The organism is Streptomyces sp. NPDC091282 (assembly GCF_044757385.1).
GTDB classification, from domain to species: Bacteria; Actinomycetota; Actinomycetes; order Streptomycetales; family Streptomycetaceae; genus Streptomyces; species Streptomyces gramineus.
The window spans coordinates 270,906-327,191 of the sequence record NZ_JBIVUX010000002.1; the positions used below are offsets into that span (position 1 = coordinate 270,906).

Annotated in this window: 47 protein-coding genes and 2 pseudogenes (1 of these 49 cut by a window edge); 24 read left to right on the forward strand and 25 right to left on the reverse strand. The window is 73.3% G+C overall.

The annotated features are described in order from the left end of the window. From ACIQOE_RS08350 to ACIQOE_RS08380, 7 genes are all read left to right on the forward strand, one after another. Positions 1-507: the final stretch of a glycosyltransferase gene (locus ACIQOE_RS08350; RefSeq protein ID WP_401410506.1), read on the forward strand. Its footprint begins 891 nt before the window's first position; 507 of the gene's 1,398 nt are visible here — the last part of the coding sequence; the start codon falls outside the window, past its left edge; the stop codon is at positions 505-507. Continuing rightward, complete coding sequence (locus ACIQOE_RS08355) at positions 504-1,241, forward strand: polysaccharide deacetylase family protein (RefSeq protein ID WP_365559559.1); 738 nt, start codon at positions 504-506, stop codon at positions 1,239-1,241. The genes ACIQOE_RS08350 and ACIQOE_RS08355 overlap by 4 nt, the downstream gene beginning before the upstream one ends. Before the next feature lie 980 nt (positions 1,242-2,221). Then, positions 2,222-2,890, forward strand: a complete 669-nt coding sequence (locus ACIQOE_RS08360; RefSeq protein ID WP_365559560.1) for a DedA family protein — start codon at positions 2,222-2,224, stop codon at positions 2,888-2,890. Continuing rightward, positions 2,887-3,492 carry a phosphatase PAP2 family protein gene (locus ACIQOE_RS08365; RefSeq protein WP_365559562.1) on the forward strand — a complete coding sequence of 202 codons (606 nt, stop codon included), beginning with the start codon at positions 2,887-2,889 and terminating at the stop codon, positions 3,490-3,492. Before ACIQOE_RS08360 ends, ACIQOE_RS08365 begins: the two co-directional genes overlap by 4 nt. Then, complete coding sequence (locus ACIQOE_RS08370; RefSeq protein ID WP_401410509.1) at positions 3,489-4,319, forward strand: phosphatase PAP2 family protein; 831 nt, start codon at positions 3,489-3,491, stop codon at positions 4,317-4,319. The genes ACIQOE_RS08365 and ACIQOE_RS08370 overlap by 4 nt, the downstream gene beginning before the upstream one ends. Continuing rightward, positions 4,273-4,935, forward strand: a complete 663-nt coding sequence (locus ACIQOE_RS08375; protein ID WP_351313705.1) for a response regulator transcription factor — start codon at positions 4,273-4,275, stop codon at positions 4,933-4,935. Before ACIQOE_RS08370 ends, ACIQOE_RS08375 begins: the two co-directional genes overlap by 47 nt. Then, on the forward strand, positions 4,932-6,308 hold the full coding sequence (locus ACIQOE_RS08380) for a sensor histidine kinase (RefSeq protein WP_401410512.1): 1,377 nt from the start codon (positions 4,932-4,934) through the stop codon (positions 6,306-6,308). Before ACIQOE_RS08375 ends, ACIQOE_RS08380 begins: the two co-directional genes overlap by 4 nt. Before the next feature lie 28 nt (positions 6,309-6,336). Here ACIQOE_RS08380 and ACIQOE_RS08385 read toward each other — a convergent pair whose 3' ends face one another. The 3 genes from ACIQOE_RS08385 to ACIQOE_RS08395 form a co-directional block, all read right to left on the reverse strand. Beyond that, entirely contained in the window at positions 6,337-7,128 is a 792-nt protein-coding gene (locus ACIQOE_RS08385) for a hypothetical protein (RefSeq protein WP_401410514.1), read from the reverse strand. A 217-nt stretch (positions 7,129-7,345) separates the two neighbouring features. Further along, positions 7,346-8,065: a hypothetical protein gene (locus ACIQOE_RS08390; protein ID WP_401410516.1), complete on the reverse strand. Its 720-nt coding sequence runs from the start codon at positions 8,063-8,065 to the stop codon at positions 7,346-7,348. Between the two features lie 15 nt (positions 8,066-8,080). Further along, positions 8,081-8,830 carry an SDR family oxidoreductase gene (locus tag ACIQOE_RS08395; RefSeq protein ID WP_365559569.1) on the reverse strand — a complete coding sequence of 250 codons (750 nt, stop codon included), beginning with the start codon at positions 8,828-8,830 and terminating at the stop codon, positions 8,081-8,083. A 187-nt stretch (positions 8,831-9,017) separates the two neighbouring features. Between ACIQOE_RS08395 and ACIQOE_RS08400 the strand changes: the two genes are divergently transcribed. The 3 genes from ACIQOE_RS08400 to ACIQOE_RS08410 all read left to right on the forward strand — a co-directional run bounded on the left by ACIQOE_RS08400 (position 9,018) and on the right by ACIQOE_RS08410 (position 10,808). Beyond that, positions 9,018-9,263: a DUF5133 domain-containing protein gene (locus tag ACIQOE_RS08400; RefSeq protein WP_351313720.1), complete on the forward strand. Its 246-nt coding sequence runs from the start codon at positions 9,018-9,020 to the stop codon at positions 9,261-9,263. Between the two features lie 76 nt (positions 9,264-9,339). Continuing rightward, positions 9,340-9,612 carry a GlsB/YeaQ/YmgE family stress response membrane protein gene (locus tag ACIQOE_RS08405; RefSeq protein WP_351313723.1) on the forward strand — a complete coding sequence of 91 codons (273 nt, stop codon included), beginning with the start codon at positions 9,340-9,342 and terminating at the stop codon, positions 9,610-9,612. A gap of 203 nt (positions 9,613-9,815) precedes the next feature. Then, the gene (locus ACIQOE_RS08410; protein WP_401410518.1) at positions 9,816-10,808 is read left to right on the forward strand and encodes a pyridoxal-phosphate dependent enzyme; all 993 of its coding nucleotides are present in this window, start codon (positions 9,816-9,818) and stop codon (positions 10,806-10,808) included. 54 nt (positions 10,809-10,862) lie between these two features. On the opposite strand, the gene sbnA is transcribed toward ACIQOE_RS08410, so the two are convergent. The 8 genes from sbnA to ACIQOE_RS08450 all read right to left on the reverse strand — a co-directional run bounded on the left by sbnA (position 10,863) and on the right by ACIQOE_RS08450 (position 22,219). Continuing rightward, on the reverse strand, positions 10,863-11,906 hold the full coding sequence (gene sbnA / locus ACIQOE_RS08415; RefSeq protein ID WP_351313729.1) for a 2,3-diaminopropionate biosynthesis protein SbnA: 1,044 nt from the start codon (positions 11,904-11,906) through the stop codon (positions 10,863-10,865). Between the two features lie 36 nt (positions 11,907-11,942). Then, on the reverse strand, positions 11,943-13,013 hold the full coding sequence (sbnB, locus tag ACIQOE_RS08420; RefSeq protein ID WP_351313733.1) for a 2,3-diaminopropionate biosynthesis protein SbnB: 1,071 nt from the start codon (positions 13,011-13,013) through the stop codon (positions 11,943-11,945). Further along, positions 13,010-14,014, reverse strand: coding sequence for a TauD/TfdA family dioxygenase (locus ACIQOE_RS08425; protein WP_351313736.1), 1,005 nt, complete (start codon positions 14,012-14,014; stop codon positions 13,010-13,012). Before ACIQOE_RS08425 ends, sbnB begins: the two co-directional genes overlap by 4 nt. A 40-nt stretch (positions 14,015-14,054) precedes the next feature. Then, complete coding sequence (locus ACIQOE_RS08430) at positions 14,055-17,318, reverse strand: amino acid adenylation domain-containing protein (protein WP_401410521.1); 3,264 nt, start codon at positions 17,316-17,318, stop codon at positions 14,055-14,057. 13 nt (positions 17,319-17,331) lie between these two features. Continuing rightward, entirely contained in the window at positions 17,332-19,932 is a 2,601-nt protein-coding gene (locus tag ACIQOE_RS08435) for a Pls/PosA family non-ribosomal peptide synthetase (RefSeq protein ID WP_401410523.1), read from the reverse strand. A 290-nt stretch (positions 19,933-20,222) separates the two neighbouring features. Then, positions 20,223-20,438 carry a hypothetical protein gene (locus ACIQOE_RS08440; protein ID WP_351313746.1) on the reverse strand — a complete coding sequence of 72 codons (216 nt, stop codon included), beginning with the start codon at positions 20,436-20,438 and terminating at the stop codon, positions 20,223-20,225. 503 nt (positions 20,439-20,941) lie between these two features. Further along, positions 20,942-21,514: a dihydrofolate reductase family protein gene (locus ACIQOE_RS08445; protein WP_365559576.1), complete on the reverse strand. Its 573-nt coding sequence runs from the start codon at positions 21,512-21,514 to the stop codon at positions 20,942-20,944. A gap of 378 nt (positions 21,515-21,892) precedes the next feature. After that, on the reverse strand, positions 21,893-22,219 hold the full coding sequence (locus tag ACIQOE_RS08450; RefSeq protein ID WP_401410525.1) for an ATP-binding protein: 327 nt from the start codon (positions 22,217-22,219) through the stop codon (positions 21,893-21,895). Positions 22,220-22,577: 358 nt separating this feature from the next. Between ACIQOE_RS08450 and ACIQOE_RS08455 the strand changes: the two genes are divergently transcribed. The 3 genes and pseudogenes from ACIQOE_RS08455 (at position 22,578) to ACIQOE_RS08465 (ending at position 24,547) form a co-directional block, all read left to right on the forward strand. Next, entirely contained in the window at positions 22,578-23,453 is an 876-nt protein-coding gene (locus tag ACIQOE_RS08455) for a helix-turn-helix transcriptional regulator (protein ID WP_351313755.1), read from the forward strand. A gap of 38 nt (positions 23,454-23,491) precedes the next feature. After that, positions 23,492-23,665: pseudogene (locus tag ACIQOE_RS08460) on the forward strand (DUF397 domain-containing protein); the annotation flags it as partial. Positions 23,666-23,740: 75 nt separating this feature from the next. Continuing rightward, entirely contained in the window at positions 23,741-24,547 is an 807-nt protein-coding gene (locus ACIQOE_RS08465) for an SAM-dependent methyltransferase (RefSeq protein WP_401411541.1), read from the forward strand. 86 nt (positions 24,548-24,633) lie between these two features. Here ACIQOE_RS08465 and ACIQOE_RS08470 read toward each other — a convergent pair whose 3' ends face one another. Beyond that, a complete protein-coding gene (locus tag ACIQOE_RS08470; protein WP_351313758.1) occupies positions 24,634-25,488 on the reverse strand; it encodes a chitosanase in 855 nt (284 codons plus the stop codon). A gap of 213 nt (positions 25,489-25,701) precedes the next feature. Here ACIQOE_RS08470 and ACIQOE_RS08475 point away from each other — a divergent pair, with 213 nt between their 5' ends. Beyond that, positions 25,702-26,049, forward strand: coding sequence for a tetratricopeptide repeat protein (locus tag ACIQOE_RS08475; protein ID WP_351313761.1), 348 nt, complete (start codon positions 25,702-25,704; stop codon positions 26,047-26,049). Between the two features lie 73 nt (positions 26,050-26,122). Here the strand turns inward: ACIQOE_RS08475 and ACIQOE_RS08480 are convergent, their stop codons facing one another. Next, positions 26,123-27,043, reverse strand: a complete 921-nt coding sequence (locus ACIQOE_RS08480) for a M56 family metallopeptidase (RefSeq protein WP_401410528.1) — start codon at positions 27,041-27,043, stop codon at positions 26,123-26,125. A gap of 6 nt (positions 27,044-27,049) precedes the next feature. Next, positions 27,050-27,466, reverse strand: coding sequence for a BlaI/MecI/CopY family transcriptional regulator (locus ACIQOE_RS08485; RefSeq protein ID WP_351313767.1), 417 nt, complete (start codon positions 27,464-27,466; stop codon positions 27,050-27,052). Between the two features lie 258 nt (positions 27,467-27,724). Between ACIQOE_RS08485 and ACIQOE_RS08490 the strand changes: the two genes are divergently transcribed. Continuing rightward, positions 27,725-28,369, forward strand: a complete 645-nt coding sequence (locus ACIQOE_RS08490) for a peptide deformylase (RefSeq protein WP_401410529.1) — start codon at positions 27,725-27,727, stop codon at positions 28,367-28,369. Between the two features lie 184 nt (positions 28,370-28,553). Here the strand turns inward: ACIQOE_RS08490 and ACIQOE_RS08495 are convergent, their stop codons facing one another. Next, positions 28,554-29,981, reverse strand: coding sequence for an NAD(P)/FAD-dependent oxidoreductase (locus ACIQOE_RS08495; RefSeq protein WP_365559579.1), 1,428 nt, complete (start codon positions 29,979-29,981; stop codon positions 28,554-28,556). A gap of 134 nt (positions 29,982-30,115) precedes the next feature. Here ACIQOE_RS08495 and trxA point away from each other — a divergent pair, with 134 nt between their 5' ends. Beyond that, a complete protein-coding gene (gene trxA / locus ACIQOE_RS08500; protein ID WP_351313779.1) occupies positions 30,116-30,499 on the forward strand; it encodes a thioredoxin in 384 nt (127 codons plus the stop codon). 112 nt (positions 30,500-30,611) lie between these two features. Here the strand turns inward: trxA and ACIQOE_RS08505 are convergent, their stop codons facing one another. Further along, the gene (locus ACIQOE_RS08505) at positions 30,612-32,048 is read right to left on the reverse strand and encodes a benzaldehyde dehydrogenase (RefSeq protein WP_401410531.1); all 1,437 of its coding nucleotides are present in this window, start codon (positions 32,046-32,048) and stop codon (positions 30,612-30,614) included. A gap of 117 nt (positions 32,049-32,165) precedes the next feature. Further along, on the reverse strand, positions 32,166-33,212 hold the full coding sequence (locus ACIQOE_RS08510) for a LacI family DNA-binding transcriptional regulator (protein WP_401410533.1): 1,047 nt from the start codon (positions 33,210-33,212) through the stop codon (positions 32,166-32,168). Positions 33,213-33,349: 137 nt separating this feature from the next. On the opposite strand from ACIQOE_RS08510, the gene ACIQOE_RS08515 reads away from it, so the two are divergent. Both ACIQOE_RS08515 and ACIQOE_RS08520 read left to right on the forward strand, forming a co-directional pair. Continuing rightward, entirely contained in the window at positions 33,350-34,021 is a 672-nt protein-coding gene (locus ACIQOE_RS08515; protein ID WP_351313787.1) for a TetR/AcrR family transcriptional regulator, read from the forward strand. A gap of 9 nt (positions 34,022-34,030) precedes the next feature. Beyond that, positions 34,031-35,197, forward strand: coding sequence for an FAD-dependent oxidoreductase (locus tag ACIQOE_RS08520; RefSeq protein ID WP_401410536.1), 1,167 nt, complete (start codon positions 34,031-34,033; stop codon positions 35,195-35,197). Here the strand turns inward: ACIQOE_RS08520 and ACIQOE_RS08525 are convergent. Next, positions 35,172-35,852: a TetR/AcrR family transcriptional regulator gene (locus tag ACIQOE_RS08525; RefSeq protein ID WP_401410538.1), complete on the reverse strand. Its 681-nt coding sequence runs from the start codon at positions 35,850-35,852 to the stop codon at positions 35,172-35,174. The genes ACIQOE_RS08520 and ACIQOE_RS08525 overlap by 26 nt on opposite strands. A 102-nt stretch (positions 35,853-35,954) precedes the next feature. Here ACIQOE_RS08525 and ACIQOE_RS08530 point away from each other — a divergent pair, with 102 nt between their 5' ends. After that, positions 35,955-36,512 (forward strand): NAD(P)H-dependent oxidoreductase, encoded by a 558-nt coding sequence (locus ACIQOE_RS08530; protein WP_351313796.1) that lies wholly within the window; start codon positions 35,955-35,957, stop codon positions 36,510-36,512. A gap of 53 nt (positions 36,513-36,565) precedes the next feature. On the opposite strand, the gene ACIQOE_RS08535 is transcribed toward ACIQOE_RS08530, so the two are convergent. Continuing rightward, positions 36,566-37,447, reverse strand: coding sequence for an LLM class F420-dependent oxidoreductase (locus ACIQOE_RS08535; RefSeq protein WP_365559586.1), 882 nt, complete (start codon positions 37,445-37,447; stop codon positions 36,566-36,568). 202 nt (positions 37,448-37,649) lie between these two features. Here ACIQOE_RS08535 and ACIQOE_RS08540 point away from each other — a divergent pair. Further along, positions 37,650-38,623: pseudogene (locus ACIQOE_RS08540) on the forward strand (alpha/beta hydrolase). Positions 38,624-38,630: 7 nt separating this feature from the next. Here ACIQOE_RS08540 and ACIQOE_RS08545 read toward each other — a convergent pair. Next, positions 38,631-40,673, reverse strand: a complete 2,043-nt coding sequence (locus ACIQOE_RS08545; protein ID WP_401410540.1) for a TerD family protein — start codon at positions 40,671-40,673, stop codon at positions 38,631-38,633. A 235-nt stretch (positions 40,674-40,908) separates the two neighbouring features. Here ACIQOE_RS08545 and ACIQOE_RS08550 point away from each other — a divergent pair, with 235 nt between their 5' ends. Then, entirely contained in the window at positions 40,909-41,919 is a 1,011-nt protein-coding gene (locus tag ACIQOE_RS08550; protein WP_401410542.1) for a helix-turn-helix domain-containing protein, read from the forward strand. Here the strand turns inward: ACIQOE_RS08550 and ACIQOE_RS08555 are convergent. Further along, positions 41,913-45,959 (reverse strand): molybdopterin-dependent oxidoreductase, encoded by a 4,047-nt coding sequence (locus tag ACIQOE_RS08555; RefSeq protein WP_401411543.1) that lies wholly within the window; start codon positions 45,957-45,959, stop codon positions 41,913-41,915. The genes ACIQOE_RS08550 and ACIQOE_RS08555 overlap by 7 nt on opposite strands. Positions 45,960-46,225: 266 nt before the next feature. Here ACIQOE_RS08555 and ACIQOE_RS08560 point away from each other — a divergent pair, with 266 nt between their 5' ends. Further along, a complete protein-coding gene (locus tag ACIQOE_RS08560; protein ID WP_401410544.1) occupies positions 46,226-47,932 on the forward strand; it encodes a SpoIIE family protein phosphatase in 1,707 nt (568 codons plus the stop codon). Between the two features lie 9 nt (positions 47,933-47,941). Here the strand turns inward: ACIQOE_RS08560 and ACIQOE_RS08565 are convergent, their stop codons facing one another. From ACIQOE_RS08565 to ACIQOE_RS08575, 3 genes are all read right to left on the reverse strand, one after another. After that, positions 47,942-48,967, reverse strand: coding sequence for an alcohol dehydrogenase (locus ACIQOE_RS08565; RefSeq protein ID WP_351313815.1), 1,026 nt, complete (start codon positions 48,965-48,967; stop codon positions 47,942-47,944). A gap of 123 nt (positions 48,968-49,090) precedes the next feature. Further along, positions 49,091-50,176, reverse strand: coding sequence for a hypothetical protein (locus ACIQOE_RS08570; protein WP_401410546.1), 1,086 nt, complete (start codon positions 50,174-50,176; stop codon positions 49,091-49,093). Positions 50,177-50,342: 166 nt separating this feature from the next. Next, entirely contained in the window at positions 50,343-51,761 is a 1,419-nt protein-coding gene (locus tag ACIQOE_RS08575) for a lamin tail domain-containing protein (protein WP_401410548.1), read from the reverse strand. 278 nt (positions 51,762-52,039) lie between these two features. Between ACIQOE_RS08575 and ACIQOE_RS08580 the strand changes: the two genes are divergently transcribed. Beyond that, positions 52,040-52,594: a hypothetical protein gene (locus ACIQOE_RS08580; protein ID WP_401410550.1), complete on the forward strand. Its 555-nt coding sequence runs from the start codon at positions 52,040-52,042 to the stop codon at positions 52,592-52,594. A gap of 71 nt (positions 52,595-52,665) precedes the next feature. Further along, on the forward strand, positions 52,666-53,910 hold the full coding sequence (locus tag ACIQOE_RS08585; RefSeq protein ID WP_401410552.1) for an acyltransferase family protein: 1,245 nt from the start codon (positions 52,666-52,668) through the stop codon (positions 53,908-53,910). A 100-nt stretch (positions 53,911-54,010) separates the two neighbouring features. On the opposite strand, the gene ACIQOE_RS08590 is transcribed toward ACIQOE_RS08585, so the two are convergent. Next, on the reverse strand, positions 54,011-56,281 hold the full coding sequence (locus ACIQOE_RS08590) for a M4 family metallopeptidase (protein ID WP_399009450.1): 2,271 nt from the start codon (positions 56,279-56,281) through the stop codon (positions 54,011-54,013). Between the last annotated feature and the right edge of the window lie 5 nt (positions 56,282-56,286).

Sequence of the window (56,286 nt, forward strand, 5' to 3'; positions counted from 1 at the left end):
GTCCAGAACGCGGGCGGGCTCAGCTCCCTGGAGGCGTTCGCCGTGGGCCTGCCCGTCGCCAGCTACCGCTGCATACCGGGCCACGGGCTGACCAACGCCGCCGCCCTCGCGGAGGCCGGCACCGCGGTCTGGATCCGTGACCCGGACCGGCTCGAGGAGGAGCTGCGCGCGCTGATCCACGGTCCGCTGGGTCCACGCCGGCGCGCGGCCGGCCTCGCGCTCTTCGCCGCCGGATCCGACGGCGGCGGGCCCGCGGCGGAGATCGCTCGGGTCCACCGGGCGGGCCCGGCGCTGCCGTCCGCGCGGCCCTCGGCGCGACGGCACCGGCCGGCCGCCCGCCGGCTCGCCGCCACCACGGCCGTGGCCTGCGGGCTGTGGGCCTGCGCGGTCGGCACGGGTATCGCCGTCGCCCACGACGGACCCGACGTGATCCACGCCATCGGGCACGGCCTCGACCTGGACGACGTCCCCGGCCGCGCGCCCGCCCCGGAAGGCCCCCGCCCGTGACCGCCGCCCGCCTGCTGCGCGCCGCCGCCCTGGCCGCCGCGCCCGCCCTCGTGGCCGCCCACGCCGCACCCGCCGTCTCCGCCTTCGGCCCGCTCCGCAACCGCGCCATGCCCCGCCTCGCGGGCCGAGGCCGCCCGGACCACGTCGCCCTCACGTTCGACGACGGCCCCGACCCGCTGTCCACCCCGCACTTCCTGCGGCTGCTGGCCGAACGCCGGGTCCGGGCGACGTTCTTCCTGCTGGGCCGCGAGGCGCACCGCTCGCCCGGCCTGGTCCGCGAGATCGCCGCGGCGGGACACGAGATCGGCGTCCACGGCTGGCTGCACCGCCCGCTGCTGCTGCGCGGCCCGCGCGCCACCCACGACGACCTCGCCCGCGCCCGCGACACCGTCGGGGACCTCACCGGAGAGCGGCCCGCGCTGTTCCGGCCCCCGTACGGAGTGATGTCCACCGGCGCCCATCTGGCCGCCCGCCGCCTCGGGCTGACACCGGTGCTGTGGACGTGCTGGGGCGAGGACTGGACCGCCCGCGCCACACCGCGGTCCGTGCACCGCACGGTCACCTCGGACCTGGACGGCGGCGGCACCGTCCTGCTCCACGACTCCGACTGCACCTCCGCCCCGGGCGCCTGGCGCTCGGCACTGGGCGCACTGCCCCACATCCTCGACACCTGCGCACAACGGGGCTACGAGGTCGGCCCGCTCCACGACCACGGCCACCCCGTCCCGTCCTGACAAGGCGCGTCCCGCACCGCGACCTCCGGCCCAACGCCCGAACTTCCGGGCCGACGCCCGGACTCCCGGCCCTGCGCCCGAACTTCCGGCCCGGTGGCACGAGTTCCCGGCCCTACGGCGCGGATTCCCGGCCCGGCGGCGCGGACTCTCGATCCGGCGCCGCCCGGTTCCCGGCTCGCGGCGCGGAATCCCGGCCTGGCCGCGCGGACTTCCGGTTCGCGCCGCGGATTCCCGGCCTGCGCCGCAGCCGCCGACCCGGCGACGGACGAACGGACCGGGCACACGGCGGGCCGACACCGCCACCCAGCCGCGCGAGCGGGCGAGCCGTCCGGGCAAGCCAGGCAGCCGAGCCAGCCAGGCGACCGGGCGAGCCAGCGCGCGGGGCAGGCCAGCCCGCCCCGTGGGCTCTCGGCCTGCGCCGCCGGTTCCCAGCCCGCGGCACGGGTTCCCGGCCCGGCGGCGCGGATTCCCGGCCTGCGCCGCGGCCGCCGACCCGGCGACGGACGAACGGACCAGGCACACGGTGGGCCGACACCGCCACCCGGCCGCACGAGCGAGCGAGCCGTGCGGGCAAGCCGGGCGACCGAGCAAGCCTGCGGGCGGGCGGTGCAGGCCGGTCCACACGGCCGCGGACCGGCCTGCGTCGTGAACTCTCGGCCCCGCCGAGTGCACCGCCCCGGTGGCGGGACGAACGGACCGCACGGCGGGTCGACACCGCCGCCCAGCCGCGCGAACAAGCAGCCGGGCGGGCGGGCGAGCCGGGCGAGCGGACGGCAAGCCAGGCAGGCAGGCGGCCTCGGCCGGCCCGCAGCCGTGGCGTGACGGGCGTCTCGTGCCGGGCGGGCCGATCATGGGAACGTCTCCCCCGCCACGATCGTCTACAGTTGAGTAGACCGTCTACTGCACTGTAGTCACCGACCCGATGCCTCCGCCGCGGCGTGCCCGGCGCTCCGGTCGTACGACGAAGGGACCCCCCGACGATGACCACGGCCCTGCATCTCTCGTCACAGCTCGCCGTCAACGTGCTGGACGCACGCTCGCTGCTGGCCGCGTTCGGCGTGCTCGGCGTGGGCGTGGTGCTGTTCGCCGAGACCGGGCTGCTGGTCGGGTTCTTCCTGCCGGGCGACTCGCTGCTCTTCACGGCGGGCCTGCTGTGCACCGGCTCCGCCGACCACGGTCTGAAGCTGTCGCTCGGGCCGCTCCTGGTCTCCGCCGCGGTGGGGGCGCTCGCCGGCTCGCAGTGCGGCTACCTGCTGGGCCGCAGAGCGGGCGGCGCCCTGCTCGCCCGCAGCCGCTCGGCCCGCCTGCACGAGGGCGCGCGGCGCGCGGAGGAGCTGCTGGAACGCTATGGGTACGCGAAGGCGATCGTGCTGGCCCGGTTCGTGCCGGTGGTCCGGACGGTCCTGAACCCGATGGCGGGCGCCCTGCGGGTGCCGGTGCGGACCTTCACCGTCTGGCAGACGGCCGGCGGGCTGCTGTGGACCCTGGGTCTCACGCTCGCGGGGTACGCGCTGGGGTCCTCGGTACCGAACGTGGACCGGTACCTGCTGCCGATGGTCGCGGTCATCGTGGCCCTGTCCCTGATCCCGCTCGCCGCCGAGCTGGTCCGCTCGCGCCGGGCGGCGAAGGCGGAGGAGGTCCAGGGATGATCCTCGCCCTCACCGGTCCCGCCGTCGACGGACCGGCCTACGTCGACGTGGTGCACCTCGCCCAGCGCGCCCCCGACTGGCTGAACGACTCCGTGTCGGCGTGGTCGACGTACGGGCTCGCCGTGTTCGCGGTGTTCATGGTCATCGCCTGGTGGAGTGCGCGTCGGGTCGGCGCCACCGCGTCGGTGACGGCGCTCGCGGTACCGGTCGTCGTCGTGGTGGCCTACGCGGTCGACGCGGCGCTCAAGCTGCTGGTGCACGAGAACCGGCCCTGCCGGAGCCTGCGGGTGACGGTCCTGGAGACATGCCCGGCGCGCGGCGACTGGTCCTTCCCCAGCAATCACGCGGCCGTCGCCGCCGCCGCGGCCGTCGCCCTGCTGTTCGTGTTCCGCCGGCTCGGCGCGGTCGCCGTGGTCGCCGCCGTCGCGATGGCGGCCTCACGGGTCTGGGTGGGGGTGCACTACCCGCACGACGTGCTGGCGGGCGCGGTGGTGGGCGCGCTCACCGTGACGGCCGCCATGTCCGTGCTGCGCCGGTGGGCGGGGCCGCTGGCCCGGCGGCTCGCCGCCACCCGGCTGCGCCCGCTGCTGGCGGTGTCGTGAAGCGCGGCGACGCCGCCCACCTGGCCGTCGGCTGCGGCCTCGGCGCCTGGGCCGCCTTCGGCCTGCTGACCATGGTCGTGGCCGGTCACGACGGCCGCCCGCTGTCCGTGGACCGCGCCCTGCTCACCTGGTCCCTCGGTCACCGTCCGGACGGCGCGGTGGCGTTCGCCCACGCGCTGACCACCACCGGGACCGGAGTCGTGCCGTACCTATTGGCGGCGCTCGCCGGGATCGTCGCGGGGCGCACCCGCCGGCGGCGTGCGCTCGCCGTCGTGCTCTGCCTGGCCTGTCTCGCGGCGGGCCAGGCGCTGCGGTACGCGGTGATGGCGCTCGTCTCCCGGCCGCGCCCGCCGCGCGCCGACTGGGCCACCCACGCGTCGGGCTGGTCCTTCCCGTCCGGGCACACCACCACGGCGGCCCTGACGGCGGGGCTGCTGATCGTCGCCGTTCTGGTGCGCGGCGGGCGCGGCGGCGCTCCGCTCGCCCTGGTCGCCGGCTGCTGGGGCGCGGCGGTCGGACTGACCCGCGTCTACCTCGGGGTGCACTGGTTCACGGACGTGCTCGGCGGCTGGCTGTTCGCCCTCGGCTGGCTGGGCCTGTGCCTGGCCGCCGTGACCCTCCGGCCGCCGTGGCAGCGGCCGTACGGCGCCGTGCGGGGCGACCCGGTGCCCGCGGGAGAGCCGTCGTCGGACGCGGGAGATCCGCCGCCGGACGCCGGAGATCTGGCGCCGGACGCGGCGGGCGGCCGGACGGACACGACACGAGAACCGAGGGAGGACCATGCGGCAGACGATCCTGGTCGTCGAGGACGATCACGCCCTGCGTGACGTGCTGGTGCGCGGGCTGCGCGACGAGGACTTCGACACCGTCGCCGCACCGGACGGCGCCACCGCGCTGCGGCTGGCCACCGACGGCGTCTGCGCGGCCGTCCTGGACATCGGGCTGCCGGACGCCGACGGACGGGACGTGTGCCAGGCGATGCGCGCCAACGGGTTCCTCTCCCCCGTCATCTTCCTGACCGCCCACCACCGGCTCACCGACCGGCTGTCCGGGTTCTCCGCGGGCGGCGACGACTACCTGCCCAAGCCGTTCCATCTCGCCGAACTCGCGGCCCGGCTGCGGGCGGCGCTGAAGCGGGCCGCGCCGTCACCGGCCGCCACGGCGGGCGACCTCGTCCTGGACGCCGTCCGGCACACGGTCGCCGTCCGCGACACCCGGGTCGGTCTGACACCGACCGAGTTCCGTCTGCTGGCCGCGCTGATGGCCGCTCCCGGCGCCGTCGTACGCCGCCGCGAACTGGTCCGGGCGGCCTGGCCCGAGGGCGCCCGGGTCAGCGACAACACCCTCGACCAGTACCTGACCAGGCTGCGCCGCAAACTGCGCGAGGCGGGCAGCGACCGGACGATCGGCACGGCCCGCGGCATCGGCCACCGCCTGTCATGAGCGGTCCCCGCCGGGCGCGCCCCGCCACGGCCGCCCTGCTCCGCCGCCTGACGCCCGGCACCCTGCGCGGCAGGCTCTCCCTGGTCGCGCTCGTCACGGCCACGCTGCTGATGCTGGTCCTCACCGTCGCCTTCGACACCGTGGCGCAGCACCGGCTCCAGCACCAGGCGGACGACGAACTCCGGGCCCGCGCCGCCGCCGTCGCGACCACCGTCGACACCGGCGGCAAAACCGTACGGGTGCGGGAGAGCGCGCACGACGACCTGCTCGACGCGCACGTGTGGATCTACGCCGGCCGGCGCCTGCTCGAAGCCCCGCCGGCCGCCGGGCGGCTGACCCGCGTCGCCGGCACCCTCGCCGGACGCGGCGGCCGGCGGTGCGTCACCGTCGACGTGCACGGCCCGCTGCGGCTGTGCTCCCAGCCGGTGTCCGGGGCACGGAGCGGGGCCACGGTGGTCACCGCCCTGGACCTCTCCCCCTACCGGAGCTCGGCCGACACCCTGCTCCTCGGATCGCTGGTCCTGGACGCCGTCATGCTCGCCTGCACCTACGCCCTGACCCGGCTGGCGGTCGGCCGCGCGCTGCGCCCCGTCCGCACCATGACCGACCAGGCCGCCCAGTGGAGCGCCGTGACCTCCGAGGAACGCTTCGCAAGCATCCGCCACCCGGCCGAACTGGCCCGCCTCGGTACGTCGTTGGACGCCATCCTGGACCGCATCCGCACCCTGCTGCGGCACGAGCGGCAGCTCACCGGGGAGCTGTCGCACGAGCTGCGCACCCCGTTGAGCCGGATCATCGCCGAACTCGACTGGTGGCAGGCCCGTCCCCGCACCGCCGAACAGACCCACGCCACGCACCGGGTCATCGCGGACGCCGCGGAGTCCATGCGGACCATCTGCGACACGCTCCTGGACGACGCGCGCGGCGGCACGCTCACCGCACCGGGCACCGTGGAGGTGCTGCCCGCGCTGCGCCGCCTCACCGAAGCGCCGGGTCTGCCCGGCAGCGTGCGGCTCACCGTCGACGGCGCTCCGCCGGTGGCCGGGGTCCCGGCCGCGCTCCTCGAACGCATCGTCAGCCCGCTGCTCGCCAACGCCTGCCGCTACGCGCGCACCGGTGTCGCCGTCCGGGTCCGCTCCGCGCCCGACGGCGTCCGGGTCGACGTCGTCGACGACGGGCCGGGCGTTCCGCCGTCGTTCGCCGGGTTGCTCTTCGAGCCCGGCCGGCGCGCGGATCCCGGCGACGGGCACCCGGGAGCGGGCCTCGGACTGCCGCTGGCGCGGCGGCTGGCCCGCTCCGTGGGCGGCGAGGTGGCGCACGATCCGGGGCACACGGCCGGGGCCCGTTTCGTGGTCAGCCTGCCCGCCGGATGACGGCAGGACCGCTCGGCGCGGTGCCCGCTCACGCCGCGGTGCCGGGCCGGACGTCCTTGCGGGAGACGGCGAGGTAGCCGACGAAGCCGAGGATGGCCACCGTCCAGGACAGCGTGACCGGTCCCAGGCCGAGCGCGAGCCCGCCCCGGCTCCGGGCGACGGCCATCCAGTCGGCGACGGAGGCGCCGAGCGGCCGGGTGATGACGTAGGCGGCCCAGAAGGCGGTCACCGCGTTCAGGCGGCCCAGGCGGTGCGCGAGCGCGGGTACGGCGATCGCAAGGCCGTACACGACGGCGGACCCCAGGTAGCCGAGGCCGATCGTGGCGGTCAGGTCTCCCGCGGCGGTGCCCAGCGCGAACGTGGCGAGGACGGCGGCCCAGTAGAAGGTCTCCCGGCGCCGGGTGTGGATGCTGTGGATGGACAGGGTGCCCTCGCTGCGATGCCAGAGGACGAAGACGGCGGCCAGCGCGGCCATGAAGAACGGCGTGGAGAGCGCGTACGGCACGCCGAGACCGACGTGCAGGATGTCGGCGGCCATCGTGCCGAACACGCTGACCATGACGATCGCCGTCCAGTAGATCCAGGCCACGTACCGCCTGACGGCGAACTGCACGGCCAGGGCCGCCACCAGGGCGACGCCGCCGAGGCCGACGGCGGGCACGGGGCCGAGCAGGTGCGCCAGGAAGTCGGAGGCCGTCTCGCCCATGCCGGTCGTCAGGACCTTGATGATCCAGAAGTAGACGGTCACCTCCGGCACCTTGCTCGCCGCGTGACGGATGTGGCCGGCAGGCCGGTCGTGCATGAGGTGATCGGTCGACATGGCAGGGACGATGACACGGCACCCGGCAGGTTTCCCAGACCCTTTTGCCAGAGCTTTGGGGCTTCTGGTGGCGCGGTTTTCCAAGCGCTCCGCGAACCTGAACACAACCTGAAAGCGACGACGAAAGCGCTGGTCAGCGGCGCACGGCCGATGGTAGAAGCCTGCTCCCCGACCCGCATGGCGCGTCCCGCGCCGCCGCCGTGGCCCGAAGGGCCCACTACCCGAAGCGGACCTCCGTCACGTCGATCGCGACCATCAGCAGGCCGGGCCAGGCGCGGCCGGAACTGTCGCGGCGGAACGCCCGGCGCACCGAGGGCAGCCGGATCCCGTCGGCCTCGATGATCTGGTGGACGTACTGGGCGGTGGCGAACCCGCCGGCGACGTCGACGTGGTAGTCGTGCCGGCGCAGCAGGCCGTCGGAGCCGAAGTAGAACTGCTGGTGCTCGCTGTGGCTCGGGTACGACGGCGGAAAGGTCACGTCCAGACCGCGCCAGACCTGGTCGCGCTCGTGCCACGGCTCGATCTCCGTCACCGTGAATCCCGGCAGCGTGAACAGGAACGGCGTGGTGAAGTACGTCCACATCGCGTACCCGTTGAAGTAGGCGCGGTCCAGCGCGTCCCACGGGGTCTCCAGCACGTGCCCGGCGAACGAGGCGCGCGGGTGGTCCCGTCGGGCCACCGTCCTGCCGTCCGTCGTCACGATCCGCAGCCGCTCAGGGGTGAACTCCGAGCGGCGGTCGGGGGCGCCGAACGGGAAGAGCGAGGCGCGTTCCTCGTGCAGCCAGACCGTCTGGCGCCGCGGCGCGGGATCCTGCGGCATGCCCTTGACGACGAACAGGTCGCCGCCGCTGACCACCGTGGCCGTCACTGTCGTGAACCGGTTCCACCGGTCGAGGCCGCCGTGCGCCTCGACGACCTCGTCGAGAAGGCCGGTCATCCGGGCGCCGCCGTCTCAGACCTGGACCATGCCGCCGTCGACGAAGAGTTCGGATCCCGTCGTGTACGAACTCTGGTCGGAGGCGAGGAAGACGGCCATGGCGGCGACCTCCTCGGGGCGTCCGATGCGGCCGAGCGGGATGTCGTCCGCGAGCCGGTCCGCCATCTGCGCCTCGCCCTGCGGCGGGTTGTCCAGGCCGCGCAGGCCCGGGGTCTCGATCGGGCCCGGGGCAAGGGCGTTGACCCGGATGCCGCGCCCGGCGAGTTCGCCGGCCCAGGTGCGCGCCAGGTTGCGGATGGCCGCCTTGGTGGCGCTGTAGACCGACATGGCCTCCATGCCCATCGAGGCGTTGGTGGAGGAGAGCAGGACGACCGAGGCACCGTCCGGGAGCAGCGGGAGCGCCTTCTGGACCGTGAAGATCGTCCCCTTGACGTTGATGTCGAAGGTCGAGCGGTACTGCTCCTCGGTGATCTCCCCGAGCCGCGCCAGCTCGGCGCCGCCGGCGTTGGCGACGACGACGTCCAGCCGTCCGCTGCCGTTCCGGATGATCTCGAAGAGGTCGTCGAGGGCGTCGAGCCGGGAGACGTCGCTCTGGACGCCGACGGCCCGTGCCCCGAGGGTGTCGACGGCCGCGTCGAGTTCGGCCTTGCGCCGGCCGGTGACGTACACGGTGGCGCCCTCGTCGACGAACCGGCGCGCGATGGCCAGTCCTATGCCGGTCGAGCCGCCGGTCACCAGGCCGATCTTGCCGTCCAGTTGTCCCATGGTGTCCACATCTCCCTCGCGGCAGCGCGGGCGGATCGGTACCTCTCAGCAAAGGACCTCGGGCAGGGCGCTGCAACCGGAGCCGCCTTCGGCGTCCCGCGGGCGGTGCGCGCGGGACGCGGCATGGGCGCACCGGCCGGGGGTAACCGGTTCGCGAATCGCAGGTTCACGTGAAGGGAGACCTCTGGTGCTGATGGCCCACCCGGCGGTGCTGAAGGACCTGGTCGCGCAGTACGAGACGCTGCGCGCGCTGCACGCCGAGAACGGCAGCCCCGCGGCGCGGCGGCGGATGAACGACATCGCCTACACCCTGTGCGTGTCGACCGGCACCAGCGACGTCGACAGCGCGCTCGTCGCCGCCCGTCACCAACTGCCCGGCGCCCGGCCCCAGGACGACTCCGTGCTGAGCGCGGGGTTGATCTCGACTCCGTAACAAGGACGTTTGTTCGGACGGATTCGGTGCACACGAAGAGCTGACACAAACTTTATCTCAGAAAGCGAGACGCAGTATGGGCATCATCGCGTGGATCATCATCGGCCTGCTCGCCGGCGCCATCGCCAAGCTCCTGCTGCCGGGCAAGGACCCGGGCGGCATCATCATCACCATGCTCATCGGGATCGTCGGCGGTCTGCTGGGCGGCTGGCTCGGCAAGGTGATCTTCGGTGTCGACTCCATCGACGGGTTCTTCGACCTGTCCACCTGGATCGCGGCGATCGTCGGCTCCCTCATACTGCTCGTGCTCTACCGGATCGTCACCGGCAACCGGCGCTCGCACGCGTGACCCGCTGACGGCCCACACATCCGCGCCATCCGAACGGCTCCCTCCTGGCGGACAGGACGGGAGCCGTCGGCATGTCCGCCGCGCCGCACGAGGCCCGGCCCCCCGTGTCCGCGCCGACGGACCCCGCCGGGGCAGTACCCTCGGTCGCCTCGGTGTCCGCCCGGCGTGCGGTGATGCCGGTGCGAAGTGAGGGAGGAACCCGCGTGCCCGCTGCCCCGCCCACGTCCCTGGCCGGCTGGCCGACGCCGCTGGAGAAGGCCCCGCGGCTGGCCGCCGCGCTCGGTCTGCGCGAGGACGACCTCTGGATCAAGCGGGACGACCTGATCGGCCTGGGAGCGGGCGGCAACAAGGTCCGAAAGCTGGAGTACACGGTCGGCGCGGCCCTGGCCGCCGGGGCGGACACCCTGGTCACCGTGGGGGCACCGCAGTCCAACCACGCGCGGCTGACCGCCGCGGCCGGAGCACGGCTCGGCCTGGACGTGGTGCTGGTCTTCCCGGGCCGGCCCGGCGCCTCACGGTCGGGGAACCTGGTCCTGGACGCCCTCTTCGGGGCCCGGGTGCACTGGGCCGGCGACGTGGACCTGGCAGGGCTCGTCGCGACCGCGGAGGAGACGGTGGCCGCGCTGCGCCGCCGGGGGGCGCGCCCTGAGCTGATCCCGTTCGGCGGGTCCAACGCCGTGGGGGCCCGGGGCTACGAACAGGCGGGCCGGGAACTCCTCGCGCAGGTTCCGTCGCTGGATCTGGCCGTCGTCGCGGTGGGTTCGGGCGGCACCATGGCCGGTCTGGTCGCCGCGCTGGGCGCCGACCGGGTGCTGGGCGTCGACACCGGCGCGATGGAGGAGCCCGCCGCGGCCGTCGCCGCCATGGCAGGCGAACTCACCGGATCCGACGTGCGCGACCGGCTCCGTATCCGCTCCGACCAGGTCGGGGCCGGTTACGGCCGGCTCACCGCGTCCACCGCCGCGGCGCTGCGGCTCGCGGCCCGCACCGAGGGCATCGTGCTCGATCCCGTCTACACGGGACGCGCCCTGGCCGGGCTGCTCGCGGCGGCCGAGGAGGGCATCGTCGCACCGGGCCGGACGACCGTCTTCTGGCACACCGGCGGCCTGCCCGGGCTCTTCGGCCACGCCGAGGCCGTCGGCCTCCTCGACGGTTCCCTGCCGGTCTTCCCGCCCGAGGACGGCCCGGCGCACTGAAAGGGCCCCCGGACGCCACGGGTGGCGTCCGGGGGCCCTTCGGGGAGCCCGGCGTCAGGTGGTGCGACGGCGGGCCGGGGCACGTGACGCGGACTTGGGTTCCCGCGCCGGGGTGTTCGTCTGCACGGCACCGCCGCCGACGCCGGTGTCGAGCACCTCGTCGCCGTACAGGTCGTGGAGCCAGTTGGTCTGGTAGATGGTGTCGAGGTACCGCTCCCCGAGGTCGGGAGCGATGGCCACCGCGGTGAGGTCACCGCCCTCGTGCCGGGACAGCCAGTCCGTCGCGCCGCTGACCACGGTCCCGGTGGAGCCGCCGAACAGGAAACCGCTCCTGGCCATGCGGTGGCACATCCGGATGGTGTCCGGTTCCTCGACCTTGATCACCTCGTCGACGAGGGACTCGTCGAGCAGGGGTGGCCGCATGCTCATGCCGAGGCCCGGGATCATCCGGCGGCCCGGCTCGCCGCCGAACGCCACCGAGCCCTGGGCATCGACCGCGACGATCCGTACCGGCCGGTTCCACTCGCGGAAGTAGCGCGCGCAGCCCATCAGGGTGCCGGTGGTCCCGGCCCCGATGAACAACACGTCCAGCTGCGGGAACCGGCGGGCGATCTCCGGGGCCGTCGTGCGGTAGTGGGCCAGCCAGTTGCCGGCGTTGGTGTACTGACTGAGCCAGACGTACCGGTCGTCGGAGGCGCACAGCGAGCGGACGTAGTCGATCCGCTTGCCCAGGAAGCCGCCGTTGCCGTCCTGGTCGGCCACGATGTGCACCTCGCTGCCGAGCGCCTCCATGAGGAGCCTGGTCGACAGGTTGCACCGGGAGTCCGTCACACACAGAAACCGGTAGCCCTTGCTTGCGGCGATCATGCTGAGCGCGACGCCGAGGTTTCCGGAGGAGGACTCCACGAGAACGGAATCCGCTGTCAGGATTCCGTCCCGCTCGGCGCTCTCCACCATTTCGTTCGCGGCCTTCAACTTGATGGAACCGGCGAAGTTGAAGGCCTCGCACTTCAGGTAGAGCGGGTATCCGCAGATCGACGCGAGATCGACGAAGAGGTCGCCCTCGTTGAAGGCGTGGGGAGCGGATATGACGGGCACGGCGGGCCTCCTGGTGCCGGGCCGAGGACCACGGCCTCAGCCGTACCGACGCAGTTCGTGGAAGAAGTCATCGATGACGCGCAGCTCCCCCGACCGGGACACCTCGTCGTAGACGTGCTTGCCGACGGCGAGGTCGAGGACGCCGAGTCCGAACGGCGAGAAGATCACCGGCCGGTCGGTCGGCGGCGCGGCCCGTCCGGCCATGACGTCGCCGAGGGTGCCGTTCAGGAAGTCACGGCTGCCGGTGAGCTGTTCGGCCAGGTGGGGCGACGTGTCGGCCTTGAGACAGTGCTCGACGTCGTCGACGAAGTTGGCCGAGCCCAGCAGGATCTCCGGGGCGAGGTCGCGCAGGGAGACGTGCAGGACCAGCGGGTTGTGGGCGAACAGGGCCTGGTCGGTCACGTGCGGTTGGCCGGCGATGGTGGCGAAGACCACCAGGTCGCTGGCGCGGATCAGGTCCTCGGCGGTGTCGTGGACGGTGACGCGCGCGGCGCCGCCGGACTCCCGCAGGTAGCCGCAGAACCCGGCCGCGCTGTCGGCGGACAGGTCGTGCACGCCGACCTCGTCGAAGTCCCAGCCCGTGCCGGCCAGGAAGGTGTGGATGTACCGGGCGATCAGGCCGGTGCCGAAGAACCCGACCCGGGTGGGGCGCGTCCGGTTGCGGCTCAGCCAGTCGGCGGCCAGCGCGGCGGAGGCCGCCGTCCTGGTGGCGCTGATGATCGAGCTCTCCAGGCACGCGAACGGGTAGCCGGTGTCGTGGTCGTTGAGGATGAGCACCGCGGACGCCCGCGGCAGTCCGGCGCCCACGTTCTCCGGGAAGCTGGAGATCCACTTCAGGCCGTCCACGTGGACCGGACCGCCGAGCGAGGCCGGCAGCGCGATGATCCGCGAGGTGGGACGGTCCTGGAAGCGCAGGAAGTACGACGGCGGGTTGACCGAGTCTCCCGCGTCGTGCAGCCGGTAGACGGTCTCGACCAGCTCCACGAGCTGCTTCTCGTGCCCGGTCAGGGCCTGCTGCACCTCCTCGCCGCTGATCACCGCGAAGGTCGGCACGGCCGGCGCGCCGGGTGCCGCGGACCGGGTGGGGGTCGACAGGGTGTCGGTCATCGTTCGCTCGCCTCCAGCGCCGGGCAGTCGTCGGCGGGCCGCAGCGGCTCGCCCAGGCCGACCAGCACCTGGCGCTCTCCGGAGAACGCCTCCCTGCTGTGCGCGGTGCGTACGTTGTCCACGAGCAGCAGGTCACCGGCCTGCCAGGGTTCGCGCCGGGCGTGCGCCTCGTAGGTGCTGTTGATGGTCCGCACGACGTCCTCGGCGATCGGGGAGCCGTCGCCGTGGCGGGTGTTGAACGGCAGTCCGTCCGGGCCGTAGACGTCCAGCAGGTACTCGCGCACCTCCGGGTCCAGCGTCCACTCGTTGAGGAAGGCGATCTGGTTGAACCAGCACCGCCTGCCGGTGACCGGGTGCCGGACGACGGCGGCGCGGTGCTGCTCGGTGCGCAGCGACCCGTCGGGCTGCCAGGTGCACGTGATGCCGTTCGCGCGGCAGTACTGCTCGATCTCGGCGCGGTCCGCGGTGCCGAACGACTCCGCGAGGCTCGCCCCGATCTCGTCGCTGTAGCTGCGGGTGAGGATCCAGCCCTCCCGCTCGAACCGCTCGGTGAGCCCGGTGGGCAGTGCGCGCAGCACCTCCTCGGCGTCGGCCACCGCCGTCGCCCCGCCCTGCTCGGGCGCGGTGAGGCAGGCGAACAGCATGAGGCCGGGGACCTCCTGACGGTAGCTCAGCTCGTGGTGCATGCACATCGGCTGGTGGTCCGGCCAGGGGGTGGAGGAGTACACGCCGCGGCCGTGGGCCTCGCGGGGCGCGAAGGCCTCGCGCTCCGTCATCAGGTCGCCGGCCATCCCGGCGAAGACGGCTCCGGCCTGAGCGGCGTCGCGCAGTCCGAGGCCGCGGACGACCAGCGCGCCGTGCTCGGCGACCTGCGCGCGGAGCGCGTCGCGGTGCTCGGCCGTCCATCGCGGGGCGTCGTCGGGGGGATCGACGCACAGCAGCGCCGGCTTGTCCGGCCGCAGCTCCACGTCGAGTGGTGATGCCAGGGAGGAGAACGGCATCTCGGGTTCCTTTCGGTCGACCGCCTGGAGGTGACGGAGGTCAGGAGGAGGCGAGGGGAAGGACGCTGTTCAGCACGGCCTGTGCCGTCTCGGCCGGACGGGTGCGCAGGAAGTGATGGCCTCCGTCGGCGAGTTCATGGAGTTCGACGTGGTCGGCGAAGAGCCGCCAGTCGCGGTGGCGCTGGGCGTGGCCGGCGGTGTGCGGGTCGTCGGCGGCCACGACCACCGAGACGGGCGCGGTCAGTCTCACCGGCGGCGGGGCTTCCAGGGCCTGGTGGAAGTAGCGGTGGGCGGCGACGCAGTCGTGCCGGTAGGCGGCCGCGATGTGTGCGGCGTGCGGCGCGTCGAGTTCGAGGAGTTCCGCGTAGCCGCCCTGCGCGGTCAGCCGCTGGACGATCTCGGCGTCACCGGCGGCGGTCAGTTCGACGATCGCGGCGAACCGGTCCGCGGCGGTGCCGAGCAGTTGCGCGCCCAGGAAGACCCGGGCCACCTGCACGCCCCGCTGCTGGAGCCGGAGCGCGGTCTCGACGGCCGCGGCGGTTCCCGAGGAGTGGCCCCACAGCACGACCCGGGTCAGGCCGCGGGAGGTGATCTCGGCGACCGTCCGCTCGGCGACCTGCTCGATCGTCTCGAACGGTTCCGGCGGCGCGGCCAGGTTGTGGCCGGGCAGGTCCGCGGCGAGGACCGGCAGGCCGCTGCCCGTCAGCGCGCTCGCCATCGGCTGGTAGTTGACGGCGTTGCCGCCCGCGTACGGGAAGCAGACCAGGGCGCATTCCGCGGCGCGGCTGCCGCCCGACAGGGGCAGCAGCAGCTCCGGGCGCTGCCGGGGCGTGCCGTCGAGGAGGGCGGCCAGGTCGGCGAGGAACGGATGCCGGGTGATGTCCTTGAGGGACACCGCACGGTCCAGGGCGAGGCTGAGCTTGACCGCGGTCAGCGAGGTGCCGCCGGCGTCGAAGAAGTGGTCCGTGCGGCCGATCCGCCGCTCGGGCACCCCGAGCAGTTCGGCCCAGGCCGCCGCCAGCCGCCGTTCGGTCGGGCTGAGCGGGGCGGCGTCGGCGGCGCCCTGCGGTTCCGGTGCCGCCTGCTCGGCCAGCGCGGTCAGGGCCTTGCGGTCGATCTTGCCGTTGGCGGTCAGCGGCAGGGCCTCCCGCCAGTGGAAGGCCGACGGCACCATGTAGCCGGGCAGGGCCGCGCCGAGGGACTTGCGCAGCGCCTCGGGCTCGTGCTCCCGGCCGGCGTAGAAGGCGATCAACTGCTTGCCGCCGCCGTTGCGCTCGGCGACGACCACCGCGCCGTCCCGTACGCCGTCGACCCGCAGCAGGGAGTTCTCGATCTCGCCGATCTCGATCCGGAAGCCGCGGATCTTGACCTGGTTGTCGCGGCGGCCGAGGAACTCCAGCTTGCCGTCCGGGTGCCAGCGGCCCCAGTCGCCGCCCAGGTACAGCCGTTCACCGGGCCGGTACGGGTCCGTGCGGTACGCCTCGCGGGTGCGTTCGGGGTCGTTGACGTATCCACGGCCCACGCAGACGCCGGAGAAGGCGATCAGTCCGGGGGCGCCGAGCGGCACCAGCGCCAGGTGCTCGTCGACGACGTGGACGCGGACGTTGTTCACGGGCCGTCCCAGCAGCACCCGTTCGGGCACCTCCCGCAGGACCTCGTGGTTGGTGTCGTCGGAGGTCTCGGTCAGCCCGTAGGCGTTGAGCAGCGCGATGCCGGGCTGGACCGCCAGCCAGCGCTGGACCAGCTCCCGTTTGAGCGCCTCGCCGGTCACGGACACGCAGCGCAGGTCCGGCAGCATCCGGGGGTGCCGCTCCAGGTAGGAGACGACGACCTCCAGGTAGGACGGCACGAGCTGGGCCACGCCGACCCGGCCGCGTTCCAGGGTGCCGACGAACCGCTCCACGTCGGTGATCACGTCCTGCTCGACCAGCAGGGTCCGGCCGCCCGCCAGCAGCGGGGCCATGAGCTGCCACAGGGAGATGTCGAAGCACTGCGGCGCGGTCTGGGCGACCACCGTCCCCTCGCCGATCGACAGGTCGTCGATCTTGGCGTAGAGGTGGTTGAGCATGCCCGCCTGCTCGCACATGGCGCCCTTGGGCTCTCCGGTGGAGCCGGACGTGAAGTAGATGTAGGCGAGTTGGCCGGGACCGACCTCGATGCCCGGGCTGTCGTCGGCGTGCGACTCGGCGTACGCCGTCTCCGTCAGGAGCTTGTCGACGCCCTCCAGGGCTCCCAGCGCCTCGTCGAGGGTGCGGGTGCTCGCGGACTCGGTGAGGACCAGCCGGCACCGGGCCCGGGAGAGCGTCGCCTCGATCCGGCCGGCCGGGAAGTGCGGCTCGATCGGCAGGTAGGCGCCGCCGGCCTTGAACACCGCCAGCACGGCCGCCAGCCAGTCGAGGTTGCGTTCGGTGACGACGGCGACGACGTCCTCCCGGCCCAGGCCCCTGGCGAGCAGGGCGCGCGCCAGCCGGTTGGACCTGCGGTCGAGTTCGCCGTACGTCCACTGCTGCTCGCCGTGGACGGCGGCCACCGCCTCCGGGTGGGTCCTGGCCCGCTGTTCGAAGAGTTCGTGCGCGCGCAGGTCGGGCAGTTCCCGCTCGGGGCCTGCCAGGCCGTCCAGTTGTTCGCGTTCCTCCTCGGCGCAGAGCAGGCTCTGGCGGGTGTGGTCCGCGTCGGGCTGGGCGGTCATCAGCCGCAGCGCCGCCAGGTGGTAGCCGCCGATGCGGGCGGCGGCGCGGGAGTCGAGCACGTCGGTGCGCCGGCGCAGGTGCAGCGTCATCCGCCCGTCCCGGTCGGACCAGCGCACGTGCAGGACGGCGTCGCCCGCGGGCCCGTCCGCGGGGCCGTGGTCCGCTGCCGCGGGTCCGCACACGACCTCGAACGGCGGTTCCGTCAGGCCCAGTTCGCGCCGCAGGTCTGCCACCGGGAAGGCGCGGCGGGCCCGCAGCTCGGCCTCGGCGCGGTGCGCGGCCGTGAGCAGGGCGGTCCAGGATCCGGACGGGACGGACACCCGGCAGGGCAGCGGCTCGGCCTCGGTGCCGCTGACGCAGCCCGTGACCACTTCGGATTCGCCGGAGAGCACGGCAAGCACCTTGAGGTGCGCGGCCAGCATGGGCGCGTCGACCGGCAGGCCGTGTCGCCCGGCCAGTTCCCGCACCGCGTGCGCCGTGTCGTCCGGCACGGGTATCTCGTGCTCGGCCGTGCCCTGCTCAGGTTGCGGAGCCCATCGCGGCACGGCGGTGGCGCCGCCTGCGCTCAGTATCCGGCTCCAGAACTCCCGGTCGGTTTCCACGCGCGTTCCCATCGAATGGCCTTCCTCAACTCACGTTCGCCGTGGTGGCGTTGGCTGCTGACGTGGTCCGGCCGACGGCACCGGGCCGACTGCCGCTCTCCGGCATCTCCACCGCGGGGTTGCCGCCCCACTGTGCGTGCGCGGGGACTTCCTCGCCCTTCATGAGGAAGGAGTCGGGCGCCAGCACCGCGCCGTCGCCCATGGTCACGCCGTAGTGCACATGGGAGCCGACGCCGAGCGTGCAGCCGGCACCGAGCGTCGTGACGTCCGACTTGAAGGTGCCGTCCTCCTGCGAGTGGCACTGGATCTTGCTGGCGGCGTTGAGGGTGCACTCGTCGCCGACGGCGCTGAGCGTGCGTTCGGTCATGTAGACGCCGTCGTCGAACACCCTGCTGCCGATGCGGACTCCCAGCAGCCGCCAGACCAGGGTCTTGAACGGCGTGCCGTTGAAGATGTTGAGGTACTGGTCCGGGACCTTCCAGAGCCGCTCGTGCCACCAGAAGTACGGGTCGTAGATGGAGCACAGGCGGGGGCGCAGCGGCCGGAAGGATCCGATCCAGCGCTCCACCAGGACGAAGTACGCGGTGGAGAAGACCAGCGAGAAGGCCAGGTAGCCGCCGATCACCACTTCTCCGAGCGCGCCGTACAGGTCCACGGAGGCGAGTCCGAACAGGGTGAGCGCGAAGGTGTGCAGCCAGCGCACGAGCAGCATGGCCACCATGGAGTTGAGGTTGTAGCGGTTCTTCTCGGCGAGCCGGGTGCGGAGGGTGTCGCCGGTCCTGAGGTGGTCGAACCGGGTGTCGCGGTCCACCGTGCGGGGGATCTCGAAGCACGGTGACCCGAGGAGGCCGACGCCTTCCCTGACCTCGCCGTCCATGGGCACCATCACCTTGGTGGCCAGCAGGCAGTTCGCGCCCGTCCTGCCGCCCGCCGGGTAGGCGATGTTGTTGCCGAGGAAGTTGCTCGGCCCGATCTCCACCCGGGACAGCCGGAACGAGGTGCTGGAGAAGTCGGCGTTGAGGACGGACAGGCCGTCGGCGATCATCGTCCCGCTGCCGACGGTCACCAGCAGCGGTGACTCGTGCTGCAGCTCGGTGCCGAAGTTCGAGCCGGTCTGCTCGACGCGCGAGAGGTCGTATCCGATGCCGCGCAGGTAGTGGACGATGTACGAGCTGTCGCCGAACAGCCACGTGAAGAACTTGATGTTCGTCATGCGGGCCGTGGTGCGCTGCAGCACGTAGTGGAATCCGTAGAGGGGATAGATCCGGTCGGGCCTGAGGACCAGGCCCACCAGCCGCGGCACGGTGCACAGGACCAGCAGTCCGAGGATCACGAAGCCGAAGAACAGGACGGCGGAGAGCACCAGGGCGTCGGGGACCAGTTCGGAGGGGCTGACCGCCGTCTGCGGGTCGAGCCGCCTGCCGATCGCCGGGACCTCGGTGAAGACCATGTACACACCGCCGACGAGCAGCGGGATGTAGAGGAGGAACAGCTGGATCAGGGTGCCCGCGCCGAACCAGGCCCGGCGCAGGGTGCCGCAGCGGGCGGGCGCGACCCTGGCGTAGTCGACGCGGGTGGGTTCCGCCGGGGATCCGTGCCAGTGCTCGCCGGCCGGGACCGACTGACCGCGGTGGAGGGCGGAGGAGTGCCCCAGCTGGGAGCCGTCGCCCATGGCGGTGTCGATGTCCAGCACGGTCTTCTCGCCGACGAACACGTCCGCGCCGAGGGTGATCCGGCCGGTCTGTATGTGTCCGGCGTGGGCCCGGTAGCACAGGAGGAACGCGTCCTTGCGGACGACCGTGTCGGCGCCGACCGTCAGGAGGTCGGTGCAGACCGGGACGGAGCGCGTGAGGATCGTGACGCCCTTGCCGATCCGTGCGCCGAGGGCCCGCAGGTACAGCACGTACAGCGGTGTTCCGGCGAGCAGGATCATCGGGTTGGCGTGGATCAGGACCTTGACGAGCCAGAAGCGCAGGTAGTGAAGGCCCCAGACGCGGAACTCACCGGGTTGCCAGCGGCCGACGAGCAGCCATTTCCCGGCGATCGGGAAGGCGCACAGGGTGACGAAGGCGATGCCTCCGAACAGGACCGACCGCAGGTAGATGTCGGCCAGGCCCGAACCGGTGGCGATCCATTGGTATCCGGCCGCGGTGGCGAATCCGTAGGCCAGTGAATAGCCGAGGAAGACCGTCAACTGGGCGGTTCCGCAGAGCAGATGGATGAGCCGCTTCACGAACGGACCAGGACCGGGCCGCGGGGGCGGCGAAGGCGGCACGGGCGCCGCCGGGGACGGCGCGTCCGTGGGAGCAGCGGGTGCGCAGGTCCCGAGCGCGGTGGCCAGACTCCGGATCGTGGGGTGCTGGTAGATGTCCTTCATGGAAGGACTGGGCAGATCCGGGGCCTTGCGTATTCGTGCGCAGAACTGGGCCATGACCAGGGAGTTGGCGCCGAGGTCGGTGAAGAAGTGGCCGTCGGCCGGAACACTCTCGGTGCCGAGCAGGTCGGCGAGCGCCTGCGCGAGCCGCAGCTCGGTCTCCTCCCCTCGCTGGCCGGTGCCGCTCAGCGCGACGACGGACTCAAGGGACTCATCCGGCTCCGAAACGACCTCGGAGGACTGTTCCACCATGCGATCTCCTGGAGAACGTGGATGTTCCTGATCACGAACCGGCGGATTCAGTTTGTCCAGAGAGATCTACGTCTGCCACTTCTGCCCCCGGCCCGGCGGCGAGGGTTGAACGACGCGCCGGGCCGTATCCCCAAGGATTCAGGCGGGTCGGCCGGGAGGCGGTTCACCCACATGGCGGTCCCCCAACCGATGACGCGGGCGGTGGGAGCCGGGGCCGGCCGGGCGGGCATGCGGAAGGGCCGGGTCCCGGCCCGGTAGGGGCCTCGCCCGGCGGTTCGGTCGCGGCGGGATCAGCCGGCGGCCGTCCAGGCCCTCGGGCCCAGACCGCGCCACTCGATGAGGTCCGGGTCGTCGACCGTCGTGTTGGCCTCGGGCAGCCCGGCCCGGCGCAGGAACTCGACGACGTCGAGCAGGTGATACGCGGTGCCGACGTACTCTCCGCGGATGGTCACCTTCCTGCCACCGTCGGTGCCCGGCGGCTGCACCACCACAGGCGCGTCTTTCATGACTCCCGGATTCCCCCTGACGAGCCCGGTCATGCGGGAGGTCACCCGCCGATGCGGGTCGTGGCGGCGTCGTCACCCGTGACGGACGGGACGCGCGGGGCGGCCGAAGGCCGAAAATCGGCGGACGGCCGGGAGCGGAGGGCCGGGAAGGAGCGGAAAAGGGGTCGGCGCATCCGGCGTACACCCGTGGCCGCCCTCCGTGGCGGACCGCCGGCGCCCGGCGCCCGGCCGGGCGATCGCCGGGTCTCCGCAGAACCCGGCGCCCCGGCCACGGGACGCGCGGGCCTGCCGGGGGCCGTCCGGGTGAGTACGGGTACGGCGCGTGCGAGCGCCTTCGCCGGGAGGGCTGCCGGGGGGCGGCGGCGTTCGGCTCCTGATGGGAGGCGCCATCCGCGCGGCGCGCCGACGGGCCCGACCCGTCGCCGGGGCCGAGTGGCCGGAGCCGCCGGTGGGGCGCGGGTCCGTGGGGCACGGGTCCGTGGGGCGTGGCCGCGCGGGGACGGTCAGCGCACGACGTCGAAGACGGCCTTCTGCACGCCGTTGGAGTAGGTCTCCTGCTCCACCAGCCGCAGGTGCTGCGTGTCCTTGTCCGAGGTGCTGAACAGGCGCTTTCCGGCGCCGAGCAGCAGCGGGTAGACGAGCAGGTGGTAGCGGTCGACGAGGCCGGCGTCGGACAGCGCGTGGTTCAGCGTGGCGCTGCCGTGCACGATGACCGGTCCGCCCTCGGTCTCCTTGAGGGCGGCCACCTCGTCGAGCGAGCGCAGGATCGTGGTCTCGCCCCAGTTCGTGACCAGGTCGCCGGCGTCGAGCGTGGTGGAGACGACGTACTTGGGCAGCGTCCGGTAGCGCGCGAACTCCGGCATGTCGGGCCACACCGGGCTGAACGCCTCGTAGCTGGTACGGCCCATCAGGACCGCGGCCGACTCCTCCTGCTCCCGCCCCTTGATCTCGAACGCCTCGGGGACGAACTCGATCCCCTTGAACGTCCACCCGGTGTTCCGGTAACCGGGTTCGCCACCGGGGGCCTCGACGACGCCGTCGAGCGAGACGAAGGCGGTGCTGATCAGAGTGCGCATCTGGGTTTTCCTGCCGTCGGGAGGTCCGGGGTGTCCGGTGGGCCGGCCTCCAGCATCCGACCGACAAATTATTTTGTCAAGGAAACTCGACTTGTCGGTGGGCCCCGCCCGCGGACCGGCAGCGAAAAGACACCGGTCCCGCAGGTCGGTGACCTGCGGGACCGGTGTCGGACGTGCCGGGTGCGGATGACGGAAGGCATCCAGGTGGCGGGAGCGCCCCGGTGAGCACGGTCGCCCTCCCCCAATCGGGGCGAGCGTGCTCACCGGGGCCGGGCGCCGGCCCCGCGGTGTTCCGCGGAGCAGGACCGGGCGAGTCCCCCCTCACCCGTCCGGCACCCCTGGACCGTCCCCCTGAGTCCTGGGTGCCCGGCGCCTGCGTCAGGGCGTCAGCGTGGCCCACACGGCGTGGCCGCTGGTGAGCCGGGACCTGTCGACGCCCCAGGAGTCCGCGAGTTCTTCGACGAGCAGCAGTCCCCGGCCGCCCTCGTCGTCGGGGCCGGGCTCGCGCCGGAGCAGACCCCGCCGCGAGTAGTCGTGGTCGTGCACCTCCAGCCTCAGGCACCCCTCGGTCATCATGCCCATGCCACACAGGATGCGGACGCTGAACGTGTGCCGGATGGCGTTGGTGACCAGCTCGGAGACGAGCAGCACCGCGTCCTCGCACAGCTCGGCGGGCATCCCCCACCCGCCCAGACGCTCTCTCATGGAGCGCCGGGCGACTCTGACGCTGGAGCGGTGGGAGGGCAGCTCGATCCAGTGCGACTGGTCGGGGTCGACGACGTCTAACAGGTCGAGCGGGGAGGTCGCGTGGGGGGACACGTGGTTGCCTTCCGTGAGGCGGCTGCGGCGGGGAGCAGGCAGTGCAGGCAGTACTGAGCAACGTCCGCACGGGAGAGGCGCGTTGCCCGTGGGCGTGACCGCGATTTACTCAAGTAACTATGCGCGCAGCGGGGTTCAACCTGCAACCGACTCCCTGATAATTTCAGCCTGCCGGTGTCGGTGTGGTCGCTTCGCCAAGTGCCTGACAAACTTGTACCGGTGACGTTCCATCAGGAGGTAGGGCGTGAGCGAAGGCCGTTCGAACGCGAGCAGTTCCAGCGCGCCCACCGTGCTGCGCATGATCCTGGGCCGCAGGCTCCAGGAGCGCCGCCAGGAAGCGGGCGTGTCACTGGACGAGGCGGCGCGGGCCCTGCGGGTCGCTCCCCTGACCATCCGCCGCCTGGAGAAGGCGGAGGTGGCGCTCAAGCCCCTCTACGTCGAGAAACTCCTGGAGACCTATGGCGCCGACCGGCAGGAGACCGAGGAGTTCGTCGCCTTCGCCGAGCGGGCCAACGAGCCCGGCTGGTGGCACACCTACCGTGACGTGCTGCCGAACTGGTTCAGCGCCTATGTGAGCCTGGAGACCGGTGCGAAGACCCTGCGCACCTACGAGCCGCACTACGCCACCGGACTGCTGCAGACCCCCGAGTACGCGCGCTCGGTGCTGAGCGGCGGTTTCCCCAACGACCGTGACGAGGACCTGGACCGGCGGGTGAACCTCCGGCTGCGCCGGCAGGCCCTGCTGGAGCGGGCCGAGGCGCCCACCCTGTGGGTGGTCATGGAGGAGGCCGTACTGCACCGGGTCGTCGGCGGCCCGCAGGTGATGCGGGGCCAGATCGAACGGCTCCTGGAGGTCTCGGAGCTGGACCACATCAGCGTGGACGTCGTGCCGTTCACCGCCGGTGCCCATGTGGGCGCGTGCGCCCCGTTCACCTACTTCCGCTTCGAGGAGCCCGAGCTCCCGGACGTCGTCTACAGCGAGATCCTCTCCGGCGCGATGTACCTGGACCAGCGGTCCGACGTCGTCGCGCACCTGGAGGCGCACAACCGCATGTCCCTGCTGACCTCCGACGCGCAGAGCAGGGCGCTCCTGAACCGCATGCGCAAGGAGTACGCATGACCATCATCGACGGCAGTGCCCACGACGTGTACAACGGCATGCCCGCCTCCGACCTCGGCGAGCAGGGCTGGGAGTCGCCCTGGAGCGGCCCCAACGGCGGCCAGTGCGTGCAGACCAAGCAACTCGCCGACGGGCGGGTCGCGTTGCGGCAGTCGACCGATCCGGCCGGCCCCGCGCTGATCTACACCCCGGAAGAGATCACGGCGTTCGTGGCCGGGGTCAAACGGGGCCTCGCCGACCACCTGACCAGGCTGACCTCCCCACGCACCCCCTCCGAAAGGTTCAGGATGACCGACTCGCACGCGGCGCGGGACATCGACACCAGCAGGCCCCACTCCGCCCGGATGTACGACTACTACCTCGGCGGCAAGGACCACTTCGCGATAGACAGGCAGGTGGGCGAGAGCGTCGCGTCCGCCTATCCCGGTGTCTTCGTCGCCGCGCACGAGAACCGGGGATTCATGCACCGGGCCACGCGCGTCCTGGCCCGGGAGCACGGCATCCGGCAGTGGCTGGACATCGGCACCGGCATCCCCACGGAGCCGAACCTGCACCAGGTGGCCCAGTCCGTGGTGGCCGACGCACGGGTGGTGTACGCCGACAACGACCCGCTGGTGCTCAAGTACGCCGAGCGCCTGATGCGCAGCAGCCCCGAGGGCCGCACCACGTACATCGAGGCCGACGTCAACGACCCGCAGGCACTCATCGACGCCCCCGAGCTGACCGAGATCCTGGACCTCGGCAAGCCGGTGGCGCTGTCGCTCAACGCCCTCATGCACTTCGTGACGGACGACCAGGACCCCTACGGCATCGTCACCAGGCTGCTGGCCATACTGCCGTCGGGCAGCGCGCTCGCCCTCAGCCACGTCACCCCCGACTTCGACCCGGACTCCTGGGGGAAGGTCGCGGAGATCTACGAGAACGGCGGCACTCCGGTGCGGTTCCGCACGCACGACGAGGTGAAGCGGTTCTTCGACGGGCTCGACCTGCTCGACCCCGGCATCTCGCTGGCGCACCGCTGGCGTCCCGACGCCGAACCGACCGCCGTCGACGCGGAGGTCAGCCTGTGGACCGGAGTGGGCATCAAGCCGTGACGCGGACGGGCTGCCGTACCGCACGGTGACCCGGCGGCACGACAGCCCCGACAACCCCGACGGCCCGGTACAGGGCCGGGAACGGGTCAGCCGATGTGGTAGCTGTCCCCGTACACCTTCCAGTCGAGCGGGGTGTTCAGGCACAGGTTGCCCTTGTTCAGGAAGACCCGCTGCTCGGTGTCGACCCGGGTGGTGTCGCTGTGCGCCTCCTCCTGCTTCATGGCCCAGACACGGGCGTCGAGGAAGGCGTTGAGGTACGTCGTCTCGTTGCCGCCCTGGGCCGGCGGCTTGGCCTTGGTGAGGGCCCGCTTGCGGATGTTGCGGAAGCTGGTGGAGTCGTCGCCGTCGCCGTGCATGACGATGGCGTCGTAGTAGGCGAACTGCCCCAGCGTGCCCAGGCCGTCCGTCTTGCCCTGCTGTACGGCCGGGTTGAAGTAGACGCGGTCGCGCTCGTCGTTCTGCGCCTGCTGGAAGGCGGTGTCCTGGGCGGCCTTGCGCCAGTCCGCGGGGAAGTTCGGGTCGAGACCGGAGTGCGAGTCGCTGCCGTTGACCCGCTGCAGCGCCGGGAGGTACTTGGCGAGGACGTTGCCGGGCTTGCGGTCGGTGTAGAGCTGGACGAGGTCGAGCATGTCGCCGGTGCCGGAGCAGAATCCGATGATCCCGGCGGTGTAGCCGCGGCCGTCGCCGATGTCCTCGATGTACTTGTACTGCGCCTTCCAGTCGAGCGAGGAGTTCTCCGCGCTCGACACCAGCTTCATGGCGATCTCCTTCTTCGCCGCGTCGTCGAGGCCCACACAGCTCGCGGCCGTGGAGGCCGCGGCGGCCGAGGCGTGCTCGGGACGCAGCAGTACGGCGCCGGCGGCGGACGCGCCGAGCAGGGCGAGCAGGGTGCGCCGGGAGGTCAGGGCAGGGGTCGTCGCGGGGGTGTTCGGCTGCCTCACGTGGGCTCCAGGAGGTGGTGGGGGGTGGACTGGGATCCACTATTAGGAAGGTTTCCTATCAGAGCCTGACGGTGATGTGTACCCGTCACGCGCAAACTTCGTAGGGTCGAACAAGACTGGTCCGGACCACCGCGGCGCCGATCACCCCGGGGCGCCAAAGTGGTGGAATATTCAACCAACGCGCCCGGTTGACGGTCCCGAAGGAGGTCACGAGTGGACACCACGTACTACGACCAGGGGACTCTCACCGAGCGCTGGGACCGCGCCCGGCTGTTCTTCGACGCCAAGGACTACGCGGGCGCCGCGCGGGTGCTCGCCGGGCTGGTCGAGGAGGTGCCGGAGCAGACCGGACCGCGGCTGCTGCTGGCCCGCGCCTACTACCACTCGGCCCAACTGCGCCGTGCCGAGGCCGAGTTGCGGGAGATCGTCGAGCGTGACCCGGTGGAGCACTACGCCCGGCTGATGCTGGGCCGCACGCTCCAGCGGCAGGCCCGGCACGAGGAGGCGGAGCCGCACCTGCGGCTCGCCTCCGCGCTGGCGGGCGACTTCCCCGCCGAGTGAGACGGCACCGCGAAGGGCTCCGGGTCTTCCCGGGGCCCTTCGCGTGCCCGGCCGCCGCGAGGCGCGGCCGGCGTCACAGGGGGGTGGCCGCCTGGAGGACCAGGAAGAGGGTGACCGCCGAGTTCGCCGACGACATCGCCGACGCCGCGGCACCGGCGGCCGCGCCCCAGACCGCGAGGCCGGCCGCGGTGAAGGCCGGCGGCCAGCCGCGCGCCGACGGGGCGGGAGCGAGCAGTGCGGCGACCCGGCGCGGCACCGGACCGGTGGCGGCCAGCGCGGCCAGGGTGGGAGCCGGTGTGCCGGGCGCGAGCAGCGCCGCCCTGCCGATGGCACGGGCGACCGTGCGCCGGTCCCCCACCGCGCCGGCCGCCGCCTCGTCCGCCCAGCGTTCGGCGGTGTAGGCGACCGCGGTGCGCAGGGGCCGCAGGAACGGGTTGGCGCGGGCCGCCAGGTGCACGGCGAGCAGGTGGCGGTGGTGCCGGGCGGCGACATGGGCGCGTTCGTGGGCGAACAGGGCGCGGCGCTCGCCGGGGGCCAGCCCCTCCAGCAGGGCGGTGGTGACGACGATCCGGCCGGGCAGGGCGTAGGCGTAGGGCGTGCGGTCGGGCAGGACGGCCACCTCGCGGCCGGGCAGCGCCGTCAGCGCCCGCCGGGCGAGCCGGGTGACCCGGCGGTGCCGGTGCAGGGTGCGCCCGCACAGCACGGCGACCGTGCCGAGCGCGGGGATGGCGGCGCGGCCCGCGATCCCGTCCTGCGGCACCGCCTCCCGCACCTCGGGATCGGCCCAGCCGTCCGGGAGCGGATTGCCGGGCAGCTGGGCGGTGCCGACCACCATCAGCAGGGCCAGGCAGAGCGTGCTGCACACGGCCATCACCAGGGCCACCGCGGTGAGCAGCCGGGTGGCGGCGCGCGGATGCAGCCGGCTCTCGGCCAGCCGGGCGACCGGCCAGGCGGACAGCGGCAGCACCAGAGGCAGGAAGACGAAGACCCCCATGAACCGTCAGTCTTCCGTACCGCCGGGGTCGGCGGGGCCGGTGTTCCGACGGTTCACCGGGCCCGGTCCCGCGGCCTCCAGGAGGGCCCGCAGCACCTGCTCGTCGCCGGGCGGCAGCGCGGTGACGAAGCTCGCCAGCACGGCCTCGCGGTCCCGCTCGCCGTCCAGGAGCCGCCGCATCCGCAGCGCGGCGAGCCGGGCCACGTCGGCGGTCGGCGTCCACAGGAAGGCCCGGCCCTGCCGTTCACGGGCGACGACGTCCTTGGCGAGCAGCCGGGTCAGGATGGTCACCACGGTGGTGTACGCGAGGTCGCCGCCGAGCCGCTCCTGCACCCAGGCGGCGGTGACGGGACCACCGGCCTCGCGCAGCGCGCCGAGCACCTGGCCCTCCAGCTCCCCCTGCCCGCGCCGGGCCCGCGCCATAGTCCCGTCTCCCTCCGGCGTCGGCGTGTGCGACACGCGTGCCGCGGTGTCCGACCACGCTACTTCACGCCGCCCCTGACCCCGTACGTCCGCCGCCCGCGACGGTGGGCGATCTCGCCGGGCACCACGTCCACGACGACGAACGCGGCGAGCGGGATCCCGGGCGGCGGCACGCACCGGACTCCGGCGGAGAAGTACAGCCGCACGACGAGGGGAAGTGACCCGCGTCACAGTCGTCGTCCGTGGCATGCTGGCGCGATGGCATCTCCCAGTGATCGCGCCCCCCTTGCCGAGCGCGTCGAGGAACTCCTCGCCGACGGCGGCCCGTTGCCCATCGTCGCGGCCGGCGACCCGGTCCTGCGCCGCGGAACCGAGCGGTACGACGGTCAGTTGGACCCCGGCCTGCTGGCCCGGTTCGTCCGGGCGCTGCGGGACACCATGCACGCGGCACCGGGCGTGGGCCTGGCCGCGCCGCAGGTCGGCGTCGCGCTGCGGATCGCGGTGATCGAGGACCCGGCGCCGGTGCCCGAGGAGGTCGCCGTCGCCCGCGGCCGGGTCCCGCAGCCGTTCCGGGTCATGGTCAACCCGGTCTACGAGCCCGTCGGCGACGGCCGGGCCGCGTTCTTCGAGGGCTGCCTGAGCGTGCCGGGCTACCAGGCGGTGGTGGCCCGGCACGCGGAGGTACGACTGCGCGGCGAGGACGAGCACGGCGTCGCGGTCGACGAGGTGTTCACGGGGTGGCCGGCCCGGATCGTCCAGCACGAGACCGACCACCTCGACGGCACGCTCTACCTGGACCGCGCGGAACTGCGCTCCCTGTCCTCGAACGAGACGGCGGCCACCCGCTGGACGGACCCGACGCCGAGGGCGGCGGCGACGGAACTGGGCTTCGACCTGCCGTGACGGCCGGCGGGCGGGCCGCCCGGCCGGGACGGGACCGCGGCCGACGCCCGGCGGAACCGGGCCCCGCCACAGGCCCGGAGCCGCGTCAGCCCGCGGCCCGCACTCCGCGCACCGGGCGGGCGGCCACGCCCGTGCCGTGGCCGCCCGCCCGGTCCCGCCGGATGCCGGGCGTCCGTCGTCGGTGTCAGCCCCGGTAGGCCTCCAGGAGGCGCAGCCACACCTCGCTCAGCGTCGGGTACGACGGCACCGCGTGCCACAGGCGGCTGACCGGCACCTGGCCGACGACGGCGATCGTCGCCGAGTGGATCAGTTCGCCCACGCCCGGCCCCACGAAGGTGACCCCGCGCAGGATCTCCGCCTCCAGGTCCACGACCATGCGGGCGCGGCCCTTGTAGCCGTCGGCGTACAGACCCGCTCCGGCGACCGAGGAGAACTCGACGTCGACGGCCCGTACCCGGTGGCCGGCCTGCTCGGCCTCGGCGAGGGAGAGACCGACCGCGGCCACCTCCGGGTCGGTGAAGACGACCTGCGGGACGGCGTGGTGGTCGGCGGTGGCCGCGTGGGCGCCCCAGGGGCCGTCCAGGAGCGGCGTGTCCGAGGCCCGGGCGGCGATGGTGTCGCCCGCGATCCGGGCCTGGTACTTGCCCTCGTGGGTGAGGAGCGCCCGGTGGTTCACGTCCCCGACGGCGTAGAGCCAGTCGGTGCCCTCGACCAGGAGCGTGTCGTCGGCGGTGAGCCAGGAGCCCGGCTCCAGGCCCACGGTGTCCAGGCCGATGTCGTCGGTGTGCGGGACACGCCCGGTGGCGAAGAGGATCTCGTCGGCCTCGATGCGGTCACCGGCGTCCGTCACGGCGACGACCGTGCCGTTCTCGCGGGTCACCGAGGTGACGGAGGTGCCGGTGCGGACGTCGACGCCCGCCTCCTTGAGCGCCTCGGCGACGAACTCGCCGGCGAACGGCTCCATGCGGTTGAGCAGGCCCTTGCCGCGGACCAGCAGGGTGACCCGGGAGCCCAGGGCCTGCCAGGCGGTCGCCATCTCGGTGGCGACCACACCGCCGCCGACGACGATCAGCCGCCCCGGGGCCTCCTGGGCACTGGTGGCCTCGCGGCTGGTCCACGGCTTCACCTCGGCGAGCCCGGGCAGGCCGGGCAGCTGCGCGCGGGTGCCGGTGGCGACGGCGACCGCGTACCGGGCGGTGAGCGTGGTGACGGTGCCGTCCGCGCCGGTCACGGTGACCGTGCGGGGTCCGGCGAGCCGGCCGTGGCCGCGGTACAGGTCGGCGCCGATGCCGTCCAGCCAGGAGACCTGGCCGTCGTCCTTCCAGTTCGAGGTGAAGTAGTTCCGGCGGGCGAGGACCGCGGGAGTGTCGAGCGGGCCCTGGACCGCCTGGGCGAGACCGGGCAGGCGGCGGGCGTCGGCCTGGACGATCACCGGCCGCAGCAGGGCCTTGCTGGGCATGCACGCCCAGTACGAGCATTCGCCGCCGATCAGTTCGCTCTCCACGACCGCGGTGGAGAGGCCGGCCGCACGGGTGCGGTCGGCGACGTTCTCCCCCACGGGCCCGGCCCCGAGCACCACGACGTCGTATGCGATGGATTCCGTTTCCGTCATGGGGTCAGTCTCCAGGGTGGTGTGCCTCAGGGCCACACGGGTAGGTGGCCGGAATACCCACCCGGCCGGACGTGTTGTGCGGACGGCTCGTCCCGGAGCGGGGCGCCCCCCACGTCAGGAAGAGGGAAACTCGCATGAGCAGCACCGTGGAACTCACCAAGGAGAACTTCGACCAGATGGTCAGCGAGAACGAGTTCGTTCTCATCGACTTCTGGGCGTCGTGGTGCGGGCCGTGCCGTACGTTCGCCCCGGTCTTCGAGAAGGCCGCGCAGGCCAACCCGGACCTGGTCTTCGCCAAGGTGGACACCGAGGCGCAGCCGGAGCTGGCCGCCGCCTTCGACATCCAGTCGATCCCGACCCTGATGATCGTCCGTGACCAGGTCGCCGTCTTCGCCCAGCCCGGCGCGCTGCCGGAGGCGGCCCTGACGGACGTCATCGGCCAGGCCCGGAAGCTGGACATGGACGAGGTGCGCAAGAGCATCGCCGCGCAGCAGGGCAGTGGCGCGCAGGGCGAGTGACGGCCTGCCCCCCGGGTGACGGGGCGCCGTCCGGGCACTTCCGCACGGCCGCGGCCGGACGATCCGGCCGCGGCCGTTCCATGTCACGGGGACGTGCGCGGTCCGGCGCGCCTCAGAAGGGGTACGGCGCCACGTCCCCGCGTACGGTCGTCCACCGCACGTCCGTGAACGCCTCCAGGTTGGACTCGCCGCCGAACCGTGCGCCGGTGCCGGAGGCGGCGACCCCGCCGAAGGGGGCCACGGCCTCGTCGTTCACGGTCTGGTCGTTGATGTGGACGATGCCGGTGGGGATGCGTTCGGCGAGGTCGAGTCCGCGTGCCGTGTCCCGGGTGACGATGCCGAGGGAGAGGCCGTAGGAGCTGTCGGCCGCGAGGGCGGCGGCCTCCTCGGCGTCGGCGAAGGCGCGGACGGGCGCGACCGGCCCGAAGACCTCCTCGGCGTAGGCGGGAGTGCGGTCGTCGACGCCGGCGATGACGGTGGGCCGGTAGAAGAGGTCCTCGTGGGTGCCGCCTGCGGCGAGTCGGGCGCCCTGGGCGGTGCTCGCCTCCACCAGGCCGTGGATCTTGGCGAGTTGGGCGCCGTCGATGATCGGGCCGAGGTGGACCTGCGCGCGGTGCGGGTCGCCGACGGCGAGGGAGTCGGCCTTGGCGGCGAGGCGTTCGACGTACTCCTCGGCCAGAGAGCTGTGCACCAGGTGCCGTCCGGTGGTCATGCAGATCTGGCCCTGGTGGAAGAAGGATCCCCAGGCGGCGGTGGAGATCACCGCGTCGAGGTCGGCGTCCTCCAGGACGATCAACGCGGAGTTGCCGCCGAGTTCGAGGTGGGCGCGCTTGAGGCGGCGGCCCGCGGCCTCGCCGACCGCGCGGCCCGCCGCCGTCGAACCGGTGAAGGAGATCACCGGCACCCGCGGGTCGTCGACCAGCGCCGCGCCGACGTCGGCGGCGCCGGGCAGCACGTGCAGCAGCCCGTCCGGCAGACCGGCCTCGGCGAACACGGCGGCGAGGGACAGGCCGCCGCAGACGGCGGTGCGCGGATCGGGCTTGAGGACCACCGCGTTGCCCAGCGCGAGGGCCGGCGCCACCGAGCGGATGGACAGGATCAGCGGCGCGTTGAAGGGCGCGATCACTCCGGCCACGCCGACCGGCACCCGGCGGGTGTACGACAGCCGGGGTGCCTCGCTGGGCAGCACCTGGCCCACGGGGCGGGAGGCGAGGGCCGCGGCCTCGTAGCACTCCTGGGCGGCGACGTGCAGTTCGAAGTCGGCCTTGCCGGGTATGGAGCCGGACTCGCGCACGATCCACTCGCGCAGTTCGTCGGCGTGCTCGGTGAACAGGTCGCCGGCGCGGCGCAGGACCCGGGCGCGCGCGAAGTGCGGGGTGCGGGCCCACGCGTGCTGCGCGGCGCGGGCCGCCGTTGCGGCCGGGGAGACGTCGCCGGGGGCGGCCAGGGTGACCGTGCCGAGCGCGTCGCCGGTGGCGGGCTCGGTGACGGTGTACCGGGGGCCGGACAGGGTGCTCGCCTGCCAGGTCTTCGGGTCGAGCAGCGGCATGACGGCTCTCCGATCACCGGGGTCGCGCGGCCCACGGTGCCCGCGGACCGTTTTGTTGAGCGCGCAACATCCTAGTCGGGGAGGCCGGAAAAGCACCGCCCCGTCCAGGGTGACCCGTCAGCTGGACTCGCGCCGCACCACCGAGGCGCCGAGCACCTCGTGGGTCTCCGGTGTGCCGCCCGGGTCGCGCACCACGCGGTCGACCAGTTCGGCGAGGTCACGGCCGGAGGGCAGCTCGATGTGGATCGTGGAGAGCCGGGGCCGCAGCAGCCGGCCGAGCATCAGGTCGTCGGCGCCGACGACGGCGGTGTCCTCGGGAACGCGCACGCCCTCGTCCTGGAGGGCCCGCATTAACAGCATGGCGTACTCGTCGTTGTAGGCGAACACCGAGTCGATGCCCAACTCCCGCCACTGCGAGGCGAGTTCACCGGCGGACTGCTCCGTGTAGCCGAGCGGCAGCTCGGTCACCGAGGCGTCGGTGCCGTACAGGGCCCGGCGGACGCCTTCGAGGCGGGGCCGGGAGTAACTCTCCAGGCCGGTCTCGGCGGGGACCACCACGCCGACGCGGCGCCGGCCGCGCGCGTACAGGTGGGCGCCCGCGCACCGGCCGACGGCCTCGTGGTCCATCAGCAGGGCGTGCGCGCCGTCGACCCGTTCGGGGCCGAGGGTGACCACGGCGCGGGCGCCGGCCCGCTTGAGCACGGCGACGCCCTCGGCACCCGGTCCGGCGCCCGGCACCAGCACCGCCACCGGCCTCAACTCGGCCCAGGCGCGGGCCGCTTCGTCGCCGCGCAGGCCCGCGGTGCCGTACTGGACGACCGTGTAGTCGAGGCGGCTGAGGGCCCACTGGAGGTCGTTGATGAACTGGCCGTACAGCGGGCCGGCCGGGATGGCGGGGGCGGGCATCAGCACCATCCGGCTGTGGCCGGCGCGCAGGCTGCGGGCTGCCGCGTGCGGGACGTAGCCGAGTTCCTTCGCGGCCTCGTGGACCCGGCGGCGGGTGGGCTCGCTGATCCGTACGGCGCTGGTGTTGTTGAGGACGTAGGAGACGGTCGCGCGGGAGACGCCGGCCAGGCGGGCCACATCGGCGCTCGTGGGGACCGAGCGCGGAGTCGGCGATGCCGCCGGGGGCGTATGCGGTATCTGCACCATGACGTACGGCATCTTGGCAGAACGCCGGGACGGCGGGAGCGGCGGGGCAAGGTGGTTCACCGTTGGACGGATCGGGGCCGTCGTGAGTCGTGACGAACATGTTCGTTCAGAACTTGTTCGCGACGAACATGTTCGTTACGGTGGTTCGCATGCCAGCCACCCCCCGCTCCCGCCGGGAGCGTCCCGCCAAGCCCGCCCTGACCCGGGAGGGCATCGTCGGCCTCGCGGTCGGGATCCTGCGCGCCGAGGGTCTGCAGAAGGTCACCATGCGACGCCTCGCGCAGGAGCTCGACACGGGTCCGGCCTCGCTGTACGTCTACGTCCGCAACACCGCCGAGCTGCACGCGGCGGTCCTGGACGAGCTGCTGGGCACGCTGCCCCCGCCCCCGGCCGAGGGGGACTGGCGGGAGCGGCTGGAGCGGGTGCTCATCGCGTACACGGGGATGCTGCTGGAGTACCCGAGCCTCGCGCGCTCCGCGCTGACCGCGTGGCCGAGCGGCCCGCACTACCTGGACCTGATCGAGCACCTGCTCGGCCTGCTCGACGAGGGCGGAGTACCGCGGGAACGGGCCGCGTGGGGCGTCGACCTGCTGCTCCAGCGCGCCACCGCGACCGCGGCCGAACACGCGGGCGGGGACTCCCGCGACGACTGGGACGCGCTCGGCGACGCACTCGGCACGGTGTCGGCGCGGGCCCACCCGCACATCGCCGCCGCGTCCGGGCTGCTCCTGTCCGGAGCGCCCGAGGCCCGCGCGTCCTGGGCCTTCCAGGCCCTGATCAACGGCATCGAGCACACCGCCGTACCCGAACCCCACGAGTAGGAGACCACCATGTCGACTCCCCACCACCCCGTAGCGATCATCGGCGCCGGACTCGGCGGGCTCACCCTGGCCCGGGTGCTCCAGGTGCACGGCGTCGAGGCGGCCGTCTTCGACCTCGACGCCTCCGAGGCCGCCCGCACCCAGGGCGGCATGCTCGACATCCACGACGACACCGGCCAGCCGGCACTGCGCGCGGCCGGGCTGTACGAGGAGTTCCTCACCCACGTGCACGCCGGCGGCCAGGCGGCCCGGGTGCTGGACCGGGACGCCCGGGTCCGCCTCGAATCGCCCGACGACGGCACCGGCGGCCGGCCCGAGATCGACCGGGGCGACCTGCGCAGGCTGCTGGTCGGCTCGCTGGCCGAGGGCGTGATCCGCTGGGGCGCGAAGGCCACCGGCGCCCGCGCGCTCGGCGACGGCCGCCACGAGGTGACCCTGGCGGACGGCACCTCCTTCACGACCTCCCTGCTGATCGGCGCGGACGGCGCCTGGTCCCGGGTGCGCGCGCTGCTCTCGGACGCGGCACCGGCGTACACCGGCGTGTCGTTCGTGGAGACCGACCTGCCGGACGCGGACGTACGGCATCCGGTGAGCGCGACGGTGGTGGGCGGCGGCATGCTGTTCGCGCTCGGCGCGGGCCGGGGCTTCCTGGCCCACCGGGAGAGCGACGGCGGCCTGCACGTGTACACCGCGGTCCAGGCGCCCGAGGAGTGGCTGGACGGGATCGACTTCACCGACACCGAGGCCGCCAAGCGAGCCGTCCTGGAGCACTTCGACGGCTGGGACGAGAGCCTGCGGGCACTGGTCGCGGACGCCGAGGGCGCCCTGGTGCCCCGGCGCATCCACGCCCTGCCGGTCGGCCACCGCTGGGACCGGGTCCCCGGTGTCACGCTGCTCGGCGACGCGGCGCACCTGATGTCGCCGTTCGCCGGCGAGGGCGCCAATCTCGCGCTGATCGACGGCGCCGACCTGGGCCTCGCGCTGGTCGCGCACCCCGGCGACCCCGAGGCCGCGCTGGCCGCCTACGAGGAGCGGATGTTCGCGCGGGCCGAGCGGTCGGCCGCGGAGTCCGCGGCGAGCGGAGCCATGCTGTTCCGGGCCGACGCCCCGCAGGGCCTGGTCGACATGTTCACCGCGCCCGCGGCGGACGTCAGCGCGGCGGCTCCGTCCGCGTGATCCGCGCGACCAGTTCGATCCAGCCGGCCTCCAGCCGCTCCATCGGCATCCCGCACTGCCGGGTCAGGTGGTGGACGAGGGCCGGATCGAGGTAGGCCAGCAGCGTCTGGGCGAGCAGGTCGCAGTCGGCCTCGGGGTCGATGCGCCGCAGCAGCATCGTGACGTGCGTGCGCAGGGCCTGCATGGGCGGGTTGGCGTAGCGCCGGGTGGCCTCGGGCTGGGCGGCGAGCTGGAGGTCGAGCTGGTCGGCCGAGCGGTACAGCACCGCGACCCCGAACGCGCGCAGCCGCTCGACCGGCGGGGCGCCCGGGCCCAGCGGCGGCGGGCCGCCCAGGAAGTCCGCCTGAAGTTGGCGTGAGGAGTGGTCGAGCAGCGCCATCAGCAGCCCGGTGCGGTCGCCGAAGCGGCGGAAGACCGTGCCCTTGCCGACCTCGGCGGCCGTCGCCACCGCCTCCATGGTGACGCCGGCCACACCGTGCTCGGCGATCAGCCGGGCGGCTGCCTCCAGCAGCCGGGCCCGGTTGCGGGCGGCGTCGGCGCGCAGGCACTGCTCTTCGGGGGCGGGGCCCACCTCCAGCAACTCGGGTGTGTCGAAGGGCTCCTGGGGCTGTGGGAGGGGCGGCAGGACGCTGGACATGAAGACAGCGTAAAGCATGGGGAACAGAACTGGACCGCGGTCCGTTTGGGGTGTTAGAAATTAACCGGACCTCGGTCCGGATTCGTAACGGCAGTGTTTCACCCCCCTTGGAGTTCCCCCATGTCTGTCCGCATCCTTGCCCTCGTCGGCAGCCTCCGCGCCGGTTCGCACAACCGCCAGCTCGCCGAGGCGGCCGTCAAGCTCGCCCCCGAGGGTGCCGAGGTCGAGGTCTTCGAGGGCCTGGCCGACATCCCGTTCTACAACGAGGACGTCGACGTCGAGGGCGCCGTCCCGGCCGCCGCCGCGAAGCTGCGCGCCGCCGCCCAGGCCGCCGACGCGTTCCTGCTCTTCTCCCCCGAGTACAACGGCACCATCCCGGCCGTCCTGAAGAACGCCATCGACTGGCTGTCCCGCCCGTACGGCGCCGGCGCCTTCGGCGGCAAGCCGGTCGCCGTCGTCGGCACCGCCTTCGGCCAGTACGGCGGCGTGTGGGCGCAGGACGAGGCCCGCAAGGCCGTGGCCATCGCCGGCGGCAAGGTCGTCGAGGACATCAAGCTGTCGATCCCCGGCTCGGTGACCCGCTTCGCCGAGACCCACCCGGTCGACGACGCCGAGGTCGCCGCGCAGCTGACCGAGGTCGTCGCGCGCCTGCACGGCACCGTGGGCGTCGCCGCCTGAGGCACCGCCGTACGAAGGGGCCGGGGCTCGGTGAGTCCCGGCCCCTTCGTGTCTCAGCCGACCGCGGCGAGCCGCTCGACGGCCGGGGCCACGAAGCTCTCCATCCACCGCGAGGTCTCGCCGAGGCGCGGGCCGAGGATGACGGTGTCGAGGCCCAGCCCGGCGTATCCCTCGATGTCCCGCATGAAGGCGTCCAGGTCCCCGTCGGTGGCCGCGTCCCCGGTGTACGCGATGGTCTTGCGGATGCTGTCGTAGTCGCGTCCGGCCGTGTCGCAGTGGCCGCGCAGCACCTCCAGCTTGTGCCGCAGCTCCTCCGGCGAGGAGGGGATCAGGTTGCAGGCGTCCGCGTACCGGGCGACCAGGCGCAGGGTCTTCTTCTCCCCGCCGCCGCCGATCATGATCTCCGGGTGCGGCGAGCTGACCGGCGCCGGCACGCAGAGCGTCTCGGCGAGGCGGTAGTGCCGGCCCTCGAAGGGGCCGTCGTTCTCCGGGTCCCACATCTGCAGGCAGATCCGCAGGGTCTCCTCCAGCCGCTCGAAGCGCTCCGCGAGCGGCGGGTAGGGCACGCCGAGACCGTGGTGCTCACGGTCGTACCAGGCGGCCCCGATGCCCAGCGTGGCCCGGCCGCCGGACACCACGTCCAGGGTGGTGGCGATCTTGGCGAGGAGTCCGGGGTGGCGGTAGGTCACTCCGGTCACCAGGGCGCCCAGCCGGACGGTGGAGGTGCGGCCGGCGAGGTAGCCGAGCGTCGTGTAGGCCTCCAGCATGGCGTCCTCGGCGCCACCGTTGAACTCCATCTGGAAGTAGTGGTCCATCACCGAGAGCCAGCTGACGCCCGCCGCCTCGGCCGCGGCACCCGCGGCGGCGAGTTCGGCGCTCAGTGCGGGGCCGCCGCCAGGGTGGTTGAACCGGTTGATGTGCACGCCCACGCGCATGGCCGTTCTCCGTTCCGCCCGGATCGTGTGCTGTCCTTCCGACGCTAGAACTTCGAGCACTCTCGAAGTCAAGGCGCGCCGGACGCCGGACCACCCGCCGGACGGCGGAGAGGTTCCGCCGTCCGGCGGCCCCGGCGGCGGGCGGTGCGCGCGGATCATGGTTGTACGAGCCGCACGTCCGCCGCAGCCGCGAGGAGCCGCCATGACCTCCGTACCTCCCCCGTTCGACCCCGAACTCGCCGCCGCTCTGGAACTGGTCAGGGAGGTGGTCTCCCCCGTGCTCACACCGCAGGACATCGAGACGGTCCGGCGGAGCGAGGGGCTGCGGCAGCTCGCCGAGACGGACCTCACCCTGGACGGGGCCTTGAGGTGACCGACCGCGCGGTGCCCGGCCCGGCGGGCGCGCCCGAGATCTCGCTCCTGGTCTGCCGGCCCACCGCGCCTCCGGTCCCCGGCCCGCTGCCGGTGATCTACCACGTGCACGGCGGCGGCATGGTGCTCGGCACCAACCGGGTGGGCGTGGACGCGCCGCTGGCCTGGGCGCGGGAACTGGGCGCGGTGGTGGTCTCGGTGGAGTACCGGCTGGCGCCCGAGCATCCGCATCCGGCGCCGGTCGAGGACGTGTACGCGGGCCTGCTGTGGACGGCGGAGCACGCGCGGGAGATCGGCGGCGACCCGGAGTGGATCGTGATCGCCGGTGCCAGCGCGGGCGGCGGCCTCACCGCGGCCCTGGCCCTCCTCCTGAGGGACCGTCAAGGCCCGCCGGTGATCGGCCAGATGCTGATGTGCCCGATGCTCGACGACCGCAACGACACCCCGTCCGGCCACCAGATGCAGGGCCTCGGCGTCTGGGACCGCACGGCCAACGAGACCGGCTGGACCGCTCTCCTGGGCGAGGCCCGCGGCGGCAACGCCGTCTCCCCCTACGCGGCCCCCGCCCGCGCCACCGACCTCACCGGCCTCCCGCCCGCCTTCCTCGACGTCGGCTCCGCGGAGACCTTCCGCGACGAGACCGTCGCCTACGCCTCCCGCATCTGGCAGGCGGGCGGCGTCGCCGAACTCCACGTCTGGCCCGGCGGCTTCCACGGCTTCGACGGCTTCGCCCCGCAGGCCGCCCTGTCCCGATCGGCCCGCGAAGCCCACCTGGACTGGCTGCGCCGGCTCCTGGCGCACTGAACGAAGGTCACCCGACAGCCACCGGCTGCCGCACGGGGGGCCGCCGGACCGCCGACCGGTCGAGCTGGACGGCGACGCTGCCGTAGAACCGCTGCACCGCGTCGTCCACACTGCGGATGAACCCGGTTTCCGCGTTGCCGCGGCCACTGCCCATGCCCTTCAGGAGGGACAGCCTGAAGCCGGTGATTCTGACGCCGTCCGCCTTCGGCAGCAGGTCCGCGGGCTCGGGCCGCAGCCGTTCGAGCGTGCCGCGGGGCCCCGCCGCGTCACCCTCCAGCAGGGTCTCGATGTGCAGATCGGCCGGCGCCTCCGCCAGGGTCCGCACGAGCCGCTTGACCCAGCTCAGGGGGTAGCCCTGTTCGGGGGACGGGATGTCCATGGACGTCCGGAGCCGTCCGGTGCGCAGATCGGCGACGACGGCTAGCACTCCGGGCGTCCCCTCGATGCGCAGTTCGGCCTGGAGCCGTCCCTGGAGGCACAACTGGTCGGCGAGGAGGCGCCGGCGCTCCCTCGGGTCCCTGCCGCCCCTGGAGCCCCGCACCGGCAGCACCTTCTGGCCCAGTTCACCGCCCAGGCCCAGGCAGACCTGCCGGATGAGCCGCTCCCAGCTCTCCACCACGTCGAGGGCGCGCTGGTCTCCCTGGCACAGGGTCTCGTCGTCGATGCCGTTGCGCACCGGAACCCAGGCGGGGCCCATGTTCTGGAATCCGTGGCAGCCGGAGTTCTCGTGCTGGAGGTACTGCAGCAGTTCCTGAAGCAGCCAGGCGTGCGCCCGGTTGCCGACTCCCTCGTGCCGGATCAGCATCTGGGCCTGGTGGGCGACCTCGGCCCAGGACAGGTGCCGCAGCGCCACCTTGTGCTTGCGACGCCCGTCGATCTTGACGTCGACCAGCGGACTGCCTTCGAGGGCGACGTCGTTCGACAGGGTGATCACGGCCTCGTAACCACGCCGGGCCGCGATGTCCATGTACGCCTGCACCTGGTCGGACTTCAGGGCGTTGCCATTGGTCTTCGTCTCGACCAGGGCCGTCCACAGCTTGCCTGCCCGCTCGACACGGATGACTCCGTCGGGACGCCGGGGAGAGTCGCCGTGCGGCAGGGACACCTCGGTGAACGCCTCCATGCGTCCGGCCGGCGCACCGAAGCCCGCGGTCAGCCGCCTGCCGAACTCGGGGACCTGCGCCATCACGGAGAGGAGGACCGAGGTGGCTCGGGTCTCGCGGTCCCGGTCGCTCTTGAGGGCCGAGACGGGGAAGAGCCGGGACTCGCGCCAGGACTCGTTCTCCGCAAGGGACTTGCCCGCCGCCTTCGGCAGGGTGATCTTCTTCTTCGCCGTCCGCGGTCGCGGGGCCGGCTTCCGCGCCGCCGCGTCCTCCGCGGCCGGGCGCGACCCCGGGACGCCGTCCAGGTTCGCCACCGACGCCTGTTCGACCACCGGCTCGGGATCGCCCGCGGCGGCCGGTTCCTCGTCAGCCGGGCCGTCGAGCACGTCCTGCGGCTCGGCGTCGTCGTCGATGTCGACGCCGAAGTCGGTCGCCAGACCGGCCAGTCCGTCCGCGTACCCCTGGCCGACGGCCCGGAACTTCCACTCCCCCGCCCTGCGGTACAGCTCCCCGAAGATGACCGCGCTCACCGAGTCGGCGTCCTCGATCGTGAACCGGAGCAGCGGGTCGCCCGCCGCGTCGGCCAGCGTGACGGTGAGGTTCTCCAGCTCGCCGAAGCGTGCGTCGCGGTACCGGCTGGCGGCCACGATCATCCTGTCGACGTCCTGGGGCACGGCCGTCAGGTCGAAGCCGATCCGGTCCTCGTCCCCGGCCTCCGTGGGCGCCTTGCCCAGCAGTTGCACGCTGCCGTCGGACGCCACCGGGTTGTTGTAGAAGTAGAAGTCGGAGTCACCGCGCACCTTGCCGCCGGAGCCGACGAGCAGCACGGACACGTCCGCGTCCCCCTCCCCGGTCGGGCTCACCCACCCCAGGCTGACGACCACCGAGCCGACGTTCTCGCTCAGGGCCGACAACGCGACGTTGGACCCCTTCATCATCTCTTGCATGAATCCCCCCAGGATCCCCACCGTTGAGCAGAGCAACTGTAGTACCCACGGACCTCGGTGATACCGGCGATGCGAAAACGACCGAACCTGCTCACTCTTGACCGCTTCCGGATGAAACGCCTCGTCAGGGCAGCCTCGGGGGCGCGCGGTATCACGGTCCGACCGGGGGTTTGATTCGGCCGTCCGTCGGCTCCGGTCCTCCTCCGCGGACCGTTCGATGGCGCATCATGGCCGTATGAAAGAGCTGGCGGGGCGCCTGGCCGCGGTGGATCCGGATGCCGGGGCCGCTGTCTCGGTGATCGCCTACTTCGACCGGCTGGCCGAGAGCCGGGCCGGGCTGGAGGCGCTGGTGCGCGGGGCCGCCGTGCTCTCCGGATGTCCGGCCCCGCTGGTCGACGCGGACCGGCGGGTGCGGGTGCGGGTGGTGCCGGACGGGCGGCGCGAGGACCGCGCCGGCGCTCCCGATCCCGGCTGGCCGTGCGTGCCGCTGGTGCCGGACGGCCCGCCGGCGCTCTGGCTGGAGCGGGCCGGGTCCGAGGGACCGAGCGTGGTCGACGCGGTGATCCTGGAGCGGGCCTCGGCGGCCGTACGGTCCGTACTCGACCGCACCCGGGGCCGCGCACCGGCCCCGCCCGTGGACGATCCGGCGCTGGTCGAGACGGTATTGGACGCCGACGCCCCGGCGGCGGCCCGGCTGCACGCGGCGCGGCGGCTCGGTCTGGATCCCGGTGACCCGTCCCTACGGGTGCGGGCGGTGGCGGTGGCCGGCGGTCCGCCCCGGATCGTGGCGGACGGGCACACGGTGGCGACGGCGGGACGCGCCGGCGTGGGCCCGGCGGTGGCCGTGCCGGATCTCCCGCGGTCCTGGGCGGCGGCCGTCACCGCGCTGCGGTTCGCCTCCGACGGGGATGCGCGGGGACCGGCGGCGGGCGTCGTGCACGCCGACGAGCTGGGCGGGGTCGCGCTGCTGGCCGGCCTCGTCGTCCCCGGGGCGGAGCCCGCGCCCGACGTCCGCGCCGTACGGGCCGCGGCGGCAAAGGCGCCGTGGATGCTGGGCACGCTGCACGCCGTCGCCTCGACGGCGAGCCTGCGGGCGGCGGCCGCCGAGGTCGGCGTCCACCACTCCACGCTGCAGGTCCGCTTGACGCACGCGGAGCATCTGCTGGGCTGGTCGGCGCGCACCCCGCAGGGCCGCTTCCGGCTCCAACTGGCGCTGACCATGCTGCAGCTGACCGATCATCAGTAGACGTCCCGGAGATAACGCCGGTCCGCCGCCAGCTGTTTGACGTATCCGGCGGCCTCGTCCTCGGACAGCCCGCCGTGCACGGCCGCGATGTCCCGCAGGGCGCGGTCGACGTCCTTCGCCATCCGGGAGGCGTCCCCGCACACGTAGAAGTGGGCGCCGTCCCGGAGCCAGGACCACAGCAGCGCGCCGTGTTCACGCATCCGGTCCTGGACGTAGATCGTGGCCCGCTGGTCACGGGAGAAGGCGGTGTCGAGGCGGCTCAGGGCGCCCTCGGCGAGCAGTTCGGTGAGTTCCCGCTCGTAGTAGAAGCCGTGGGCGCGGTGCTGTTCGCCGAAGAAGAGCCAGTTGGGTCCGTGATGGCCGCGGGCGCGGCGCTCCTGGAGGAAGCCGACGAACGGTGCCACCCCGGTGCCGGGGCCGACCATCACCATGGGTGTCGCCGGGTCGGCGGGCGGACGGAAGTGCGGGGAGCGGCGGACCTGCACCGGGACCGGGGTGCCGGGCCCGGCGTCGGCGAGGAACGGCGAGCACACGCCCTGCCGGGGCCTGCCGTGCAGGTTCTCGAAGCGGACCACGGAGACGGTGGTGGAGATCAGGTGGGGGTCGGTCAGCGGGCTGGAGGAGATCGAGTACAGGCGCGGCCGCAGCCTGCCGAGGACCCCCGCCCACTCGGCGGCCGTGGCCCGGATCCCGAACTCGGCGGCGACGTCAACCGCCTGACGTCCCCAGCACCAGCCGGCCAGTTGGTCCCTGTTGTCCGGCCGCAGCAGCTTGCGCGGTTCGCGTGGGTCCCGGGTGCGTTCGGCGGTGAAGCGGAGCAGGTCGGGGGTGATCCGGGTGATGTCCAGGTGCCGCGAGAGGGCTTCGGCGAACGGGACCTCACCCGCGCCCTCGACGGGCACGCCGGCCGTCCCGTCGAGGCCGGTGACGCTCAGCCATTCCGCGACCAGATCCGGGGAGTTGAGGGGCATGACCGCGAGTGCGTCGCCCGCCTCGTAGACCAGCGGGGTGGCGCTCTCCCGGGTGTCGAAGGTGAAACGGCGGACCTCCTTGCCGCCACCGGGCGCGCCGAGCAGCCGGTTGCCGACCAGCCGGGCAGTAGCGGAGTCGGAGGGGGTGGGGCCGCAGGAGGGTGCGGGGGCGGGCCCGCCGGTCGGGGCGGGCGCGGGCGCGGTGCCGTTCCCCAGGGCGGCGAGCACCTGGTCGAGCCAGGTCCGCGCCGTGGGCAGGAAGTCCGGTTCGCAGTCGGCGCGCGGGGCGAGCCGCACCGCGCCGAGTTCGTCCATACGCCGGTCCAGGCGCCGTCCGTGCCCGCAGAAGTCGTCGTAACTGGAGTCCCCGAGGGCCAGCACGGCGTACCGTCGCCCGGCCAGGCGCCCTGCGTCGAGGCCCACGAGGCCGTCCCAGAAGCCGGCGCCGTTGTCGGGGGCGTCGCCGTCGCCGAAGGTGCTGGTGATGAGGAGCAGGTCGGCGTCCGCGGGCAGCGCGGCCGGGTCGGCCTCGTCCATGGCGAGCAGGGCGGCCGGGTGGCCGCCTTCGGTGAGCCGTCCGGCGGCGGTGGCGGCGAACTCCTCGGCGTTGCCGGTCTGCGAGGCCCACAGGACCACCACCCGGCGGGTGTCCGGCTCCGCCGCCGCGGCCTGTGGCGCCCGCGAGTACAGGCCGGCCAGGGTGCCGTTGACCCACCGGGCGTGTCCGGGGCCGAACGGCGCGTCCGGGGGCAGGACGGGGACGCCGGGTGCGCCGGCCGGGATGCCGGCGAGGAATCCGGTCAGGTACTGCCGTTCGGGCTCGGTGAGGACCGGAGGCGGTGCGGGGGCCAGGCCGAACGCCTCGAACGCCGTGGAGGCGGCCGGGGGCAGCGGGGCCGGGGGCAGCGCGGCCGGGGCTTCCCCGACGCCCGGCATCCGCACGTTCACCGGCGCGGACGCCCTCGTCAGCGCCACCGCGCACACCTTCAACTCGGGCTGGAAGGACAGCGGATCGACGGCGTCGTTGGTCACCGCGTTGACGCTGAGGTACTCGCCGAACAGGTCGTTCCAGTGGAAGGGCGCGAAGCAGGTGCCGGGCAGCACCCGGTCGGTGAGGACGGCAGGCAGCACGGCCCGGCCACGCCGGGAGGCGACCTCGACGGGGTCGCCGTCGGCGAGGCCCAGCGCGGCCGCGTCCTCGGGGTGGACCTCGACGAACGGGCCGGGGTCGAGCCTGTTGAGCCTGGCGACCTTCCCGGTCTTGGTGAGGGTGTGCCACTGGTGCGCGACGCGGCCGGTGTTCAGGACGAACGGATGGTCGTCGTCGGGCATCTCGGCGGGGTCGAGATGCGGGCGAGGATAGAAGACGGCGCGTCCGGAGGCGGTGGGGAAGGTGGGCGTGCCGTCCGGGCCGACGTACCTGACCGGGTTGCGGTCGGGGCCGTCGGCGGTGGCCGCGGGCCACTGGACCGGGGCGTCGCGCAGCCTCGCGTAGCTGACTCCGCGCAGGTCGTAGCCGGTCGCCGGGTTGTGGAAGCGTTTGATCTCCTCGAAGATCTGCTCCGCGTCGTCGTAGCGGAAGCCGTCCTCGAAGCCCATGGCACGGGCGACCGCGGCGATCAGCCGCCAGTCGGCGGTGGCCTCGCCGGGCGGGTCGGTGGCGGGGCGGGCGAGGGTGAGGTTGCGCTCGCTGTTGACGAGGACGCCCTCGGACTCGGTCCACAGGGCGGCGGGCAGCACGACGTCGGCGTAGGCGTTGGTCTCGGTGTCGCCGAACACGTCCTGGGTGACGACGAAGTCGGCGGCCTCCAGGCCCTCGATGACGGTCCGCCGGTTGCCGACGGAGGCGACCGGGTTGGTGCAGATGATCCAGCAGGCCTTGATCTCGCCGTCGGCCATCCGCCGGAACATCTCGACCGTGCCCCGGCCGGTGCCGTCCGCGCGGATCGTGCCGGACGCGAGCCCCCACACGTCCTCGGCGAAGGCCCGGTCGGCGTCGGACAGGACCGACCGCTGGCCGGGCAGTCCCGGGCCCATGTATCCCATCTCCCGCCCGCCCATGGCGTTGGGCTGGCCGGTGAGGGAGAACGGCCCGCTGCCGGGGCGGCAGATCGCTCCGGTGGCGAGGTGCAGGTTGACCAGCGCGTTGGTGTTCCAGGTGCCGTGGGTGGACTGGTTGAGGCCCATGGTCCAGCAGCTGGTCCACTCCCCCGCCTCGCCGATCAGCCGGGCGGCCGTGCGCAGGGCGGCCTCGGGGACGCCGGTGATGGCGGCGACGGTGGCGGGCGGGTAGTCGGCGAGGAAGTCCGGCATCGCCTTCCAGCCCTCGGTGTGGGCGGCGATGAAGGCGGGGTCGGTGTGCCCGTCGACGTGCAGCAGGTGCAGCAGGCCGTTGAGCAGCGCGAGGTCGGTGCCCGGCCGTACCTGGAGGAAGAGGTCGGCCTTCGCGGCGGTGGCGGTGCGGCGCGGGTCGACGACGATCAGCTTCGCGCCCGCCCTGACCCGGTCCATCAGGCGCAGGAAGAGGACGGGGTGGCAGTCGGCCATGTTGGAGCCGATGACGAGGAAGACGTCGGCCCGGTCGAGGTCGTCGTAGGAGCCGGGCGGGCCGTCGGCGCCGAGGGAGAGCTTGTAGCCGGTGCCGGCGCCGGCCATGCACAGCCGGGAGTTGGACTCGATGGTGGCGGTGCGCAGGAAGCCCTTGGCGAGCTTGTTGGCCAGGTACTGGGCCTCCAGGCTCAGCTGGCCGGAGACGTAGAGGGCGACGGCGTCCGGGCCGTGCTCGTCGACGGTCGCGCGCAGCCGTCGCGCGGTCTCGGCGACCGCCGCGTCCAGCGCCGCGGGGACGGCCTGCTCGCCGCGCGCGGGCCGCACCAGGGCGGTCGTCAGGCGGCCGGGTGCGGCGAGCAGGTCGGCGGTGGTGGCGCCCTTGGTGCACAGCCGCCCGCGGTTGGCCGGGTGCGCCTTGTCGCCCGAGGCCCCGAGGACGGTACGGCGGCCGTCCGGTCCGCTGCCTACGTCCAGGACCAGGCCGCAGCCCACCCCGCAGTACGAGCAGACCGTCCGCACGGTCGCGGTGTCGGTGCTGCGCGAGTCCGGCGCGGCCACGGTCACCCCCTTGTCCTGGCTGGTCGGGCGCTGTTCTCCGGCGCCGACCGTACGCAGCGGGGGTTTCGCCGGCGTCACCGCTCCTGATCCACGGGGGTTAAGGCCGCCGCACCGGCCGGGGTCGGGCGTTGTGAGCGCGCGGGCGGCGGTATGTCCCGGGATGCGGGATTCCGGGACCTGGTGGAGGATGAGGGCGGCCGTGGGCGGGGGCAGGCGAGGAGGACCGGGTGGACAGGGACACCTCCTCGCGACGACCGGCCTCCTCGGGCGCACCCCCCGTCGACATCGGCTACATCGACCTGCTCCGCGGCATCGTCGAGGGCGCGGCCGTCGGCTTCGCGGTCCTCGACACCGACCTGCGCTACCTGTACGTCAACCCGCACATGGCCCGGATGACGGGACTGCCCGCCGCCGCGTACCTCGGGCACACCCTGCACGAGGTGCTGCCGCACATCCAGCGGCCGGAGGCGGTGCTGCGGGACGTCCTGCACGACGGACGGCCGCGCGAGACCATCGTCTCCGGGCGGACCTGGGTGGACTCGCCGTACCAGGTCCGCGAGTGGCGGTGCGTGTACCACCGGATGGTGGACAGCAGCGGCAAGGTGGTGGGGGTCGCCGGGGTCGGCCTGGAGATCAGCGAGCCGCAGCAGTACCTGTACGAGCTGGAGCGTGCCCACCGGCGCCTGGCGCTGCTGGACTCGGCGGCGTCCCGGATCGGCACCGGCACCGACGTGGCCGGCACCTGCCGGGAGCTGGCGGAGTTCGTCGTGCCGGAGCTGGCGGACGCGGCCGGGGTGGAGCTGGTGCCGGCGGACACGGCGTCGGGGCGGCGAGCGCCGGTACGGCTGTCCGCCTACGCGACCCGGCCGGATCTGGTGACCGGGCTCGCGGCCCTGGACGCGCGCGGTGAGCTGGTCGGCTGGCCGCGCGGCATCGGGGCCCGGCGGGGCCTGGCGGCGGGCCGGGTCCTGCGGCGCAACGCGATCACCGCGGCGCAGTGGCGTGCGCTGATCCCGAGCTGGCCGCCGGCCCGTGCGTGTCTGACCGCCGGTGTGCACTCGGTGCTGCTGGCTCCGCTGGTCTCGGACGGCCGGTACCTCGGCAGCCTGCAGCTGGCCCGGGCCGGGGACTCCGCGCCGTTCTCGAACGAGGACGCCACGGTGGCCCGCGAACTCGCCGCCCGTGCCGCGCGCGCCCTGGACCGGGCGGTGCGGTTCGAGCGCGAGCACACCATGGCCCTGGAACTGCAGCGGGCCCTGCTGGCCGAGCCCGGCCGGTTGCGGCAGCACGGTGGCGTGGAGACCACCGCACGCTACCGGCCGGCCGACGACGAGTCGCTGATCGGCGGTGACTGGTACGACGTCCTGGCCCTGCCGGACGGCCGGACGATGCTGGTCATCGGGGACGTGATGGGGCACGGCGTGGAGGCGGCGGTGGCCATGAGCCACTACCGTTCCACGCTCCGCGCGCTGGCCCGCGCGGGGCTCTCCCCGCGCCGGATCCTGGAGCACGCGGACCGGATGGTCTCGGACTCCGGTTTCGAGCGGGTGGCGACCTGCTTCCTCGCGCTCGGTGACGCCGACGTCGCCACGCTCACCTATGCCAGCGCCGGGCACCTGCCGCCGGTGTGGCTGGCCCCGGACGGCGGGATCGAGCTGGTGCCGGTGCCGGTCGGCCCGCCGCTGGGCAGCGGCCTCGGCCGGTACGAGCAGCGTGTCACCCCGGAACGCGGCGGTGTGCTGCTGCTGTACACCGACGGGCTGGTGGAGCGGCGCGGTGAGGACATCGACCGCGGTCTGGCCCGGCTGACGAGCCTGACCCTGTCGCCCGGCGACCCGCTGGACAAGATCGTCGACACGGTCCTCGACCACCTCGCCGTCGGCTCGGAGGACGACATCGCGCTGCTCGCGGCCCGCGCGGTGCGGCGGCGGTGACCGGGCGGTTCAGCCGTACGTGAGCACCATGCGGAAGCGGGCGCCGCCGTCCATCATCCTCTGATAGGCCGCGCCCGCCTCCTCCAGCGGCACGGTCTCGATGGTCGGCCGGATCCCGTGCAGGGCGCTGAAGTCCAGGGTGTCCTGCACGTCCTGGGCGGTGCCGGAGGGATGGCCGCGCACCTCCCGGGCGCGCATGAGCAGCTGGAGCGGGCTGATCCCCATGGGTTCGGGGTCGATGCCGATCACCACCAGCTCGCCCCGCGGGGCGAGACCGTCGACGGCCGCCGAGATGGCCTGGGAGTTGCCCGCGGTGGCGAGGACGACCTTGGCGCCGCCGAGCGACTGGAGGGCGTCGGCTACGGGGGTGGCGGCCGTGGAGTCGACGTAGTGGTGGGCGCCGAGCTGCTTGGCGAAGTCGGCCTTCTCGGCGCCGCGGGCGATGGCCACCGTCTCGAAGCCCATGGCCACCGCGTACTTCACGCCGAGGTGGCCGAGCCCGCCGAGGCCTACCACGGCGACCAGGTCACCGGGTTCGGCCGGGCTGCGCCGCAGCCCGTTGAAGGTGGTCACGCCCGCGCAGCCCAGGGGTGCGGCGTCGGCGGCGGCCAGGCCTTCGGGGATGCGGGCCAGGGCGTCGACCGGGGCGACGACCCGCTCGCCGAAGCCGCCGTCGTAGGACCAGCCGGGCACCCGCAGGTTCTCGCAGACGATGAAGTCGCCCTGCCGGCAGGGCGTGCAGTGGCCGCAGCTGCCGCCGAACCAGCCGACGCCCACCCGGTCGCCGACCTGCCAGCCCCAGTCGTCGATGCCCTCGCCGATCTCCTCGATCCGCCCGGCGATCTCGTGTCCGGGCACCACGGGGAAGGTGATGCCCGGCAGCCCGGCGTTCACGAAGAAGCTGTCGCTGTGGCAGACCCCGCAGGCCTCCACGGCGATCCGCACGTGCCGGGGACCCGGCCGGGGCACCTCGCGTTCGACGATCTCGAAGGGTCCGCCCGCGGTGGTCACCTGCGCGACTCGGTAGGTACTCATACGTCTCTCCCGGAGCGGGTACGACGGGTACGGTCACACCCCCTCCCCCAGCACACCAGCTCCGGGCCGATCGCGCGCGTCGAGCCCCCGTTCACGGCGGAGTGACGTGGGTGGTACGGGGTGTCACGAGGTGATGCCGTCGTACTCGTTCCAGGTGTAGGCGAGGTCGGGCGAGGAGGGCTTGCCGGTCCAGTCGAAGTAGTCCCAGACGAGTTCGGCAGGGTCGGTGGCGAGGTAGCCGCGGCCGGGCAGGTCGTCGCCGTCGTCCCAGGCCCAGGGCGGGTTGGCCGCGTTGGTGTCGCAGGCGCCGTTGGCCGGGCCGAGGACGCCGCCGGCACCGCACTTGGCGCCGTAGGGGTTGGAGCTGGTGTCGCCGGCGAAGGTGTCCGGGGTGGCGAACAGCGTGGTCAGGTTGCGGTTGGCCCACATGCCGTTCGGGGCGAAGACGTCGGTCAGCGTGTACTGCACGTCGCGGTCGTTCGATCCGGACGGCACCTCGGCGGCGGTGCCGGGGTAGTAGACGATGCCGTCGCCGTTCGCGTACTGGTCGCGTTCCTTGGAGAGGTAGCCCTCGGCCCACGTGGCATGGGTGTTGGGCTGCTGGGTGGTGAACGGCCGTCCGTGGCCGTCGTCGTGCGGATCGCCCTGGAGTTTCAGGGTGCCGTCGACGCTCTCCTGCCCGCTGGTGAAGTCGCTGCCCGCGGGCACCCAGGAGTAGAAGTTGCTGTGCGCGACGGTGATCGCGGCCTTCAGCTTCCCGTGCGCGGAGCCGTCGTCGGCGACGACGACGAGGACGCCCTCGGAGTCGTTCTCGTGCTCGGTGAGGTCCTCCTGGTAGTTGTCCAGCACGCCGTCCGACCAGTCGCGCGGGTGGAAGTACGTGTACAGCAGGTAGGAGAAGGACGGGGTCCGGACCACCGAGTAGTACACGTGGGCCGCGAGCGCGTTCTGGCCGGTGTTCTCCCAGTTGTCGCGGCCGTCGAGGTCACCGTCGTAGTCGTAGGAGGTGAGGTAGTCGGACTTTCCGCCGAGCGCGGTCTCGCCGGTGGAGTCGACATCCTGGAAGGTGACGGGGGCCCACCACTGGGCGAGGGCGGCACGGTCGGCGGCGGAGTCGGCGTGCGCCTGGACGGGGTGGGTGAGGCCGGCGCAGCAGACGGCGGCCAGGGCCGCCGTCAGGGCGAGGGATCTGCGTCGGGACGGCTGCACACGGGGACGGTGGGGGCGGCTGGTTGCCACGGTTCCTCCGGGAGGGGCGACAAGGAACCGGCACGTCGGTGAAGTCGACGTGCCGGTACGGGAGTTGACGCTGAACTCGGGTGGTGCGTGCGGTGCCGCGCGTACGATACCGCCGGGTGCCGGCGCGCCGGCGGGGTCAGCAGGTGATCGTGCCCCGGCGCAGGGCGTGGCCGCTGTCGTTGCTGTCGTCGGACCAGTACACGGGCTTGCTGCCGCCCGTGCACGCGTCGGAGCCGGAGACCGAGAAGCCCTCGTTGTTGAGGTTGTCCATGCCGGACGGACGGTTGTAGACCGCGGTGGTGGCGAAGACCCCGGACGCGTTGATCTTCAGGGTCCGGTGCTGGCCGTCACAGGTGTCGTCGCAGACCGCCCAGAGGCGGGAGGCCTGCGGCTCCCACTGGAGTTCCATCACGCCGGCCATGCCGCTGCTGACGGACGCGACGCGGGTGAAGGTGCCGCCGTCCTTGAGGACGTAGCCGTAGATCATGCCGGTGCCCTCGACGCCGACGAAGAACACGCCGCCCGTGTGGGAGCCGTAGCCGGCCGGGTTGTAGGCCGCGCCGGTGGAGGCGTCCTTGAACCCGGCGGCGGTCAGGGCCGCGTCCGGGACCCAGGTGATGCCCTCCAGGCCGAGGTTGGAGCCCACGGACGGCAGGTCCGGGGTGAGGTTCCACTCGGTGGCGGCGGTGAGCGTGCCGGCGGTGCCGCTCACGTCGTACTTGAGGACGGACAGCCGGCTGGTGCCGGAGGAGTCGGCGTTGCGCTCGCTCGCCACGTAGACGCCCCCGCTCGACCCGGAACCGGTCAGCGTGACGCCCTCGTCGTCGGGCGTGCCGGAACCGCCGGGGAACCGCAGGGACTTGCCGGAGGACCAGCCGCCGGTGGTGTCGGCCTTCCAGGCGGTGGAGCCGTTCGGGACCAGGCGCCACAGCTTGCCGCTGTTCTGCGCCGCCCACATCACGTTCCCCTCCTGGTAGAGGCCGCTGAGGTCGGAGCCGAAGGCGTTCTTGGTGTCGGCGGTCGCCACCGAGCCGCCGCCCGGCCACGCCGACGGCGAAACGCCGCCGGAGCCGCAGGCGTTGGCGGCGCCCAGCGTCAGGGCCGCCGAGCCGAAGGCACCCGTACCGTCCGGGCAGCGCGACCACGACGGGGCGGAGTGCTGGCTCCAGCTGAAGCTGTCCACCAGGGTGGTGCCGTCGGCGAGGTAGAGGCGTGCCTCGTCGTCGGAGCCCAGACCGAAAGCGTTGTGCACGTCGAAGGCCACGAACCCGCCGGGGGCGAGCGTGGTGCCGGCGGCTATCGCGTACTTGGAGCTGTTGTCGTCGTCCTTGATGATCCAGCCGGACAGGTTCACCGAGGCGGTGCCCTTGTTGTAGAGCTCCACCGAGTCGTTGACGCTGCCGGTGGTCACCACCTCGTTGATCCGGATGTCGTCGGCCGCGGCCGCGTGGGCGGGGGACGCGGTCAGGGCGCCGACGGCGAGCGTCGGGCCGGCGACGGCGACGAGCAGAACACGGAGGCTGCGACGCCACCGGCGGGCGCGTGAATCGGTCACGGAGTCCGTCCTGGGGTGTGAGATGTGACAGGCCGCCAGGACCCTTCCTACGCAGCCCGAACGGCCGCCCTCACCCAGGTGAGGCCGGTGTGAACGGTCGGCGAATCACCAAGATCACGCGCGGTGGGGCGGTGCGCCCGGCCGTGCTGGGGTCGTCCGTCGCCCGGCCGCCCGTCGTCATGGTCAAGACTGCGTCATCTCCGTACCGCGGCTGAGAGAGCGGGCGCCGGGCGACGTACCAAGGGAGCACGTGGCAGCGACTCCTGAAAGGCGACTCCTTGAACCCGCGACGCATCGCCCTGCTCCTTGCCGCAGGGCTCGTCTCCCCGCTCCTGCTCGGGGCGTGCGGCTCCTCGGACGGATCCGGCTCCGGCGGCGCCGCGCCCGCGGCCCCGGCCGCGTCGGCCCCCACGGTCTCCGCGCCGGCCGCTCCGGCGGCGGGCGGCGGCGGGAGCACCGGGCCCTCGGCGGTCACGACCGGTGTGGCGGCCACGGCGGTGACCGGCGTCGGCACCGTGGTCACCGACGACCGGGGCATGACCCTCTACCGTTTCGACGAGGACCGGCCGGATCCGTCCCGGTGGACGTGCTCCGGCACCTGCACGAAGACGTGGCTGCCGGTCATCGTCGGCGATGCCGTGCGGACCTCGGGAGTGGGCAGGAATCTGCTCGGCACGGTCCACCGCGACGGCGAGAAGCAGCTGACCCTCGCCGGGTGGCCGCTCTACCGGTACAGCGGTGACACCGCGGCCGGACAGGCGAACGGCCAGGGCAGGGACGCGCGGTGGCATGCCGTCGCCCCGTCCGGCGCGAAGGCCGCCGGGACCGGCTGACCCGGCACCGTCCGCCTCCCGCGCTGAACCTCCCGGGCCGCCGCCACGTACCACGGTGCGGTGGCGGCCCGGTGCCGCCCCGGCGCACCGCCAGGGAACCGCCCGACGGGCGACGCGCCGCCAGGAGAAGGGGTCGAACGATTTCCACGGACCTGAGCCGTCCGGCCGGCAGCACGCTCGAAGCGGCCGCCCCGGCCGCGCGGGAGGAGACGGCGGCGGGGACGCACGGCCGCCCGCAGGTGGCCGGCCTGGACGGCCTCCGCGGCCTGGCCGCCCTGTATGTGGTGCTGTTCCACTGCTGGTTGTACACCTTTCCCGGCTACCCGGACAGTTCCGCGCCCGGGTGGCTGAAGGGGCTGATGTTCGGGCGTCTCGCCGTCGTCTTCTTCCTGGTGCTGTCCGGCTTCTCCCTGGCGCTCTCACCGGCGCGCCACGGCTGGCGGACCGGCGGTGCCGCCCGGTTCCTGCGCCGGCGTGCCTGGCGGATCCTGCCGCCGTACTGGGCGGCGCTGGCGCTGAGCCTGCTCGTGTCGCTCCTCGTGGTCCCGGCCTCGCACCACGGCCCGCCCACCGCCGGTACCGCCCTGGTGTTCGGCCTCGTCCTCCAGGACCTGGTCACCGCGCCCACGCCGAACGGCGCGTTCTGGTCGATCGGCGTGGAGGCCGAGCTGTACCTGCTCCTCCCGCTGCTGCTCCTCGTGCGGCGGCGGACGAACGCGGTGGTCCTGGCCGCGTGCGCGGCGCTGCCGGTGATCGCTCTCGGTCTGGCCGCGCCGGGCGGGAACCCGGTGGAGGGCGACAACCTGCTCGCTCCCCACCTCGCGCCGGTGTTCGTCGCCGGTGTGATCGGCGCGGGGATCGTCGCCGCGCGGGAGCGGGTGCGGCGGCTGCCCTGGGCCTGGTTCGCGGCGGCGGCCGCCCTGCCCGTCCTGGCCGTCGGCCTCGTCAAGGGCTCCGTGTGGACGGTGGACCACTACTTCTGGATCGACCTCGCCGTCGCTCCCGCCATGGCGATGCTGCTCGCCGCGGTGGCCACCGGCAGGCCCGTCCCGCTCCTGCGGCTGCTGGACAGCCGCCCGGTGCGCGGCCTCGGCGACTTCTCCTACAGCCTGTACCTGATCCACCTGCCGGTCGTCCTGACGGTGATCCACCGCGTCGCCCCGCGTCTCGTGGCCCCGGGCCTGCCCACGTTCTGCCTGACGCTCGCCGTGGCGCTGCCGGTCTCGGTGTCCGGGGCCTGGCTGTTCTCGCGGATCTTCGAGATGCCCTTCAAACGGAACAGGTCCTGGCGGGCGCTGCTCCGGCGGGAGACCTGAGCGGACAGGACCGGCGGTCGGGCGGGGCCGTACGGCGGGAGCCGTCGCCCCGGGCGCGGCGGGCGTCCCGGGGCAACGGCTCCTCAGGCGGGCGACGGGCTCAGGGAACGAGCCGCCACTGCTCGATGTAGCCCACGTCGATGGCTGCACGGTCCTGGACCCGGAGCTTCCAGGTGCCGTTCAGGGGCTGTGCGGAGGCGTTGACGGTGAACGTCTGGTCGACGTTGTCGGCGGAGCCGCCGCTGCGGTTCAGCAGGGAGTAGGCGGTTCCGTCGGGGCCCACCAGGTCGACGGTCAGGTCACCCCGGTAGGTGTGGACGATCTTGACGTAGACCTGGGTGGTGGCGGAGGCGTTCCCGGTGCGGCCGGTGACGGTCACCGGGGACTCCACCGCGGGGCCGTTGTCGGGGATGTCGACCCGGCTGGAGTTGGCGTAGATGTAGGCCACCTGCCAGGAGAAGCTGCGGGTGGCGGAGGCGCCGGTGTCGTCGGTGACCGTGATCGTGACGTCGCTGGTCCCGAGCGTGGTGGGGGTGCCGGTGATCAGGCCCGTGTCGCTCATGGTGAGCCCGTCCGGCAGGCCGGTCGCCGTGTAGGTCAGGGCCGCGCCGGAGTTCGTGGTGTAGGCGTCCGCCTGGAGGGACACCTCCTGGCCGACGCCGCTGATCTGGTCCGCGATCGGCGCCACGTTGACGCCGAGCGCGATCCGGTCGCCCACGTCGATCGCCGCCCACGCGTTGGCGACGGCGAGGTAGGAGGGGCTGTAGGCGCCGAAGAGGTCGGCCGCGGCCTGGAGGGTGGCGGTACGGGCGCCCGCGTAGTTCGTGCTCGACGTCATGTAGGTGCTGAGTGCCCGGTACCAGACCTGCCGGGCGTTGTCGATGCCGATGCCGGTGACGGGCTGACCGTCGTAGGTGGGGCTGTCGTAGGAGACGCCGTTGACGGTCTTGGCGCCGCTGCCCTCGGAGAGCAGGTAGAAGAAGTGGTTGGCCGGGCCCGAGGAGTAGTGGACGTCGAGTCCGCCGAGGGACGGGCTCCAGTAGTCGCTGGACGCGCCGTCCTTGGAGGGCTTGTCCATGTAGCGCAGCGGGGTGCCGTCGCCGTTGATGTCGATCTTCTCGCCGACCAGGTAGTCCGGGACGTCGGCGGGCAGGTTCTCGTAGAACTCGACGGCGGCGGCGAAGATGTCGGAGGTCGCCTCGTTCAGGCCGCCCGACTCGCCGGAGTACGTGAGGCCCGCGGTGGCGGCGGTGACGCCGTGGCTCATCTCGTGCGCGGCCACGTCGAGCGCGGTGAGCGGGTGGGTGTTGCCGGAGCCGTCGCCGTACGTCATGCAGAAGCAGGCGTCCTGCCAGAAGGCGTTGACGTAGTTGTTGCCGTAGTGGGCGCGGCTGTAGGCGGCGACGCCGTCGTTGCGGATGCCGTTGCGGCCGAAGACGTCCTTGTAGAAGTCCCAGGTGGCCGCCGCGCCGTAGGCGACGTCCACGCCCGCGGTCTGCCGGTTGGCGACCGTGCCGTCGCCCCAGACATCGTTGTCGTCGGTGAACAGGGTGCCGGTGCCCGAGGTGCCCTGGTTCAGGTCGTAGGTGCGGTGGCCCGCGCGGTCGCCGTCGACGAGCTGGTAGGTCGAGCCGGAGAGCGTGGTGCCGAGCGGCACGGTCCCGTCGAACTGCCCGGTGCCGACGCCGGTCTCGACGCCCTGGTAGCGGAAGAGCTGCTTGCCGGTCGCCGCGTCGGTGATGACGTGGAGTTCGTTGGGCGTGCCGTCGTCCTGGAAGCCGCCGACGACGGACTCCCAGGCCAGCGTCGGCCGGTTGGAGGCGGCCCAGACGACGAGCCGGGGGGAGGTGCCGACCGCGGGGTGCTCGGCGCCCGCCTTCGCCGCGGTGGTGAGCGCCCGGTCCCGTGCCGTGGCCGCGGAGATCTTCGCCCTGGTGGTGGGCAGGGCGAGGGCCGCCTTCGTGGCCTTCGTCACCGTGAGGCGGGCACCGCTGCGGTGCACGACCAGGTCTCCGCCCAGGACGGGCAGGCCCGCGTAGGTGCGCTCGTAGCGGGTGTGGGTCGTGCCGTCGGCGTCCTGGGTGACGTCCTTGACGACGAGCTTCTCGGCGCTGCCCAGGCCTAGCGTCTTCGCGGTGTCCGCGGCGGCGGTCGCGGCGCTCTTGAGCAGCGCGGCGTGCCGGGCCGGTGACAGCGTCGCGGGGGCGGCGCCGGCGCGGGGGGTGGCCTGGATCCTGGCGGGGGCGGGTGCGTCGGCCGAGGCCAGGGCGGTGCCCTGCTGGAGGCCGGCCGCGAGCAGGGTGGTGGCGGCGGCCAGCGCCAGGCCGGCGCTGCCTCTGACTCGGCGGTGGTGACGGTCCTGCCGGAACATGGCGT

Coding starts and splice junctions, on each gene's coding strand:
- ACIQOE_RS08360 (WP_365559560.1), top strand. CDS start 2,222: ATGACCACGGCCCTGCATCTCTCGTCACAGCTCGCCGTCAACGTGCTG.
- ACIQOE_RS08365 (WP_365559562.1), top strand. CDS start 2,887: ATGATCCTCGCCCTCACCGGTCCCGCCGTCGACGGACCGGCCTACGTC.
- ACIQOE_RS08375 (WP_351313705.1), top strand. CDS start 4,273: ATGCGGCAGACGATCCTGGTCGTCGAGGACGATCACGCCCTGCGTGAC.
- ACIQOE_RS08380 (WP_401410512.1), top strand. CDS start 4,932: ATGAGCGGTCCCCGCCGGGCGCGCCCCGCCACGGCCGCCCTGCTCCGC.
- ACIQOE_RS08385 (WP_401410514.1), bottom strand. CDS start 7,128: ATGTCGACCGATCACCTCATGCACGACCGGCCTGCCGGCCACATCCGT.
- ACIQOE_RS08390 (WP_401410516.1), bottom strand. CDS start 8,065: ATGACCGGCCTTCTCGACGAGGTCGTCGAGGCGCACGGCGGCCTCGAC.
- ACIQOE_RS08395 (WP_365559569.1), bottom strand. CDS start 8,830: ATGGGACAACTGGACGGCAAGATCGGCCTGGTGACCGGCGGCTCGACC.
- ACIQOE_RS08405 (WP_351313723.1), top strand. CDS start 9,340: ATGGGCATCATCGCGTGGATCATCATCGGCCTGCTCGCCGGCGCCATC.
- sbnB (WP_351313733.1), bottom strand. CDS start 13,013: ATGACCGACACCCTGTCGACCCCCACCCGGTCCGCGGCACCCGGCGCG.
- ACIQOE_RS08425 (WP_351313736.1), bottom strand. CDS start 14,014: ATGCCGTTCTCCTCCCTGGCATCACCACTCGACGTGGAGCTGCGGCCG.
- ACIQOE_RS08430 (WP_401410521.1), bottom strand. CDS start 17,318: ATGGGAACGCGCGTGGAAACCGACCGGGAGTTCTGGAGCCGGATACTG.
- ACIQOE_RS08435 (WP_401410523.1), bottom strand. CDS start 19,932: ATGGTGGAACAGTCCTCCGAGGTCGTTTCGGAGCCGGATGAGTCCCTT.
- ACIQOE_RS08440 (WP_351313746.1), bottom strand. CDS start 20,438: ATGAAAGACGCGCCTGTGGTGGTGCAGCCGCCGGGCACCGACGGTGGC.
- ACIQOE_RS08445 (WP_365559576.1), bottom strand. CDS start 21,514: ATGCGCACTCTGATCAGCACCGCCTTCGTCTCGCTCGACGGCGTCGTC.
- ACIQOE_RS08450 (WP_401410525.1), bottom strand. CDS start 22,219: ATGAGAGAGCGTCTGGGCGGGTGGGGGATGCCCGCCGAGCTGTGCGAG.
- ACIQOE_RS08465 (WP_401411541.1), top strand. CDS start 23,741: ATGACCGACTCGCACGCGGCGCGGGACATCGACACCAGCAGGCCCCAC.
- ACIQOE_RS08480 (WP_401410528.1), bottom strand. CDS start 27,043: ATGGGGGTCTTCGTCTTCCTGCCTCTGGTGCTGCCGCTGTCCGCCTGG.
- ACIQOE_RS08485 (WP_351313767.1), bottom strand. CDS start 27,466: ATGGCGCGGGCCCGGCGCGGGCAGGGGGAGCTGGAGGGCCAGGTGCTC.
- ACIQOE_RS08490 (WP_401410529.1), top strand. CDS start 27,725: ATGGCATCTCCCAGTGATCGCGCCCCCCTTGCCGAGCGCGTCGAGGAA.
- ACIQOE_RS08495 (WP_365559579.1), bottom strand. CDS start 29,981: ATGACGGAAACGGAATCCATCGCATACGACGTCGTGGTGCTCGGGGCC.
- trxA (WP_351313779.1), top strand. CDS start 30,116: ATGAGCAGCACCGTGGAACTCACCAAGGAGAACTTCGACCAGATGGTC.
- ACIQOE_RS08505 (WP_401410531.1), bottom strand. CDS start 32,048: ATGCCGCTGCTCGACCCGAAGACCTGGCAGGCGAGCACCCTGTCCGGC.
- ACIQOE_RS08510 (WP_401410533.1), bottom strand. CDS start 33,212: ATGCCGTACGTCATGGTGCAGATACCGCATACGCCCCCGGCGGCATCG.
- ACIQOE_RS08515 (WP_351313787.1), top strand. CDS start 33,350: ATGCCAGCCACCCCCCGCTCCCGCCGGGAGCGTCCCGCCAAGCCCGCC.
- ACIQOE_RS08520 (WP_401410536.1), top strand. CDS start 34,031: ATGTCGACTCCCCACCACCCCGTAGCGATCATCGGCGCCGGACTCGGC.
- ACIQOE_RS08525 (WP_401410538.1), bottom strand. CDS start 35,852: ATGCTTTACGCTGTCTTCATGTCCAGCGTCCTGCCGCCCCTCCCACAG.
- ACIQOE_RS08530 (WP_351313796.1), top strand. CDS start 35,955: ATGTCTGTCCGCATCCTTGCCCTCGTCGGCAGCCTCCGCGCCGGTTCG.
- ACIQOE_RS08535 (WP_365559586.1), bottom strand. CDS start 37,447: ATGCGCGTGGGCGTGCACATCAACCGGTTCAACCACCCTGGCGGCGGC.
- ACIQOE_RS08545 (WP_401410540.1), bottom strand. CDS start 40,673: ATGCAAGAGATGATGAAGGGGTCCAACGTCGCGTTGTCGGCCCTGAGC.
- ACIQOE_RS08550 (WP_401410542.1), top strand. CDS start 40,909: ATGAAAGAGCTGGCGGGGCGCCTGGCCGCGGTGGATCCGGATGCCGGG.
- ACIQOE_RS08565 (WP_351313815.1), bottom strand. CDS start 48,967: ATGAGTACCTACCGAGTCGCGCAGGTGACCACCGCGGGCGGACCCTTC.
- ACIQOE_RS08590 (WP_399009450.1), bottom strand. CDS start 56,281: ATGTTCCGGCAGGACCGTCACCACCGCCGAGTCAGAGGCAGCGCCGGC.